This is a genomic window from Blastococcus sp. SYSU D00820 (genome assembly GCF_054050695.1).
In genome coordinates this window covers 1-56,604 of record NZ_JBJGZW010000025.1, presented here as the reverse complement: position 1 = coordinate 56,604, position 56,604 = coordinate 1, and the positions used below count along the sequence as shown (strand labels likewise).

The window sequence follows — 56,604 nt, the reverse complement described above, 5'->3', positions numbered from 1 at the left end:
CAACTCCGCACGCCCCGGCGCCGTAGACCCCCTCACACGATGGACGAGGAGGTCGGCGATGCGGTTCGGCCGGACACCGGCGACGGCCCAGCACGACGCCGTCGCGGAGGCACGCGGCAACGCGACGGCGGTGACGGCCGTGGTGGCCGCGCTGACCGACGTGCCCACGCCCGACGAGGCGGCCCGGCGCGCCCTCGACCTGGTGCGGGAGCACTTCGGCTGGGCCTACGGCTCCTACTGGCGGGTCGACCCCGCCGACCGGGCGCTGCGGGTGGTCTGCGAGTCCGGCGACGCCGGCGCCGAGTTCCGGGAGGTCACCCGCGCGGCGAGCTTCCGCGAGGGGGTCGGCCTCGCCGGCCGCGCGTGGCGGACCCGCGACCTGGTGTTCGTGCCGGACCTGGGTGACGTGCGGGACTGCGTGCGCGCACCGGCCGCCCAGCGGGTCGGCGTCCGCAGCGGCATCTGCTTCCCGCTGCTCGAGGACGGCGTGGTCACGGGCACCATGGACTTCTTCGCCACCCAGACCCTCACCCCGTCCGCGGAGCGGCTGGACACGCTGCGCACCGTCGGGCGGCTGGTCTCGCAGGCCGTCGAGCGGATCTCCGCGGCGGTGCGCCACACCGAGGCGGCCGAGGACACCCAGGCCGTCGCGGACCTGCTGCGCGCGGTCACCGGCGCGGCCACCCGCGCGGAGGCGATGACCCGCGCGCTGGACACGATCCGCGAGGGCTTCGGCTGGGCGTACGGCTCCTACTGGGCCGTCGACCCCGCCGACCGTCTCCTCCGCTTCGTCACCGAGTCCGGCGACGCCGGGGCCGAGTTCCGGCAGGTGACGCTCGAGGCCTCCTTCGCCGAGGGCGTCGGCCTGTCCGGCCGGGCGTGGCGGGCGCGGGACCTCTACTTCGTCGGGGACCTCGCGGAGATGACCGACTGCGTGCGTGCCCCGGCCGCGCGGCGGGCCGGCGTCCGGTCCGGCGTGTGCCTGCCGATCGTCGTCGACGGCGAGGTCGTCGGGACGATGGACTTCTTCGCCACCCGGACCCTCGTGCTGGCCCCCGGCCGCGCCGCCGCACTGCGCAGCGCCGCCTTCCTGCTCGGCCAGACCCTGCAGCGCCTGGCCGTGGCCGAGCGGCTCGACCTGGCCGGCCAGCAGCTGCTGCAGTCGATCGACGAGGTCGAGCGCAACGTGCTGTCGGCGACGGCCGTGGCGACCGACGGGCGGCGGCTCACCGAGGAGGCCAACCGCGAGGTGGCCGGCCTCGGGGAGTCCAGCGAGGACATCGGCAAGGTGGTCAAGGTGATCCGCGGGATCGCCGACCAGACCAACCTGCTGGCGCTCAACGCCACGATCGAGGCCGCGCGCGCCGGCGAGGCCGGGCGGGGCTTCGCCGTCGTCGCCAACGAGGTCAAGGAGCTCGCCGGGGAGACCGCGCGGGCCACCACCGACGTCGACGCCCGCGTCACCGCCATCCAGTCGCAGGTCGAGCGCGTGGTCGCGGCCCTCGGTGCGATCAGCTCGGTGGTGGCGTCGATCAACGAGACGCAGCAGGTGATCGGCGGGGTGCTGACGGAGCAGTCCGCCGTCACGCGGGAGATCCTCGGCTGAGTGGAGTGCCACGGCGCGGAAAACGCGCCCGTGGCACTCCACTCAGCGCAGGAGCTTGGACATGCGGCGGTCGGCCAGCGGCTTGCCGCCGGTCTGGCAGGTCGGGCAGTACTGCAGCGAGGTGTCGGCGAAGCTGACCTCGCGCACGGTGTCACCGCAGACCGGGCACGGCAGCCCGGTGCGCGCGTGCACCTGCAGGCCCGAGCGCTTCTCGCCCTTGAGCGTGGCCGCCTTCTGCCCGACCTGCCGCTCCAGGGCGTCGGTGAGCGTCGCGCGCATCGCGTCGTGGAGCCGCAGCACCTCGTCGTCGTTGAGCTTGTCGGCCATCTTGAACGGCGACAGCCGCGCGGCGTGCAGGATCTCGTCGGAGTAGGCGTTGCCGATGCCGGCCAGCAGGGTCTGGTCGGTGAGCGCGCCCTTCAGCTGGCCGCTCCGGCCGGCCAGCAGCGCGGCGAACTGCTCGCGGTCGACCTGCAGCGCGTCCGGACCCAGCCGGGCGATGCCGGGCACCTCGGCCGGCGACCGGACGACGTAGACCGCCAGCCCCTTGCGGGTGCCCTGCTCGGTGAGGTCGAAGCCGTCGGGCGGCGTCCCGTCCTGTGATGCCAGGTGCACGCGCAGCGCCAGCGGCCCCTTGCCCGGCTTCGGCGGGGCCGGCGGCAGCCCGGTGCGCCAGTGCAGCCAGCCGGCGCGGGCCAGGTGCACGACCAGGTGGACGCCGGAGACGTCGAGGTCGAGGAACTTGCCGAGCCGCCGGGCACCGGTGACCTCGAGGCCGCCGAGCGCCGACAGGGGCGGGTCGAAGGTCTTGATCGCCTGGACGGCGGCGAGATCGGCGCGCGTCACGACCCGGCCGACGGCGTTCTCGCGCAGGAACGCGGCCAGGGCCTCCACCTCGGGCAACTCGGGCACCCGGCCATGATCCCCGTCCGGGCACCCCGTGGTGCCGGAAGCGCGATCCCGGCCGGTCACGACCCACCGATCGGGTGGCGGTCAGCGCCGCAGCGACGCCGCCATCCGCTCGACGATCGTGGTGAGCACCGGCCGCGGCGTGGCCAGGTTCAGCCGCACGTGCCCGGCTCCCGGCGGCCCGCAGGCCGGCCCGTCGACCAGCGCGACGCCGGCCCGCTCGAGGAAGTGGTCGCCGAGGGACCCCTCGACGCCGAGCCCGCGGCAGTCCAGCCACGCGAGGTAGGTGCCCTCCGGCGGGGTGTACCGGACGGCGGGCAGGTGCTCGGCGAGCAGGTCGGCCAGCAGCCGCCGGTTGCCGTCGAGGTAGCCCAGCACCCCGGCCAGCCACGGCTCCCCCGCGGTGTAGGCGGCGGTGTTGGCGACGACGCCGAGGTTGGCCGTGCCGTGCGCGACGAACGGGCCCACCTGCGCCCAGCGCGCGGCGTCGGCCTCGTTGGACACCAGGAACTGGGCGGCCTTGAGGCCGGGCAGGTTCCAGGCCTTGGACGCCGACGTCGCGGTGACCGTGTGCCCGGCGGTGACCGCCGACAGCGCGGCGTAGGGCCGGTGCACCGCGCCGGGGTACACCAGCGGCGCGTGGATCTCGTCGGAGAACACCCGGGCGCCGTGCCGCTGCACCACCTCGGCCACGGCCAGCTGCTCCTCGGCGGAGAAGACCCGGCCCACCGGGTTGTGCGGGTTGCAGTGCACCAGCAGCCGGCCGCCGGCGGCGAACGCGCGGTCCAGCCCGTCGAGGTCGTAGGTGGGCCGGCCGTCGGGGCCGGGCACCAGCGGCACCTGCAGGATCTCCCGGCCGAGCATCCCGGGGACCTCGAGGAACGGCATGTACGCCGGGGTGGGCAGCACCACCGGCGAGCCGGGCGGCGTGAAGTGCTCGATCGCCGCCTGCAGCCCCGCGAGGACGTCGGGCAGCGGGGTGATCCACTCCGCGGGCACCGTCCAGCCGTGCCGGCGCTCGAGGAACCCGGCGCAGGCGCGGGCCATCTCCCCGGCCAGCGCCGCGGGCAGGTAGCCGAAGACACCGGCGTCCACGGCGGCGTGCAGGGCTGCGGTGACCTCGGGCGCCGTCCCGAAGTCCATCTCCGCCACCCAGGCACCGATGGCCGGGCCGAACCGCGTCCACTTCAGCCCGCCTGCCGACCGGAGGGCGTCCTCGGTGAGCGCGTCGACCGTGAGCGCATCGAAGGGAAGCGCGTCGAAGGGAAGCGCGTCGAAGGGAAGCGCGTCGTGCGACGGGCCGGTCACCCGGTCAGCCGGAGAACGACGTGCGGTCGCTGACCTGCGCCACGGCGCCGTCGGCCCGGGCCGCCTCGGCGACGGCCGCGGCCACCGCCTTGGTCACCTCGGGGTCGAAGACGCTCGGGATGATGTAGTTGGCGTTGAGCTGGTCGTCGCGGACCACCGCCGACAGCGCCTCGGACGCCGCCAGCAGCATGTGCGTGCTGATCTGGTTCGCCCGCGCGTCGAGCAGCCCCCGGAAGACCCCGGGGAAGGCCAGCACGTTGTTGATCTGGTTGGGCAGGTCCGACCGGCCCGAGGCGACGACCGCGGCGTACTGCCGCGCGCGCACCGGGTCGACCTCCGGCGTCGGGTTGGCCATCGGGAAGACGACGGCGCGCTCGGCCATGCCGGCCAGCGCCTCGACCGGCAGCACGTTGCCGGCGCTGACCCCGATGAAGACGTCGGCGCCCCGGAGCGCGTCGGCCAGCTCGCCACGCACGCAGTCGGGGTTGGTGCGGCGGGCGAGGTCGAGCTTGGCCGGGGAGAGCCGCTCGTCGTCCGGGCTGAGGATGCCCTCGCGGTCCCACACCAGCACCGAGCCGGCGCCGGCCTCCAGCAGCAGGTTGACGATCGCGGTGCCGGCCGCACCGGCGCCGGCCACGACGATGCGCACCGCGGGCAGCCGCTTGTCGACCACGCGCAGGGCGTTGCGCAGCGCGGCCAGCGCGCAGATCGCGGTGCCGTGCTGGTCGTCGTGGAAGACCGGGATGTCGAGCTTGTCGCGCAGCCGCGCCTCGATCTCGAAGCAGCGGGGCGCGGCGATGTCCTCGAGGTTGATGCCGCCGAAGCCGGGCGCCAGCAGCTCCACGGTGCGCACGATCTCGTCGACGTCCTGGGTGTCCAGGCAGATCGGCCAGGCGTCGATGTCGGCGAACCGCTTGAACAGCGCGGCCTTGCCCTCCATCACCGGCAGCGCCGCGCCGGGACCGATGTCGCCGAGGCCGAGCACGGCCGAGCCGTCTGTGACGACGGCGACGGTGTTGCCCTTGATGGTGAGCCGGCGGACGTCCTCGGGGTTCTCCGCCAGCGCCAGGCAGACGCGGGCGACGCCGGGCGTGTAGGCCATCGACAGGTCGTCGCGGGTCTTCAGGGGTACCCGGGAGGCCACCTCCAGCTTGCCGCCCAGGTGCAGCAGGAAGGTGCGGTCGCTGACCTTGCGCACCCGCACGCCCGGCACGTCGCGCAGCGCCTGCACCATCTCCTCGGAGTGGGCGGCGTCGGCGGCCGAGCAGGTGACGTCGACGGTCAGCCCGTCGGGGCGGCTCTCGACCACGTCGATGGCGGTGACCGCGCCGCCGGCGCTGCCCACGGCCGTGGCGATCCGGCCGATGGACGACGGGTCGCCGTCGGCGGTGAGCCGCACGGTGATCGAGTAGGACGCCGAGGTCACCGGCCCCCGGGGCGGCGGCGCGGGCTCTCCCGCGGCGGTCGGGTCGGCGCTGGTGTGGGCGGCGGTGTCGGTGCTCATGGCGTCCCCATGGTCCCACCGGCGGCCGCCCGGCACGGCGGAACGGCGGTGCCCGACCGGTCACACCGGCGGCGCGGGCTCCAGCACCAGCTCCAGGCCGCCGTCGGCGGCCAGCGCCACCCGGGCGGCGTCGTCCAGCTGCGGCCGGGCGGCCAGGACGGCGACCGCGCGCTCCGGCCCGGCGGGGAAGGCGAGCACGACCAGGCGCGCGGAGGCGTCGGCGCGCACCTGCCACGCCGTGCCGCGCGGGCAGACGACCACCGAGCCGGCCGGCGCCGGCCGCGGCGGGTCCTCCCCCACCGTCACGGCGGGGCAGCCGGCCAGCACCACCAGGACGACGTCGGACCGCCGGGCCCGGCAGCGGCGCAGGGCGGTGCCGGCGGGCAGGTCGACGACCTCCGCACCCGGCGGGCCGGTGCGGGGGGCGGGATCGAGGAGGTCCATGCCGCGCACGCTCGCGCGCGCCGCTGGTGAGCCGCTGGTCGGGCGCCGACCAGGCCGCCACCAGGGCCCGACCAGCCCGGGCCCCGAGGGTCGGCGCCATGACCACCACACCGCACCTCCCCGCACCGCAGGCCGCGCCGCCGGCCGTGCCGGCCCGCCGCTCGCCGTGGGCGGAGATCGGCGTCTTCCTCGGCACCGTGGCGGTGCTGCTGACCGGCACCACGACCGTCGCCGTGCTCGCCGACGCCGATGTCGCGCACCTCGACCAGGCACCGCCGCTGGTGCAGGCGCTGCTCTTCGGGCAGGCCCTCCTCCCGCTGATCGCCGCCCTGTTCGCCCGGCTGGTCACCACCGGCAGCCTGCGCCGGCCCGGCTGGGGCGTCCGGCGCACGAGCTGGCGGCACGTCGGCGCCGCCTGGCTGTGGGCGCTGCCGACCGTGCTCGCCGGCGGGCTGCTGGTCTGGGCGACCGGCACCGGCGGCTTCGCCACCGGCGGCCTGGACGTCATGGTGCCGCTGGGCCTGACGGTGCTGGTGGCCCCGTACGTGCTGCTCGCCCTCGCCGAGGACGTCGGCTGGCGCGGGCTGCTGGTGACCCGCCTGGCCGAGGTCGCCGGGCCGCGCACCGTCGTGCTCGTCAGCGGGCTGGCCTGGTCGGTCTTCCACTGGCCGCTGGTGCTGTTCCTCGGGGGTGCGCCGGAGGGCGTGCCGGCCGGATGGGCGGTGCTGTGCTTCACCGTGGGCGCGGTCGCGTTCTCGGCGGTCCTCGCGAGCATGCAGCTGCGCTGGGGCATCTGGCCCGGGGTGGTCGCGCACGCCGTGGTGAACGCGGCGATGTACCACGCGCTGGTCCCGCTGACCGCCGACACGGGGTCGCCCGGCTGGTTCGCCGGGGAGAGCGGCCTGTTCGCCGCCGTCGCGCTGGTCGCCGGCGCAGCGATCTGGCTGCGCCGCTCCCCTCTCCGGCGCCGCCCGGACGGCGGCACCGTCGCGGCGCGCCGCTGATCCCTCCGCGCGGGGGATCGTCGCCGGGGGCCCGAGCGCCTACCCTCCGCAGCCGTGGAGCTGCGGGTGGAGGTGCTCGGGCCGACCCGCGTCCTCCGCGACGGCGCCGAGCTCGACCTCGGCGGTCGCCGGCCGGCCGAGCTGCTGGCGCTGCTGGTCGCCGCCGAGGGGCGGACCGTGCCGGCCGACGTGCTGGCCGACCGGCTGTGGCGGGGGGAGCCCCCGGTCACGGCGACCACCACGCTGCAGGGCCACGTCGCCCGGCTGCGCCGGCTGCTCGACCCCGGCCGCGGCGCCCGGGAGGCGACGGTCCTGGTGACCCGCGGCGCCGGCTACGCGCTGGCGCTGCCCCGGACCGCCGTCGACGCGCACGCCTTCGCCGACGAGGTCGCCGGAGCCACCGCCGGCGACGACGCCACCGCCGCGCGGGTGTTGCCCGGCGCGCTCGCCCGCTGGTCCGGCGAGCCCTACGCCGACGTCGCCGACGTGGACGACGTCGTCCCGGTGGTCGCGCGGCTGGCCGAGCTGCGGCTGGCCGCCGTCGAGCGGCTGGCCGGGGCACGGCTGGCGCTGGGCACCGGCGCCGAGCTGGTCGCCGACCTGTCCGAGGCGGCCGCCGCCGAGCCGCTGCGGGAGTCCACCGCCGCGCTGCTGGCCCGCGCGCTCTACCGCGGTGGCCGGCAGGCCGAGGCCCTCGACGTGCTGCGCCGCACCCGGGAGCGGATCGCCGACGAGCTGGGGCTGGACCCCTCCCCCGAGCTGCGCGCCCTGGAGGCCGCCCTGCTCCGGCAGGACCCGGCGCTCGACACCCCCGCGGCACCGGCGCCCCCGGCTCCGCCGCCGGTGCCCGCGCCCGCTGCCGGCGACGGCTTCGTCGGCCGCCCCGCCGAGCTCGACGCGCTGGCCAGCGCGTGGGCCGCGGCCGCCGCGGGCCGGGGCACCGCGGTCGTGGTGACCGGTGAGCCCGGCATCGGCAAGACCCGGCTGGTCGAGGCGTTCGCCGCCCGTGCCGGGGCCGCCGTCCGCTGGGGCCGTTGCGCCGAGATCGGCGGCGCGCCGCCGTACTGGCCGTGGCAGCAGGTGCTCGGCGGGCTGCCCGAGGCGGCCCTGGGCGGCGACACCGGCGCCCGCTTCGCCCTGGGCCTGGACACCGCCCGCCGGCTGCGCGCGCTGGCCGGGGAGGCTCCGCTGCTCGTCGTCCTCGACGACCTGCAGTGGGCCGACGGCGACTCGCTGCACGTGCTCGAGGTCGTGCTCTCCCAGCTGCACGGCAGCCGGCTGCTGCTCGCCGTCACCTGCCGCGAGGAGGCGACCGGCGAGCCGGCGCTCACCCGGGTGCTCGGCCTGGCCGCGCGGCTGCCCGGCGCGCGCCGGCTGCGGCTGGCGGGGCTGGACCCGACCGAGGTCGCGGCGCTGGTCGCCGGGCTCGGCGGCGGGGACGAGGCCACCGCCCGCACGGTCGCCGAGCGCTCGGGCGGCAACCCCTTCTTCGTCACCGAGCTGGCCGCGCTCCCCACCCGCGGGGACGGCGCGGTGCCGGCCGGCGTGCGCGACGTCGTCCGGCTGCGGCTGGCGGGGCTGCCGGACGACGTCCGCGAGGCGCTGGCGGCCGCGGCCGTGGCCGGCCGGGACGTTCCCGTCGGCCTGCTCGCCGCCGCGCTGGCCGGGCCGGGGGACGGCGTCGCGCTGGATCCCGCGCTGCGCGCCGGCCTGCTGGTGGAGCCGGCGCCGGGCCGGGTGCGGATCGCCCACGACCTGGTGCGCGAGGTGCTGCTGGCCGACCTCGGCCCGGTGCGCCGGGCGGCGCTGCACGGCCGGGTCGCCGACGCGCTGGCCGCCAGCCCGGCCGCGGGCACGGCGGCCGCCGCCATCGCGGTGCACCGCAGCGAGGCCGCGGCCGGGAGCCCGGACGCCGCGGCCGCCCGCGCCTGCCTGCTGGCCGCCCGCGAGGCGCTGGACCGCGCGGGTGTGGAGGAGGCGCGGGCGCTCGCGGAGCGCGGGCTGGCGCACGTCGTGCCGGACGACCCGGCGACCGCCGCGGACCTGCACCTGCTGCGCGGCGCGGCGCTGCGCCGGCTGGGCCTGATCGAGGAGAGCTCCGCGGCGCTGCGGACGACGGCGGCCCTCGCCCGCGACGCCGGCGATCCCGCGCGGCTGGCGCGGGCCGCGGTGGTCTCCGCCGGCGGCGGGGTGGGCGGCTACTGGGCGTCGGTGGGCTCCCTGCAGGCCACCGACGTGCCGTTGCTGGAGGAGGCCGCGGAACGGGCCGCCGAGCTGCCGCCGGCCCTCGCGTCGACCGTGCTGAGCGCGCTGGCCGTGCAGCGGGCCTCCACCGGCCGGGCGGACGGCGTGGAGCTGGCCGCGCGGGCGCTGACGGCGGCCCGCGACGACCGGCCGGCGCGGGCCCGGGCGCGGGTCGCCGCGTTCGTGGCGCACTGGACCCCGGCGCACGCCGCCGAGCGGGTGGACCTGGCCCGCACCATGCTCCGCGAGAGCGCCGGCGACCCGGTCGCCGAGGCCACCGCGCTGCACCTGCTGCGCTGCGCGCTGACCGAGACCGTGCAGGCCGACGAGGCCGCCGCCGTCTCCCGCCGGTACACCGAGCTGGCCACCCGCCGCGGCGACGGCGACCTCCTGCAGATGGACGCCTGGTGGTCGGCCGGGCTGGCGCTGGCCCGGGGCGAGGCCGACGAGGCGCGCCGGCTGGCCGACGCGGCGGTCGCCGACGCGCCCACCACCTCCCCGGCCGCCGCCGACGTCACGCGCATGTCGCGGCAGACGATCGAGGGCATCGCCGCGTGGCACGCGCACGCCCTGCCGGCCGTCGTCCCGGAGGTCGCCGACCTCGCCGAGACCGTCGACCCGGACTGGCTCGGCGTGCTGGCCCAGGCGCACGCGCAGGCCGGCCGGCGCGACGCCGCGCTGGCCGCCGCCGATCGCATGCTGGCCGCCCCGGGCGCCGGCACGCGGGAACCGGTGAAGACGGTGCTGCTCAGCGACGTCTACCTGGAGCTGGCCGACGCCGAGCGCGCGGCCACCGTGCTGCCGGCGCTGCAGGCCTACGGGGACACCGTCGTCGTCCTCTGGGCCGGGACGACGGTGCTGGGCCCCACCGCGCTCTACCGGGGCGGCGTCATGGCGCTGCTGGGCCTGCCCGGCGCCCGGGCGGAACTGGAGCGGGCGCTGGAGGTGTGCGAGCTGTTCGGGTTCGCGCCGTTCGCCGAGCGGGCCGGGCGGTTGCTCGAGCGGTGGTGCTGAGCGCGGTCAGGTCCGCCCGACCGCGCTGAGCAGCTCCTCCAGCTGGGTGGCCGCGGCGTGCAGCGCCCGCACCACGGCCTGCTGCCGCTTGCGGGACATGCGGCTGGCCGGCGCCGAGGCGTTGAGGGCGGCGATGCTGGCCCCGCGGTGGTCCCGCACGGCCACCGCCACCGAGATGATGTCCTCGTGCACCCGGTGGTTCGTGGCGTACCCGAGCTCCCGGACGACGGCCAGCTCGGCGTCCAGCTGCTCGCGCTCGGCGGGCGTGAGGCCCTCGCCGCCGTCGGCACCCTCGCGCAGGGAGAAGATCTCGTCGAGCTGGCGGGGGCTGAAGTTGGCCAGGATGGCCTTGCCCGTGCCGGTGCGGTGCGCGGGCAGCAGCTGCCCGGTCCGGTCGGCGACCCGCAGGGGGCGGCCGCTCTCCGCTGACGCGAGGTAGCGGATCTTGTTCCCCTCGAGCTGGGCCAGGTGCACGGTCTCGTCCGTGGTCCGCGCGAGGTCGTCCAGGATGGGCCGGGCGTAGGTGCGGATGTCCAGGTTGCGGACCGCGGCGAGACCGAGGTCCAGCAGGGCCGAGCCGGCGACGTAGGTGCCCAGCCCGTCCTCCTGCCGGACGAACCCGTGGTGCACCAGCATGGCCAGGAGGCGGTGTGCGGTGGACGGCGCGATCTCCAGCGAGGTCGCGATGCCCGACAGCCGCAGCCGGGGCTGGTCGCGCAGCATCAGCAGAATCCGCAGCGCGTTGTCCACGGAGGAGATCGGGTACGCCGGGCCGTCCTTGGCGCTCTTGGTCACACTGTCCGGCACTTCGCGATCGTAGAGCGGGATGCCGCGTCCATCGGGCGCCACCTTCCACCACCAGCGGGGGGAGCGCCCCACCGCGCGTCGGCGGTGGGGCGCTCCCTCGGTGTTCAGACGAAGATCGACAGGTTCTTCGCCAGCAGCACGGACTGGTCGAGCAGCAGCTCCCGGCGGACGACCTGCCAGGAGTCGCCGACCTGGCGCAGCCGGTCGCGCCGGCGGCCGACAAGGAAGTCGGTCTCGTCCGACACCCGGTTCCGGTAGACCAGGAACCGGCAGCTGACCTCCACCTCCGGCAGCTCGATGACGTCCAGCCGGATGTTGGTCACCAGGTGCGAGACCCGGGAGACCGGCTCCTCGGCCCAGTGCACGCCGGTGGCCAGCTGCTGCACGCGCAGCTCGGCGGTGTCCTTGCCCTCGTCGAACCAGCAGATCTCCCGGCCGGCGCGGGTCTCCTCACGGTGACCCTCGCCGTAGGCGACGTTCATCCGCAGGGGGACGGAGTACTGGTAGTCCTCCGCGAGCAGGTCCAGCCACTCGTCGTAGCGGCGCTCGTCGAGCAGGTCGGCCTCCCGGTAGAGGAAGTCTTCGACGCTGGCCTGCAGGAGCAGCCGCTCGACCAGGGCTTCGGGGACGGGCATGGGGGTCCTCTCCTCTGCTCGTGGGGTCCTACTGGGCGCCGTCGCCGGCGGCGCGCTCGGTGGCGCGGTCGTCGACCTCGGCGAGCTTGGCCAGCTCCGGCCATGCCAGGTTGTCGACGAACTCCGCCCACCGCCGGTAGAAGGCGCGGGCGTTCACCTCGCCGGCGATCGCGTGGTGGCTGTGCACCGAACCGGCCAGGTCGCTCGGCGTCTCCTCGCCGAGGCCCTGCTGGTAGTTGTAGGGGTAGCGCCGGGCGATGACGCCGCGGCTGGCCTCGGTGGCGTAGTCCCAGTTCTCCATGTCGTCCTGCTCGGTCATGCCGGCCGGACCCGCGTAGCGCATGTAGTAGTGGCGGAGCCAGTCGCGGACCGGCTCGGGCGCGGACTTGTCGACCAGGTACCAGCGCCAGACCTCGGTCTCGGTGGGGCTGATCGGGTGCGCCACGAGGATCGTCCGGGGGAAGCCGGCCGCGAAGGACATGTTCGGGAACAGCGTGGCGGGGCCACGGCCGCCGAGCAGCCGGCCCTCGGCGCGGAGCTTCTCCGCCCGCTTCTCCCACGCGGCGGAGAAGTACTCCTCCAGCTCGGGCTCGGCGAACTCCGGATAGGGGATCTCGTAGGCGAGGTTGTCCGAGGCGCCGTGCCCGCGGCGGAACGAGGTCTTCATCCGGCCCTTCGAGAAGCCGCCCTGGTCCTGGCGCTCGCCGTGCCGGCGCTTGCCGCGCCCGCCGGGGCCGATGCCGACGGCCTCGACGGAGGCGTGCGTGGAGGCACCGTGGTACGTGTCGCCCAGGAAGTTCTCCGAGACGAACTTCCAGTTCGACCGGATCCGCCACTTGTGGACGCCGCGGTAGGCCTCGGTGCCGCCCTCGGTGCCGTCGAAGGCGTCGGCCAGGTTGTCCAGCCACCAGTGGAAGTCACCGACGTACTCGTCGAAGTCCGGCGCCTCCGGGTCCCAGCAGGCGAAGACCAGGCCCTTGTAGTCGTGCACCTTCGGGGCGTGGACCAGGCCCCACTTCTCCTTCTGCAGCTTGTTGCCGTAGGCCATCTTCTGCTGCGGCACGCCGTGCAGGGCGCCGGGCGTCGAGACCAGCGACCCGTCGATCGAGTACGACCAGGCGTGGTACGGGCAGGTGAACTGCATGGTGTTGCCCTCGTCGTACCGGCAGACCCGCATGCCGCGGTGCCGGCAGGAGTTCAGCAGCACGTGCAGCTGCCCCTTGTCGTCCCGGGTGAGCAGGACCGGGTCGGCCCCCATCCAGGAGGAGAAGTAGTCGCCGGGCTCGGGCACCTGGGTCGCGTGGCCGACGAACAGCCACGCGCGGGGGAACAGGTTCTCCAGCTCGGCCTTGAAGATCTGCTCGTCGACGAAGATCTCGCGGCTGATCTCGCCGTTCTTGACGTCGACCAGGTCGCGGACCTGCCGCGCGCCGGTGCCGGCGGACGGCTCGTGGACTGTCGTCACGGACTGTTCCTCTCGAGGAGTCGGGCGAAGGGTGCTGCAGGTGCCGGCTCAGCCGACGGGGACGGGCGCGGGGCGGCCGGAGAGGCTCTCCAGCCGGGCACGGACGGCGGCGAGGTCCTCACCGCGCTCCCATGCCTGGCGGCAGGCGACGACGGCGCGGGGCCAGCCGAGGACGACGGCGGCGGTGAACGCCCCGCCGGAGGAGTAGAGGGCGACGTCCTTCTCGCCGGTGGCGGTCGGGAAGCGCAGCAGCTCCACCCGGTCCCCCGGCGTGATGCGGCCGACCATCTGGATCTTGACGCCGTGCTGGTCGGACCAGAAATACGGCGCCTTGACGTGCGCCTTGAGGTCCTCGGGGTGTAGCAGGTTGTGGGCCGTGGTGTTGGCCTGCTCGACGGCGTTGGTCCAGTGCTCGACCAGCCGGTGGGTGCCGCTGCGGACGTCGTACCAGCGGGCGACGTCGCCGACGGCGTACACGCCGGGCACGCCCTCGGCGCGGCAGAACTCGTCGGTGCGGACTCCATGGTCGAGGTCGAGCCCCGAGCCGGCCAGCCAGCCGGTGTTCGGCACCACGCCGATCCCGACGACGACCGTGGCGGCCGGGAGACGGCGGCCGTCGGCGAGGTGCACCACGCCGGTGCCGTCCGGGAGCGACTCGATGCGGTCGACCGCCGCGCCGCCGAGCACGGTGACGCCGGCGTCGGCGTGCAACCCGGCGATCCGTGCGGCGACCTCGGGACCGAGGACGCGGGCGAAGGGCTCGGGGAGCGCCTCGACGATCGTCGTCTCCAGGCCGAGGGCCCGGGCGCTGGAGGCCACCTCCGCACCGATGAAGCCGCTGCCGACGACGACCACGGGCCCGCCCTGCGCCATGCGGGCGCGGATCGCGGTGCTGTCGCGCAGCTCGCGGATCGTGCGCACGAACGTCCCGCCCTCGCCGGGCAGGCTGCGCGGCGTGGCACCGGTGGCGACGACGAGCGCGTCGTAGGCGATCCGCTCCCCGTCGGAGAGGACCACCTCGCGGCGCGCGGCGTCCAGCCCGGTCGCGGGACGGCCGAGCACCGGGGTGAGGCCGTCGCCGGCCCACCCGTCCGGGCCGAGCAGCGCGATGTCCTCGGCCGCCATGTCGCCGGTCAGCACCTGCTTGGACAGCGGCGGCTTGTCGTAGGGGGCGACGTCCTCGGCGCCCACGAGGACGACCTCGCCGTCGAAGCCGGCCGCGCGCAGCGCCTGGCCGGTGCGGATGCCGCCGACGGACGTGCCGACGACGACCACGCGCCGCACGGCCGGGTCAGCCGGCATCGTCGGCCAGCCACACGGCCTGCACCGGGCAGCTGCGGACGGCCGCGCCGACCGTCTCGCGCTCCGGCTCGTCGACGCCGTCCCGGAGGACGACGACCAGGCCGTCGTCGTCGAGGTCGAAGTGCTCGGGCGCCAGGTCCACGCAGTTCCCGTAGCCCTGGCACTTGCCGGCGTCCGCCTTGATGCGCATGGGGATCGATCTCCGTCGTCCGGGGGGCCGGGCCGGGGACCGGCTCGCGGCGAGCGACGGCCCTCGGGAGCGGCTCCGTCGCGGTTGTCTAATGGTCTGTCCAATCGCTACGGTAGGAGTGGCCTCCGCCACTGTCAAGCCGGCGCCGGTCGATCCATCTCCGCGAGAGGAGCCGGCCGTGGCCGCAGAGCAGGGGATCCCCGCGCGCACGCGCAGGGACGAGGCAGCCGCCCTGGCCGGGGGGTTCGTCTTCGCCGTCGCGCTGGGCATCGCGGGTGTCGCCGTCCCGCTGCTGGCGGTGCGGGCCGGGTACTCCGCGGCTCAGATCGGCGTGCTGATCGCCCTCTCGGCGGTCTCCCAGATGGGCACCCGCCTGTTCATGGGGGCGATGATGCGGCGCCTGCCCGACAAGGTCTTCGTGATCGCCGCCGCGGCGTCCCTCGCCGTCTCCTGCGGCGCGCTGGTGCTGTCGACGACCTGGCTGGTGTTCGCGGTGAGCCAGTTGCTCCAGGGGCTGGCCCGGGCCTTCTTCTGGACCGGCACGCAGACCCACGCCGTCCGGCTGTCGGACTCGGCGGTCGGCGCGCTGGCCAAGCTCAACCTGTGGTCCGGCACCGGCCAGATCCTCGGCCCGCTCGTGGCCGGCCCGCTGATCGCCCTGTCCGCGCAGCTCGCCCTGGGCGTGGGTGCGGCCGTCGCCGCGCTCGGCATCGGCACCGCCGCGCTGCTCGTGCGGCTGCCGCCCTTCCAGGGACGCAGCAAGGACCGCGCCGGCGGCCGGGTGTGGCGGCGGCCTGCCGTCGCCGTGGCCTGCTGGGCGGGCGCGAGCGCCGGCGCCTGGCGCGGGCTGCTGGGGTCCTACGTCCCGGTCGTGCTCGACCACGCCCGGCAGAGCTCCACGACCATCGGCGTCCTCGTCGCGATCGCGAACGGCGCACAGGTGGCCGGGAGCGCGGTCGCCGGGCGGCTGCGCGGCGCCGGGGTGCGCCGGTCCCTGGTCCTCGGCGTCCTGGCCAGCGGCATCGGCGTGGCGGCGGTCGGCCCGCTGGCCGGGGTGGCGGTGGCGGCCGGCGCGGTCCTGCTGCTCTCCGGCGTCGGTGCCGGCGCGCTGCAGACGGTGGGTCCCGCGGTGGCCACCGACGCGGTCGACCCGGAGGAGCGCGGCGAGGCCATCGCCTCGGCCGGCACGTTCCGCGCGGCGGCGCTCCTGCTGTCCCCGTTCGCCGTCGCCGGGCTCGTGACGGTCATGCCGCTCGGTACCGCGATCCTGACCGCCGGCCTGCTGATCACCGTCCCCGCCATCGGCGTCAACCGGCTCCGGACCCCCGCGCCCACGCCGTGAGGACGCCACCCGGGACGGCGCAGCGCGCGTGGCCGGCCGGCGGCGGTGCAGTAGCGTCCGCAGCCGACGAGAGGGGATCCGCGTGAGCCAGGGCGACACCGCATCGCCCGCCGACCTCTTCCAGCCCGTCGCCGTCACCCGGGTGTCCCAGGCGATCGTGGACCAGGTGCGTGCCCTGATCCGCAGCGGCGAGCTGGGTGTCGGCGCCCGCCTGCCCTCCGAGCGGGAGCTGGTGGACCGCTTCGGGGTAAGCCGGGTGACCGTCCGCGAGGCCCTGCGCGTGCTCGAGGCCAACGGGCTGATCGAGATCCGGGTCGGCTCGCGCGGAGGCGCCTTCGTCACCGCGCCCACCACCGGCCGGATCGGCGAGGGGATCACCGACCTGCTGAGCATGTCGGGCCTGTCCGCGGCCGAGGTGACCGAGGCCCGGGAGGTCGTCGAGCTCGGCGTCGTGCCGCTGGTGTGCAGTCGCGCGACGGCCGACGAGCTGGACGCGCTGCTCGCCGTCTGCGACGAGGCCGCCCGCGCCCGGGAGGCCGGCACCTACACGGTGGAGATGTCCTTCGACTTCCACCTGCGGGTCGCCGCGTCGGCGCACAACCCGGCGATCGTCATGCTCATGCGCTCGTTCCGGGAACCGGTGCTGATGAGCCTCCGCGAGGCCCAGCACGAGGGACGGCAGGGGGTCGAGGAGCACCGCGCGTTCGTGCAGGCGGTACGCGCCGGCGACGCCGCGCTCGCGCAGCGCATCATGGCCGACCACCTTCAGCGGACCGCCCGGCGCGTGGCCGGCACGTGAGGTCCGCCCGCCGGCCGGTGGTCAGATCCCGCCGGCGAGACCGGCGTGCTCGAGCCGGCTGAGGTTGTTCTTCCAGACCTGGGCGTCGTTGAACGCCGACCCGAGGTCCGGCATCGCCGCGATGTCCTCCTCGGGCAGCTCCGGCGGGGTGCTCCCGAAGCTGCTGGCCTGCAGGGTCATCCGCGCGAGGGCGTCCAGGTTCAGCGCGCGCACCACCGCCTGCTCCACCGAGTCCCCGGTGGCGACGATGCCGTGGCCGCGCAGGACGCACGCCGAGCGGTCGCCCAGCACGCGGGCCACGTCGACGCCGAGCTCCGGCCGGTTGATCAGCACGCCCCGCGGATAGACCGGCACGCCCTCGTGGGCCATCCGCATCGCGGGGATGTTGTAGGCGCCGACGATCGGCCGCAGGGGCAGGCCGGCCAGGTCCGCGGCGACCACCGCCGGCGGGTGGACGTGCACGACCGCCTGGACGTCGGGCCGGGCCCGCAGCACCTCGGTGTGTATGGGCAGCTCGTTGGGGACGGAGTGGTAACCGGTGTCGGCCGCCCCGTCGAGGGCGACCTCGTGGACGTCGTCGGCCTCGGTGAACAGCAGTCCGCGCTCCTGGGGCCCGCGGCAGCGCACCAGCAGGGAGTCCTCGCCGGTGCGCACGCTGATGTGCCCCAGGATGTCCTCGGCCAGGCCGCGGAAGGCCAGGACCCGGCACCCGAGGGCGACCAGCTCCCGGAGGTCGGCCTCGGACCGCAGCCCGGGTACCGCGCGGTCGGTCATGGTCACGGTCACGCTCCTGTTCGTGGGGGCATCCGGCGGAGTGCCCGGAGCAGCTCGGAGCTCTCCGGGTACGGGCGTCCGCGGAAGTCGGTACGGCCGACGGTCGTGAAGAAGTCGGCGGCGTCGCTGAGGACCCGGCTGCGCACGCCCGCAGCCGCGGCCATGGCCTCGGCCAGGGCGAGGTCCTTCTCGATCGTGGTGGCGGGGGCGCGGCCGGCGACGTGCTCGGCATCCCCGCGGAACCACGCGGCGGCCGTGGTGAAGCCCGAGTCCGAGCCGCTGGACTCCTCGATGGCGGTGGCCACGGTGCCGGCGTCGAGGCCGAGCGCCTCGCCCACGAGCATCGCCTCGGCCGAGGCCAGGTACCAGCTGTACTTGACGTGCTGGTTGAGCAGCTTGACCGCGTAGCCGGCGCCGCGGCGGCCGCAGTGCACGACCACCCGGGACACCGCCTCCACGACCTCCTGGTCGGCGCCCAGCACCCCCGCCTCCCCGCCCACGAGGACGGTCATCCGCGGCGCCTTGCGGCTGACCGGGCAGTCGACGAAGCGGCGCCCGGCGGCGTCGAAGGCGGCGCCGAGCTCCTCGGCCAGGGCCGGCTCGCAGGTGGACATGTCGAGCATGGCGGCGCCGGGGGCCAGGCCGGCCAGGACGCCGCGCTCCGGGTCGAGGGCCACGGTGCGGACCTGCTGCGGGCCGGGCAGGAAGGTGAGGACGACGTCGCTGCCCGCCGCCAGCGACCGCGCGTCGCCGGCCGGGACGGCGCCGAGGGCGGCCATGGCGGCCACCGGCTCCGGGCGCAGGTCGTGGCACCGGACCGGCCAGCCGGCCGCCAGCAGCGCCTCCACCAGGGCCGTTCCCATGCCCCCGAGGCCGATCACGCCGACGGTTCTCACGATCGATCTCCCGCCCTGCTTGCAGAAAACGATTCTGTCGCGGCGGACTGTACGTGCCCCCGATCACGCCGGACAAGTGCATCACGTCACAAGAAGATCGGATCCGCTCACCGGAACTCGACCACGAACCGCGGCTTGACAAAGAACGTCTTTCTGCCGAACCATCCGCGGTGGACGTGATGCACAGCACGTCCATGGCTCGCTCCGGCGCCACCAACCCAGGCGCCGAGTCCCGACACCACCGACCGGTCGCCCGGCCGGGCACCTACGTCCCCTGGAGTCCCCGTGGGCGAAGCACTCCTCGACAGCCTGGGTCAGGTCCTGCAGCCGCAGACCCTGGGCCTGATGCTGCTCGGCGTCGCCATCGGCTTCGTCGTCGGCATCCTGCCCGGCCTCGGCGGGCCCGTGACGCTGGCACTGATGCTGCCGTTCACCTTCGGCATGGAGCCGGTCGAGGCGTTCGCGTTCCTGCTCGGGATGCTGGTGGTCACCTCGACCACGGGCGACATCACCTCGGTCCTCTTCGGCATCCCCGGCGAGGCGACGTCCGCGGCCGCGGCGCTGGACGGTCACCCGCTCACGAAGAAGGGCCAGGGCGGGCGGGCGCTCGGCGCCGTGCTGTTCAGCTCGGCCCTCGGCTCGGTGTTCGGCGCTGCCGTCCTCGCGCTCTCCGTGCCGGTCGTGCGTCCCCTCGTCCTCGGGCTGGGTGCTCCCGAGTTCCTGATGCTCACCCTCCTCGGGCTCACCTTCGTCGTCGCCCTGTCGGGCAAGAACCTGCTCAAGGGCTTCGTGATGGCGGCCCTGGGTCTGCTGGTCGCGATGATCGGCATCGACTCGCAGGAGGGCATCCCGCGCTACACCTTCGACCAGATCTACCTGTGGGACGGCATCGGCCTGGTCCCGCTCGTGATCGGCCTGTTCGGCGGCGCGGAGGTGCTGCAGCTGATGCTCAGCCGGCGCAGCATCGCCGGCACGACCGGCCGGCCGCCGTCGAAGGTCACCGGCGTGCGCCAGGGCATCACCGACACGCTGCGGCACTGGCCCGTGGTCCTCCGGTCCAGCGCGATCGGCACCACCGTGGGCATGGTGCCGGGGCTCGGCGGGTCGGTGGCCCAGTTCATCGCGTACGGCTCGGCCCGCCAGGCCTCCAAGACCCCGGAGCTGTTCGGCAAGGGGGCCATCGAGGGCGTCATCGCCAGCGGCGCGAACAACAACGCCAAGGACGGCGGGGCGCTGATCCCCACCATCGCCTTCGGCATCCCCGGCGGGGCGGCCACCGCCGTCCTCCTGAGCGCCTTCCTGATCGCCGGCCTCGACCCGGGCCCGGAGATGCTGACCACGCACGTCGACGTCACGTTCTCGATGGTCTGGATCACCGTCCTCGCCAACTTCGTCGCCGTGGCGGCCGCCTTCCTGCTGCTGCGCCCGCTGACCCGGCTCACCTTCGTGTCGGGCCCGCTGCTCGTGCCGTTCCTCCTGCTGGTCCTCGGTCTGGGCGCCTACACGTCGACCAACTCCATCAACGACGTGCTCGTCATGCTGGGGGCCTCCGCCCTCGGCGTGGCCTGCATCCGCTGGGACTGGCCGCGGGTGCCCTTCCTGCTCGCGGTCGTGCTGGGCGGCATCGCCGAGCGCTACCTGTTCGTCTCCTACTCCCTGTTCGAGTGGGAATGGCTCAGCCGGCCGGCCGTGATCGGGATCTTCGCCGTCATGGTGCTCGTGCTGCTCCTGCCGCTGCTCCGCAAGCGCCGCCGCCGGGGGACGCCCCCGGCCGGCACGCCCGGCACGCCCTCGGACGACGGGCCCGACCCCGGCGCCGGCGCGGCCGGCCCCACGCCCGGGGCGGCACCGGGCACGCCCACGGCCCCCACGACCCCCTCGGCACCGTCGGCCCGCCGCGACCAGGACCGGGACACACGCCCGGCGACCGACGCCGCGGTGGCCCAGAAGGACGGAGTTCAGCTGTGAGCGCCCCGAGCGCGACCCGGACCCGGGGTCGCTTCCCCGTCGCCGACGCGGTCATCAGCGTCGTCCTCGCCGCCGTCTTCACCGCCGCGCTGCTGACGGCGATGGAGTGGGGGGAGCGGGCCGGCCTCTTCCCGCGGATCGTGACCACGGCGGGCCTGGTCCTGTCGGTCCTGCACCTGCTGCTGGTGCTCGCCCGCTGGGCGCTGCGCGCCCCGGCGGCGGCTGCGCCTCCCGCCGTGCGGACCGGGGACGAAGAGGAGGACGTCGACGACGTCGAGTACATCTTCGCCACCGCCGGCACCGGCGCCTGGCTGCGCTCGCTGGCCTGGGTGGCCGCCTTCTTCGTGGGCCTCTACGTCGTCGGGCTGCTGGTCACCGCGCCGGTGTTCGCGCTCCTCTACCTGCGCTTCTCCGCCCGGACGTCCTGGCTGGTGAGCGGCGTGTACGCCGTGGTGACCGCAGCCCTGCTCTACGGCGTCTTCGAGCTGGCCCTCGAACTGCCCACCCCACCGGGCCTGCTCTTCCCCTGACCCTCCCGCCTCCCGAGCCGGGAGGCCGGACCGCACCACAGCTCGCCGCACCACCGGCGCCTCTCCGCCGTTCCGACCACCGTTGCCCGAGACAGGAGACGTCCATGTCCGCTGCCCGCAGAACCCCCCGTCGCCACGCCTACGTCGCCGGGGTCGCCGCCTCGCTGCTCGTCCTGACCGCCTGCGGGGACGACGGCGGCTCGGGCGGGGACGAGGGGGAGACGTTCTACGCCGGGGAGACCCTCGACTTCGTCGTCCCGTTCGACCCGGGTGGCGGGTACGACGCCTACGCCCGCGCCCTGGCCCCCTACCTCGCCGAGTGCCTCGGCGACGGCACGCAGGTCGTCGTCCGCAACGAGCCGGGCGCCGGCGGCCTGCTGGCGACCAACACCACCGGCGCCGCGAGCTCCGACGAGCGGCGGATCCAGATCACCAACACCGTCGGGACCGTCAGCGCGCAGATCGCCGGCGCCGAGGGCGTCCAGTACGACATGGCCGAGTTCTCGATGATCGGCCGCGTCTCGGCTCCCGCCGACTCGGTCGCCGTGGCCGGCGACGGCGACATCGAGGACTTCCAGCAGATGATCGACTCCGACGAGCCGGTGCGCTTCGTCGCCACCGGCCCGGGCAGCAACGAGTACATCGTCCCGAACATCCTGTCGGCGATCTACGACTTCCCGATCGAGCTGGTGACCGGGTTCCCCGGCTCCGGCGAGGCCCGCCTGGCCGTGGTCAGCGGGGACGCCGACGCCCACGTGCAGTCGTGGGACAGCCAGCTCAGCGCCGTCGAGAGCGGCGAGGTGCGCTCCGTCCTCCTCGCCACGGACGAGGCCGTCGAGGAGCTGCCGGACACCCCGACCGTCATGGACTTCGAGCCCGCCGGCGACGAGGGGGAGACGCTGCGCGACGAGCTCGTCGGCCTGGAGGCCACCGGTCGTGGGATCGTCGCGCCGCCCGGGCTGTCCGACGCCCAGCTGACCGAGCTGCGGGACGCGTTCGACTGCGCCGCGGGCAACGAGGAGCTGGCCGGCGAGCTGGCCGACCAGCAGCGTCCGCTCAGCGTCATGCCGGGCGCCGAGTGGGAGGAGCTGGTCGAGGGCGTGCTCGACGCCTCCGACCAGTTCCAGCAGATCATCGCCGACTCGTTCTGATCCGCCCTCCCACCGCGGGCCCCGTCGCCACCCGGCGCCGGGGCCCGCGGTGCGTCGGCAGGGTCAGCCGCGCACGCCGATGACCTGCAGGTACGTGTTCGGCACGACGATCCCCGGCCCCGATCCGCGGGTGTAGCTGCCCCACATCTCCAGGAAGTCGCGCTCGAGGGCCGCCCGCCCCTCCTCGTCCAGGCGCTCCCAGGCCGTGCGCACGGGCCCGAACCAGTCCCGGTACCGCTGCCACTGCGCGGCCAGCGAGGGCGCGGTGAAGTCCACCGTCCGCTCGGCGGCGCGCAGCTGGACGCCGCGGCCCAGCAGCTCCTGCACCCCCTCGGGCGTGCCCCAGCGCAGCGGGTCGGCGGTGCCGGGCTCCGGCGGGTCGTACCGGGCGACCAGCTGCAGCAGCCGGCCACCGGGCGCCTCCGGCCGCCAGGCGGTCAGCCCCAGCCGGCCGCCGGGGCGCAGCACCCGGAGCAGCTCGGCGGCGGCCCGCTCGGCGTCGGCGGCGAAGACGACGCCGAAGGTCGAGGTGACGACGTCGAACGACGCGTCCGCGAACGGCAGCTGCCCCGCGTCGGCGACCTCGGTGGCCATCTCGAGGCCCTCGAGCTCCGCGCGGCGGGCGGCCACCTCGAGCAGCTCGGGCACCAGGTCGGTGCAGACCACCTCGGCGTCGCGCCGGGCGGCGGCCAGCGCGGTGTTGCCGGTGCCGCCGCCCACGTCGAGCACCCGGTCGCCCGGCCGGACACCGAGGTCGGCGGCCAGCTGCTCGCTCGCCGGCACCAGCCGGACGCCGACCCGCTGGTAGTCGCCCGCGGCCCAGAGGTCGCGGGTGCGGTCCGTGGCGAGGGAGCTCATGGGCCGAGTGTGCGCTGGATCACCCCCCGGCGGAAGCCACCAGCCGGGGCGGCGTCCCGACCGCACCGGCCCGCACCCAGGCGACCAGTCCGGCGACGTCGACCCCGTGCGGCGGCGCGGCGGCGAACGGCGCGATCGAGCCCGCGCCGCGGGCCAGCAGCGTCGCCGCGCCGCGCTCGTTCCCGCGGGCGGCGTGGGTCAGCCCCACGGCGAGCTGGGCCAGCCCCCGCCAGAGCTCCCGCTCGCCCTCCGGCGCGGACTTCCAGGCGTCCTCCAGCACCTCGTGCGCGTGGAAGGGTCGGCCGGCGTCCAGCAGCGCCTGCGCCTCGGTCAGTGCCGCGACCGGTGCGCGGACCACGCCCTCCGGCGCCCGCTCCACGCCCGCCGCGCCGCGCGGCAGCGGCCGGCCCAGCGCGTCCCGCGGGCGGGCGTTGCGGGCCCGGCCGGCGGGATCCCGGTCGCGGGAGGAATCCACCAGGCCATCGTCGCGCGAACACCGGGAGAACGCGGACCCGGGACGCCGACGGGGGTTGTCCTGTCGGAGGGTCCGTGCAGGATGGAGTCGAGGACGGCCCGAGGGCCGCCCCCGCACCGACCCGCGGTCGCCCCGGCGACCGGTCCGGACCTGGAGGGGGTGGGGCCCCGTGCCCCCCGTGACCGACGACCGTCCCGCCCTGCTCGACCTCGCCGCCGCCGTCGAGCACGTCACCACCACCGCGCTGTCCCCCGGCCCGGTCGGCAGCGTCGGCCTGGAGCTCGAGGGCCACCTGGTCGACCTCGCCGCCCCGGGCACCCGCGTGCCGTGGCCGCGGGTGGCCGACCTGCTGGCCGGCCTGCCCCCGATGCCCGCGGGCAGCCGGGTCACCGTCGAGCCCGGCGGCCAGGTCGAGCTCTCCGGCCCGCCGCTGGCCGGGGTCGCCCCGGCGGTGGCCGCACTGCGGGCCGACCGGGCCGCCCTGGACGCCGAGCTGCGCCCGCGCGGGCTCGGCCTGGCACCGGTCGGCTGCGATCCGCTGCGCCCGGCGGCCCGGGTCAACCCCGCACCCCGGTACGCCGCCATGGAGGCGCACTTCGCCGCCGTCGGCTGCGCCCGCCCCGGCACGGCGATGATGACGGCGACCGCCTCGCTGCAGGTCAACCTCGACGCCGGCCCGAGCGCCGGCTGGAGCGAGCGGATCTCGCTGGCCCACCAACTGGGTCCGGTGCTGGTGGCGGTCTCCGCGTGCTCGCCGCTGCTCGCCGGCCGGCGCACCGGCTGGCGGTCCAGCCGCCAGCAGGTGTGGGGCGAGATCGACCAGTCCCGCTGCGGGCCGCTGCTGGGCGGCGCGGACCCGGCCGGCGAGTGGGCGGCCTACGCGCTGACCGCGCCGGTGATGCTGGTCCGCGACCCGGTCACCGGCGCCGCCCGGCCGGTCCGCGGGCGGGTGGCCTTCGCCGACTGGATCACCGGTGCGGTGCCGCTGGGCGGCCGGCGGCCCACCGCCGCCGACCTCGACTACCACCTGACCACGCTGTTCCCGCCCGTGCGGCTGCGCGGCTGGCTGGAGATCCGCTACCTCGACGCCGCGCCGGAGCCGTGGTGGCCGGCCCTGGCCGCGGTGACCGCCACCCTGCTCGACGACCCCGCCGCCGCGGCCGCCGCGGAGGAGGCCAGCGCGCCGGCCGCCGGGCTGTGGGACCGCGCCGCCCGGGTCGGCCTCGCCGATCCCGTCCTGCACACCGCGGCCCGCCGCTGCCTGGCCGCCGCCGCCGACGCCGTCCCCCCGTCGCTGCGCCGCGAGGTCGCCGCCCTGGCCGAGCTGGTCGACGCCGGCCGCGATCCCGGCGACGCGCTGCTGGCCGCGGCCGCCGGGCCGCGATCGGCGCTGCTGGCCGCCGCCGCCCCCGCTCCCGAGCCCGAGGAGAGCCCGTGACCGACCTCCGCGACGTCCTCGCCCGCGACCTCGCCGGCGCCCGCGAGCGCACCCTGCTCCTCACCGACCACGACGAGCCCGAGCTGCTGCGCCAGCACACCCCGCTGCTGTCGCCGCTGGTCTGGGACCTCGCGCACATCGGCCAGCAGGAGGATCTCTGGCTGCTGCGCCGCGGCGACGCCCGCCGCGCGGGGCTGCTGTCGGCCGACGTCGAGGCGCTGTACGACGCGTTCACCCATCCGCGGGCGGTCCGGGCCCGGCTGCCGCTCCTGCCGCCGGTGGAGGCGCGGGCGTTCTGCCGGGAGGTGCGCGGCCGGGTGCTCGACCGGCTGGACGCCCTCGGCGCCGACGACGACCCGTTCGACTTCGCCATGGTCGTCAGCCACGAGCAGCAGCACGACGAGACGATGCTCCAGGCGCTGAACCTGCGCGCCGGTCCCCCGCTGCTCGGCGCCGGCGATCCGCTGCCCCCGGGCCGGGCCGGGGTCGCCGGCACCTCGGTGCTGGTGCCCGCCGGGCCGTTCGTGCTGGGCGTGGACGCCGCCGACGAGCCGTTCTCCCTCGACAACGAGCGGCCGGCGCACGTCGTCGACGTGCCGGCGTTCCGCATCGGCCGGGTGCCGGTCACCAACGCCGAGTACGCCGCCTTCGTCGGCGACGGCGGCTACGCCGATCCCCGCTGGTGGTCCCCGCGCGGCTGGGCGCACCGCACCGAGGCCGGCCTGGAGCGCCCGCAGTTCTGGGGCACCGACGGCACCCGCACGCGGTTCGGCGTCGTCGAGCGGCTGCCGCCGGACGAGCCGGTCCAGCACGTGACGTTCCTCGAGGCCGAGGCGTACGCCGCGTGGGCGGGGGCCCGCCTGCCCACCGAGGTCGAGTGGGAGAAGGCCGCGGTCTGGGACCCGGCCACCGGGCGCCGCCGCCGCTTCCCGTGGGGCTCGGCGGAGCCGTCCCCGGCGCTGGCCAACCTGGGCGGCGGCGCGCTGCGCCCGGCGGCGGTGGGCGCCTATCCGGCGTCGGCCTCGGCCTACGGCGCCGAGCAGCTGCTGGGCGACGTCTGGGAGTGGACGTCGTCGGACTTCACCCCGTGGCCGGGCTTCACGCCGATGCTCTACGCCGACTACTCCGCGCCGTTCTTCGGCGGCGACTACAAGGTGCTGCGCGGCGGCTCGTGGGCGGTCGGCGCCTCGATCCTGCGGCCGAGCTTCCGCAACTGGGACCACCCGATCCGCCGGCAGGTCTTCAGCGGCGTCCGCCTCGCCTGGGACGTGTGACCGTGTGCCGCCACCTGGGCTGGCTCGGCCGGCCGCGCACCCTGGCCGCGCTGGTGCTGGAGCCGCCGTCCTCGCTGCTCGTGCAGTCCTGGGCGCCGCGCCGCCAGCGGTACGGCACGGTCAACGCCGACGGCTGGGGCGTCGGCTTCTTCCCTCCCGGCCGGCCCGGCCCGGCCCGCTGGCGCTCGGCGCGGCCGCTCTGGGGCGACCCGTCGTTCGCCTCGGTCGCGCCGGTGGTCGAGTCGGGGTGCGTGGTGGCCGCCGTCCGGTCGGCGACGGCCGGCATGCCGCTGGAGGAGAGCGCGGTGGCGCCGTTCACCGACGGCCGCTGGCTGCTGTCGCACAACGGGCGGGTCGACCGCGCGGTGCTGCCGCCGGTGCGGGACGCCGAGTCGACGGTCGACAGCGCGCTGCTGGCCGCCCTGGTGTTCGACCGGGGGATGGACGCGCTCGCCGAGACGGTGGCCGAGGTCGGCGCGGCCGATCCCGCCGCCCGGCTCAACCTGCTCGCCGCCGACGGCACCCGGCTGCTGGCCACCACCTGGGGCGACACGCTGTCGGCCCTGGTCACCGCCGAGGGCACCGCGCTGGCCAGCGAGCCCTGGGACGACGACCCGGCGTGGACCGACGTCCCCGACCGGCACCTCGTGGAGGTCACCCCCGACGGGCTGACCCTGACCCCGATCGGAGAGCCCCGCGCATGACCGTCTCGCTGACCAGCCACCTCGCCCCCGACGAGGCCCGCGCCGCGCTGCGCGCCGACGCGCTCGCCGGGCTCACCGCCACACCCAAGTCGCTGCCGCCCCGGTGGTTCTACGACGAGCGGGGCAGCGAGCTGTTCGACGAGATCACCCGGCTGCCGGAGTACTACCCGACCCGCGCCGAGCGGGCGGTGCTCACCGCGCACGCCGATGCGATCGCCGCGGCCTCCGGCGCCGAGGTGCTCGTCGAGCTCGGCAGCGGGACGTCGGAGAAGACCCGGCTGCTGCTCACCGCCCTGCGCGACGCCGGCACGCTGCGCCGCTTCGTGCCCTTCGACATCGACCCCTCGGTGCTGGCCGCGGCCGGCGAGGCCATCACCGCCGAGTACCCGGGGGTGGAGGTGGACGCCGTCGTCGGCGACTTCACCCGGCACCTGTCCCGGCTGCCGCGGGCCGGCCGGCGGGTGGTGGCCTTCCTCGGCTCCACCATCGGCAACCTCGAGCCGGCCGAGCGGGCCGCGTTCCTCGGCGAGCTGGCCGGCACCCTGCGGCCGGGCGACTCGTTCCTGCTCGGCACCGACCTGGTCAAGGACCCCGCGCGCCTGGTCCGCGCCTACGACGACGCCGCCGGGGTGACCGCGGCGTTCAACCGCAACGTGCTGGCGGTGCTCAACCGGGAGCTCGGCGCCGGCTTCGACCCGGCCGCGTTCGACCACGTCGCCCTCTGGGACGCCGGGGCCGAGTGGATCGAGATGCGGCTGCGCTCGCGGATCGACCAAGTGGTGCCGGTGCCGGCGCTCGGCCTGGACGTCCCCTTCGCCGCCGGCGAGGAGATGCGCACCGAGGTGTCGGCGAAGTTCCGGCGGGAGGGGGTCGAGGCGGAGCTGGCCGCGGCCGGGCTGCGCATGACCGACTGGTGGACCGACCCCGGCGGGGACTTCGGCGTCTCCCTGTCCGTCCTCGGCTGGTGACGGACCCCCGGCTGCATCCGGATCGCGGGACGTCCCGGAAGGAGGGGTGACAACGCAGTCACCCCCTCCCGGAAGGAACCCGTCCCGTGACCCGGACCCGCTCCCTCGGAATCACCGCCGGTGCCACCGGCGCCGTCAGCGCGCTGCTCGTCCTGGGCGCCGCCCCCGCCCTGGCCGACGAGGGCACCGCCACCGTCTCGGTGCTCCACGCCGTGCCGGCCACGCCGGTCGACGTCTACGCCAATGGCCAGCGGCTCATCGACGACTTCCAGCCCGGCACGCTCACCGATCCGCTGCAGCTGCCCGCCGGCAGCTACGACCTGGCGCTGTTCCCGGCCGACGCCCCCGACGGCTCGGGCACCCCGCTGCTGTCGGCCAACGGGGTCACCGTCCCGGCCGGCGCGAACGCCACGGTCGTCGCGCACCTCGACGAGGCCGGCGGCCCGAAGCTCACGCCGTTCGTCAACGACACCTCCCCCGTCCCGGCCGGCCAGGCGCGGGCCACCGTGCGGCACACCGCCGCCGCGCCGGCGGTCGACGTGCGGGCCGGCGGCCAGGTCGTCGTCCCCGGGCTGACCAACCCCGACGAGGCCTCGCTCACCGTCCCGGCGGGCACCGTGCCGGCCGACGTCGTGCTCGCGGGCACCGACACCGTGGCCATCGGCCCGGCCGACCTGACCCTGCAGGAGGGCGCCACCACGATCGTCTACGCGTGGGGCTCGCAGGACGCCGGCTACCAGCTCGCCGTCCAGACGATCACCGGGGGCCACTCCGCTCCCGCCGGCGTCCCCGGTGGTAGCGCCGGCCTGGCCGGCGAGGACGGCGGCGTCCCGGCGCCGGTGGCCGCGCTGTCGCTGGCCGGGCTGGCCCTCGCCGGGCTGGGCGTCCGGCGGCTGGCCGCGACCCGCGCCTGACCGACCCGGAACCCGGACCGGAGAGGACCTCCCGATGCGACGCGCAACCGCCGGCGCGGCCCTGGGCCTGGCCGTGGCGATCGGCGCGCCGGTCACCTGGCAGCTGACCCGGGACCCGGCGTCGGCGGGCGCAGCGGTCGAGCAGGCCCTCTCCGCGTCCACCCGGCCGGCGCCGGCGGCTCCCCCACCGCCGGCGCCGGCGGACCCCGGGTCGCTGCCCCCGGTGGCGACCCGGGACGCCGCTCCCCCGGCCGCCGCCCCGGCGCCCGCGCCGGTGCGGCTGGCCCTCCCCGCCCTCGGCGTCGACGCCCCGGTCGACCCGGTGGGCGTCGCCGCCGACGGCCAGATGGCGCTGCCGGACGACGTCTCGCGCGTCGGCTGGTACCGCTTCGGCCCCGCCCCGGGCGGCGCCGGCAACGCCGTCCTCGCCGGCCACGTCGACGACGCCGAGCAGGGCCTGGGCGCCCTCGCCCCCCTGCGCGACGCGGCGCCGGGGGACGAGGTGCTGGTCACCGGGTCCGACGGCGCGGTCACCCGGTGGCGGGTGACCGGCCGCGAGCTGGTGACCAAGCGGGAGCTGCCGCTGGACCAGCTGTTCGCCCGCGAGGGCGGCCCCCGGCTGGTGCTGGTCACCTGCGGCGGGCCGTTCCTGCCGGAGTACCGCAGCTACCGCGACAACGTCGTCGTGGTCGCGGAGCCGGCACCGTGACCGGCCTGCTGGACCGGCCGGTCGTGTCCGGTGGATCTTCCTCGCGGGCCCGGCCGACTACTGTCGCGACCGTGTCCGACGCCGTCCCGCCGCCCGGGTTCCCCCCGGAGCCGGACGACGCCGAGATCGGCCGGCGGTTCGCCGCAGGCGACGAGCAGGCCCTCGCGCTGGCCTACCAGCGCTGGTCGGCCCAGGTGCACGGCATGGCGGTGCGGGCCTTCGGGCCCGGCCCCGACGCCGAGGACGTCACCCAGCAGGTCTTCGTCTCGGCGTGGACCGGCCGGGCCGGCTACCGCCCCGAGTCCGGCCCGCTGCCGGCGTGGCTGGTCGGCGTGTGCCGGCACAAGATCGCCGACACGTGGGCCAAGCGGGACCGGCAGCGCCGGCTCGCCGAGGCCGCGGCCAGCGACGCCGAGGCCCGCCCGGCCCCCGCCGACCGGCCGCTGGACTCGGCCGTGGCCGACCGGGTGCTGCTGCTCGACGAGCTCGACCGCATCGACCAGCCCCAGCGCGGCATCATCGAGCTGGCCTTCTTCGAGGACCTCACCCACAGCCAGATCGCGGCCCGCACCGGGCTGCCGCTGGGCACGGTGAAGAGCCACATCAGGCGCACACTGGAGCGCCTGCGCAGTCGCTTGGAGGTGGACGGTGCCGCAGCACTGCACGCCTGAGGACCTCGCGCTCGCCGCGCTCGGCGAGCCCCTCCCGGCCGACGACACCGCGCACCTGACCGGCTGCGCCGCCTGCACCGCCGAGGTCGCCTCGCTGCGCCGCGCGGTCGACGCGCTCGCCGTCCCCGAGTTCGCGGCGTCCGCGCCGCCGGTCGCCCCGCCGGCGTCGGTGTGGGCGGCGATCGCCGCCGCCACCGGCGTCGACGACGCGCCGTCCGCCCCTCCGGCACCGGCGCCTGCACCGACCCCCGCGCCCCCGCCCGAGCCGCTCGCCGAGGTCCGGCAGCTGCGCCCGCGCCGGTCGCAGCTGCTGCTGGCCGCCGCCGCGGCGCTGCTGGTCGGCGTCGGCATCGGCGCCGGTGCGGTGGCCCTCGGCAACCGGGACGACGACTCCGCGGTCGCCGTGGCCGCCGCCGCGCTGGACCCGCTGGACGGCAGCGGCGCCTCCGGGGAGGCCGCGGTGCTCGAGCGCGAGGACGGCAGCCGGGTGCTGCGCATCCAGCTCGACGCCGACGACCCGAGCGAGGGCTACTACGAGGTCTGGCTGCTCGACGAGGCCGTGGAGCGGCTGGTGCCGGTCGGCGTCGTCGGCCCGGGCACGGAGGAGTTCGTGCTGCCCCCGGGCATCGACCTCGGCGAGTACCCGGTGGTCGACGTCTCGGTGGAGCCGCTGGACGGCGATCCCGAGCACTCGGGCGACTCGATCGCCCGCGGCGTCCTCGACACCTAGCCGGCCCGTCGGCCGAGCGCCCGGTAGCTCCAGCCCGCCTCGGTCCAGGCCGTACGGCTCAGCGCGTTGCGCCCGTCGAGCACCCGCCGCTGACGCACGATCCGGCCGAAGGCGACCGGGTCGAGCTCGCGGTACTGCTTCCACTCGGTGAGCACGAGGACGGCGTCGGCCCGGTCGGCGGCCTGCTCGGGGGTGTCGACGACGTCGAGCTGCGGCCAGCTCCGGCGGATGTTGTCGCCCGCCGCGGGATCGGTGACCTGCACGACCGCCCCCTGCAGCTGCAGCTGAGCGGCGACGTTGAGCGCCGGGGAGTCGCGGATGTCGTCGGAATCGGGCTTGAACGCCGCCCCCAGCACGGCCACCCGCTTGCCCAGCAGCGACCCGTCGCAGACCTCGCGGGCCAGCTCCACCATGCGGATCCGCCGGCGCATGTTGATGTTGTCGACCTCGCGCAGGAAGGTCAGCGCCTGGTCGGCACCCAGCTCACCGGCGCGGGCCATGAAGGCGCGGATGTCCTTGGGCAGGCACCCACCGCCGAAGCCGAGGCCGGCGTTGAGGAACTTGCGCCCGATCCGGTCGTCGTAGCCGATCGCGTCGGCCAGCTGCTTGACGTCGGCGCCGGTGGCCTCGCACAGCTCGGCCATCGCGTTGATGAACGAGATCTTGGTGGCGAGGAAGGAGTTGGCCGCGGTCTTCACCATCTCGGCGGTCGCGTAGTCGGTGACCACCTTCGGCGTGCCACGCTCCACGATCGGCGCGTAGACCTCGTCGAGCAGTGCCAGCACGGTCTGCCCGTCCCCGTCGGCCGGGATCCCGTAGACCAGCCGGTCCGGGTGCAGGGTGTCCTGGACGGCGAAGCCCTCGCGCAGGAACTCCGGGTTCCAGGCCAGCAGCGCGCCGGGCACCTTCTCCCCCACCATCTCGGCGAGCCGAGCGGCGGTGCCCACCGGCACGGTGGACTTGCCCACCACCAGCTCACCGGGCTGCAGCACGCCCACCAGCGACTCGACCGCGTCCTGCACGAAGCCCAGGTCCGCGGCGTACTCCCCGCGCTTCTGCGGGGTGCCGACGCAGACGAAGTGCACCTGCGCGCCGGCGGCGTCGGCGATGTCGGTGCTGAACGAGAGCCGGCCGGTGGCCAGCGTCCGCTCGAGGAGGTCTTCGAAGCCGGGCTCGAAGAACGGCGCCCGTGCCTCGCACAGCGCGGCCACCTTGCGCTGGTCGACGTCGATGCCGACCACCTCGTGCCCCAGCTCCGCCATCGACGCGGCGTGCACCGCGCCCAGGTAGCCGCACCCGATCACCGAGATCCTCATGGTCGTCTCCACTCTCTGCACTGCGGGACCGGGTGCGCGGACGCGCCCCGGGGAACGGACCCGGCCGGGAAGAGCCGGGGTGGTGCGGTCTCAGCCACAGCCGAGACGCTCGCCGGACACGGCGAAGCCGGCGAAGTCGGCGTGCTGGTCGGTAGGAGGCGCCCAGCTGGGATCGGCGCCGCCGTAGAAGGTGGAGAAGAAGACGCCGTCGATGCGCAACTCCCCGACCGTCCGGTACTGCATGCCGTCCTCGGTGTAGGTCTCCTCGCCGTCGACCCACACGGTCACCGACCCGTCCTCGGCCTCCGGGTCGTTCAGGACGACGCGCTGCTCGACGCACAGCCAGTCCCCGGGACGCCACGTCCAGTCGCCGCGGCCCAGGCTGGTCCCCGACTCGCCCGGGGCGTAGAGGTAGACCTCGCCGGCGCCGTCGGCACGCCACATCAGCCGGGTCGAGAACCCGTCGGTGCCGTCGGGCTCCTCCCCGCCGCTGACCTCGGTGCCCCCGTAGAGGCCGGGCAGCTTGCCGCCCTTGACGAACGCGAAGTCCTCGGGGAAACGCACCCAGTAGCGCAGGTGGGCCGCCTCCATCGGTTCTCCCGCGAACGGCAGGAACACCTGCATGCCCCCCTCCGGGGAGCCGTGCTCGCGGCTGGCCGACGGGCTGACGGAGCCGGCCGGATAGGACACCCGCAGACCCGGGACGTCGACGCCGGGCGGACCGTCGACGGCCGTCCAGCGATCCAGTCCGAACGAGCCCTCCTCCTGCGGCTCCAGCTGAGGTCCGAAGACGGCACCCAGCTCCGCGAGGCCGGGAGCCGTCGAGGTGTCGGGAGAGGCCTCGGTCACCGCAGCCGCCCCAGCCTCCCGCCGGCCTCCGTCGTCGGGGCTGGAGCAAGCCGTGAGCACGGCCGCGACCCCGGCGATCCCGGCGGTGAGCCGGGTCCCGCACCTCACGGCATCCGCAGGGAGCGCCGTCGCGCCGCCCGCAGGGCGGCACGGGCGAGCGAGCGGACACCCAGCACGGCCGGGATGCCGAGGATGGCCGCCCACAGCACCAGCAGCGGGTTCCAGCGGAACACCTTGCCCAGGGTCGTACCCAGCCCCTCGTCGCGTCGGGTCTCACCGGCGACGACCATGGGCGTCGACGCCCCGGTCAGGCTGTTGCCCGCCAACTCGGCCGCGGCGGCGTCCCCCAGCGAGACGCTGGCCCATCCACCGCTGACCTCGTTGCCGGCGACCTCCACCTGCCCGGCACCGGCGAGCACGTCGACGCCGGCCAACCGGCTGTCGACGATGCGGTTGCCCTCGACCAGCAGCGAGGCGTCGTTCTTGACGCGGATGCCCACGTGGTTGCGCTCGAGCAGGTTGTCCCGGACGAGGTTGCCGGAGCCGCCCTCGATCTCGATGCCGCTGCCGTCGTTGTCGTAGGCGTGGTTGCCGATGAGCTGGTTGTCGTTCGAGGGCAGCCGCGCGGCCTCGGCGTAGTCGCTGTCCTCGGAGCGACCGTCGTCGATCATGAATCCGTGGCCGCGGTTGTCGTAGGCCACGTTGTCGCGCATGACGTTGCGGTCGCAGCCCCGGGAGAAGATGAACCCGTGGCGGCCGTTGCCGTGCGCGACGTTGCCCTCGACCAGGAAGTCGTTGCTGAGGTCGTGCGGGTCGAACCCGTAGGCGGCGTTGTCCCGGAAGGTGTTGCGCAGGAACCGCATGCCCTGCGCCTCGAACGTGTAGGCACCGAACCAGTTGTCGTGGAACACCGAGTCGGTGACCTCCCCGACCGCCTTCGCCGGCGTCACCCCCGGGTCGTGGTCGGCCCCGCGCCAGGCGACCCCCGAACTGGAGCCGGTGCCGAAGCCCAGGTGCCCGAGGTCGGCGTGCGCGACGTCCATCCGGCCGCCGAGCGTCAGGAGGAACGACCGGCCGTCCGCCGGTTCGCCGTCGACGGCGGCCGCCTCCGGGTCCCAGGACGAGATGCGCACGGGGGCCGTGGCGGTCCCGCGGACGTCGAGGGTCCCGCCGCGGGCGATGAGGACGGCGAAGCCCGACGGCGCGCTCAGCAGTCGCAGGTCCGGTGTCGCCGCGCCGTCGACCGTCAGCGTGCTGCCCGTGGGGATCTCGATGCTCGCCCGCAGCAGCAGCGCCCCCTCGGCCGTCCCGAACGCCTCGGGAACGGCTGCGGCCAGCTCGGGGAGGCCGTAGGGCTCCGGCCGGGGGGCCAGCAGCAGGGTGGGGACCGTCTCCGGGAACGTCGCCGGCACCAGCACCGGCGCCGTGAGCGTCGGCGCCTCCGCCGCGATCCGGCGGCTGCGCTGCAGTTCCCGCGCCTGCATGGCGTTCAGCACCGGGTCCTTGACCAGGGGCAGGGGGTTGTAGGCCGGCGGTCCCGGCGGCAGCTCGGGACGCTGGTAGCCCAGCGCGAGCAGCACCAGCAGCGCGGGGAGCACGGCGACCAGCAGCAGCGCGACGGCCAGCCGCCGTCCGGTGAGCTCAGCCCTGGGCATGCTGCACCAGCCCGATCTCGGCCTGCCCCTGGACCCGCTGGCCCTCCTGACGGGTGAGCCAGCCCTGCTTGTTCATGGTCAGCGCCGCCCAGAACTTGATCGGCAGGGCGATGACGGCGATCGTCAGCGCCACCACCGGAGCGAGCACGATCTCCCGCGGGTTCTCCATGAGATGCGACATCGCGCGCAACGCGCGTCCGATCACGGCCCACCCGAGGACGATCGCCACCGCGATCCAGCCGCCCTGGGCGATCCAGGAACTGCCGTACCAGATCGTCGCCCCCATCGACACCGGGGTGAGCAGGATCTGCAGCACGGTGACCTGCGTGATCACCGGCTGGCGCCACAGCCAGCCCTGGGACAGTGCGGTCAGGTAGCACCGGTAGGAGTTCCGGCTCCACCGGATCCGCTGCTTCGCGAACGCCCTGAGGTCGGCCGGGAACATCGAGTCGGCCTGGGCGGTGTCCTGGTGCACGGTCTTGTACCCGGCGGCCAGCACCAGCCAGGTCAGCCGGCCGTCGTCACCGGCGACGCACTGCCGGCCGAGGAACATCTCCCGCTCCAGCGCGGGGATGAGCGGGAGGATCGCTGCCCGGCGATAGGCCGCCGTCCGGCCGGAGAGGCAGGCGACCCCGCCCTTCCGCGACATCGCCGGGACGTAGTCCAGGTACCGCGTGTTGAGCATCCAGTAGGCCACCCGGCGCCACAGGTTCGTGTGCGGCAGGTAGACGTGCTGGCGACTCCCCACACCGCCGACGGCGGGGTCGACGAACGGCATCTGCATCGACGCCAGCAGACCGGGACGCCACTCGGTGTCGGAGTCGGCGAAGACGACCACCTCACCGGTCGCGTGCCGGACGCCCGCACCGAGCGCGCCGCGCTTGCCGGTGTGGTGCCACTCCACGACCTTGACCCGGCCGTCGGGCTCGGCGTGCAGCCGGCGCAGCAGCTCGTCGTCCCGGTCGTCCACCACGAGGATCACCTCGGTGGGGTCCTCGCGCAGCCAGGTGCGCAGGCAGCGCTCGAGCACCTCCGGGTCCTCCCGGTAGACCGGGATGACGACGGACGTCGTCGTCCGGAAGTCGTTGACCACGGGCCGGTAGTGGTGCCGGGACAGCCAGCGGCGCACGAACCACACCGTCCAGGAGAGGACGCCGATCACTCCCAGCGGCCAGTAGCTGTGGACCGCCCGCTCGACGGGCGTGGCCACCGCCACGTAGTCGAAGGCCACGGGGTCGGCGGCTCCGGCGCTGCTCCCCTCGTCGGTCGTGACGACGACCGGCACCTCGCCCAACGTGGTCCGCTCGGGCGTGACGACCCGGAGCTCCTCGTCCGAGACGACCGTGAGATCGGTGGCCTCGACGCCTCCGAAGGTGACCCGGGTGGCACCCGACAGGTTCTCGCCCGACAGGGCGATCTCGGTCCCGCCCTCGGCGGCGCCGGATGCCGGGCTGAGGGAGGTGACCCTCGGGGTGGCGGCGAAGGCGAACGCTGCCCCCGGGACGACCGCGGTCGTCCCGCCCGGGGTGGTCACCCGGACGTCGGCCGGCCCCGTCGCAGGTGAGGCGGGCGCGATGACCCGCACGCGGTCGGGGCTCACCGTCACGACGGTCGCCTCGAGGTCGCCGAAGGTCACTCGCGTGGTGCCGTCCAGGTCCGTCCCGACGAGCGCGACCAGCGTGCCGCCGGCGTCCGACCCCGTGGTCGGGCTGACGGCCGCGAGCACCGGCGTGTGGACGTACCGGTAGTCGACCGGGGAGTTCCCCGGGCCGCGGCCGGTCGTCGTGACGACCCGGACGTTGGCGTTGCCCTCGTCCGGCCGCGGCGGAGCCGTCACCTGGACCTCGGTGTCGGACACCTGCACGAGGTCGGTCCCGGGCACGCCGCCGAACAGGACCTCGATCGCCCCGGCGAGCCGGGTACCGGTGACGGTGACCCGGGTGCCGCCGTCCGTCGTGCCGGCGAGGGGGTCCAGCCCGGTCACCGTGGGCGGGGGGACGTCGGGCCGTTCCCCGGTGCCGGCAGCGGTCCCCGCGGAGCCCGGCAGGCCGAGGCTCGAGGCCACCGCCGTCGCGGTCAGCCCGGTGATCACACCGGGCAGCACCGTGGCCACGGCCGCGGGAGCCGGCGGCGGCGTCTCGCCCACCGACAGCGGCTCGACCGGAAGGGGCGGTACCGCCGGCGGCTCCGCCGGGACGGCGGGCGCCGGGGGCGGCTCGGCCGGTTGGACCGGCTCCGGCGTCGGCTCGGGCGTCGGCTCGGGCGTCGGCTCGGGCGTCGGCTCCGGTGTCGGCTCGGGTGTCGGCTCCGGTGTCGGCTCGGGCGTCGGCTCGGGCGTGGGCTCGGGCGTCGGCTCGGGCGTGGGCTCGGGCGTGGGCTCAGGCGTGGGTTGCGGCTCGGGCTCGGGTGTCGGCTCGGGCTGAGGCACAGGCTCCGGCTCCGGCTGCGGCTCCGCTGCGGGCTCCACAGGGACCGGAGCCGGTACCTCGTCACCGGGGGCCGCCGACGCCGGCGCCACGCCCAGTGGCCCGACAGCGAGCACCGCAGCCACCGCCGCCAGCGCACACCTACCGCTCAGCGACCGTCCTCGGGCACCCTTGCTGGACTCGTTCTGCACGTGCATGCACGCCCCTCGGCAGCGAGACCGAGCGGCATCTCCGGGGCCGTCGCCGGGCTTCGTCGGCCGGTTCCTGGCATCGCGTCGGTCACGACAGACGGAAACAGCCGGCCACGGACGGCGCCAGCCATGGAGCGCCCCTCCGACGTGTCCCGCACGTCGATGACCAGAGGCAATTACTCAGCGTGGTTACAAGTTGACGGCTCGTGTCCGCGGTGCGTCGTCGCGATGACGGCGGCGTGAATCGTCAGCCGCAGGGAACGTTGGCCAGCACAACGGATGGGCCCGTCACGACGTTGTCGCAGTCGATGCGATTGCCCGTCGAGGCATCCCCGCGGTGGACGTTGATCCCCACGCCGCCGCGGGCCACGTCGAGGCGGTTGCCGCTGAAGACGTTGCCCTCGCCCCAGCCGTCGAGCTGCACGTGGGTCTGGAACCCGTCGAGGAGGGTGTGCACCCCGACGTTGCCGGCCACCAGGTAGTCGTTGCCCTTGAGATCGATCCAGCTGTCGGCGTAGTGGTCGCCGGTCATCCCGGCACCGTCGAAGGTGTTCCCCGAAATGACGCCGCCCGTCGTCCCTTCCTTCACGTCGACGTTCTCGGCCGTGACGGCGTAGATCCGGTTGCCCGTCACCACGTTGCGGTCGGAGCGGTCGGGACCGCCGGCCTCCCCGTAGCGGCCCCAGTTCGACGTCGCGCTGCCGATGTAGACGCCCTCCCCGAAGCCGGGTTCCACCAGCCCGGTGTCGTGCACGGCCGACGCCTCCAGGCGGTTGTCGCTGGACGAGGTCCGGAAGTGCACGGCCTCCATGCCGGTGTGCCCCACGTCGAGCCCGGAGAGGACGACCGAGTCGGCCTCGTCCAGGACGACTCCCTTCTGCCCGCCGCGGACGGTGAGCCCCTCGACGCGCCAGTGATCGGCGCCGTCCAGGTGGAGCGTGTAGCCCGTGGCGGCGTCCCCGCCGTCGAGGACGGCACCGGGCCCGCCGCGCAGCACGATCGGCGCAGCCGCCGTGCCGGACCGCTCGACGACGAAGCGCCCGCGGTAGGTCCCGTCGGCCAGCTGGATCACCTGACCGGGCCGGGCCGCGGCCAGAGCGGCGGCCAACTGGTCGGCGGTGGCCACCCGGACCGCACCGGCAGAAGGCGCCGGGCTGCTGCTGGGCGACGGGGCGGCCGGCGTCGCGGGGGCAGGGGCCGTCGCAGGGGCAGGGGTCGTCGCCGGGGCAGGGGGCGCCGAGGACGGCGCGGCCACGGACGGGGCTGCGGCGGTCGTCGGCGGAGTCGCCGGGACCGTGCCGGCCACCGGCGGGGCGGGGACGGAGTTCGAGGACGACGCCCCCGGGGACCCCGGAGACCGCGGGGCGACCACCGTGGTGAACCGGACCTGGTACGTCGTCTTCCGCCCGTCCCGCGTCTCGCTACGCGCCTTGAGCTTGTGCTCGCCCGGACCCGTCGTCAGCCGCAGCTCGAACGGCGCCGCCACGTCCCGGCCGAGGTAGACGCCGTCGAGCACCCAGGAGACCGACACCGCACCGGGCGCCGAGAGCCGGACGGTGGAGCCTGCGGGGACGACGGAGCCACGCAGTGGCGCGTCGCTGACGTACAGCCCGGCCGCATGCGCGGGCACGGGGGCGAGGACCACGGCCAGCGCGAGGGCGATGGCGGTGAGGACGGTGGCGCGCAGCACGCGACCGACGAGCCGAGGGAGCATGGGAAGACCTCATCCGGCACGAGGGAGCGCGCCGGACCGACGGGATGGACAGGTCCGTCACGACCGCCGGCCGCCATGGGCGCGGTCACGCTCCGCAAGCGTGCCACAGCGCACAGCAAAGGTCCAGCCTCCGAAGAGTGCTCGCCCGCGGCCCCGTGGACACCTGACCGGCGCCGCGCGGCGCTCGCCTAGCGTGGTGCCGGTGACGCCCCCCGAGCTGCCCGCCGACGACCTCGCGACCGCCTGGCGGGCCGCCCGACCCCGCCCCGCCGGGCGCCACCTGGACTCGGCGGCGTCCAGCCGGCAGAGCCACCGGGTGCTGGAGGCCGTCGCCCACCACGCGCGGCACGAGGCCGAGCTGGGGGGCTACGTGGCCGAGGCCGCCGCGCAGGACCTGCTGCAGCAGGGCCGCTCGGTGCTCGGCGGGCTGGTGAGCATGGCCGCGGCCGACGTCGTCTTCGTCGAGTCCGCGCAGGCGGCGCTGCTCACCCTGCTCAGCGGGTGGCGGCTGCCGGCCGGCACCCGGGTGGCCTGCCTGCCCGGGGAGTACGGACCCAACGCCGCGCAGCTGCGCGCCGCCGGCCTGGCGCTCGAACCGATCCCGGTGGACGGCGCCGGCCGCGCCGACCTCGACGGTCTCGCGCGGCTGCTGCGCCAGGCACCGCCGCGGTTCGTGCACCTCACGCACATCGGCAGCCACCGCGGGCTGGTGCAGCCCGCCGCCGAGGTCGCCGCCCTGTGCCGGGAGGCCGGCGTGCCGCTGGTGCTCGACGCCGCGCAGTCGCTCGGCCACGTCGACGTCGACCTCGGCGCGGACGTCGTCTACAGCACCTCGCGCAAGTGGCTGGCCGGGCCGCGCGGCGTCGGGCTGCTGTTCGTCCGCCCGCCGATCGCCGCCGAGCTGACGCCGGTGCTGGCCCCGGCGGCCGACGTCCCGCCGCTGCGCGCCTTCGAGTCCGGCGAGGCGCACGTGGCCGGCCGGGTGGGCCTGGTGCTGGCCACCGGCGAGCACCTGGCCGCCGGCCCGGACCGGGTGCGCGGGCGGCTGGCGGCGCTGGGCCGGGCGACCCGCGAGCTGCTGGACGGCGCGGCGGGCTGGTCGGTGGTCGAGCCGGCCGGCGAGCCGTCGGCGATCACCACGCTGCGCCCGCCGGACGGCGTCGACGTCGTCGCCACCCGCGCGCGGCTGCTCACCGAGCACGGCATCGTGACCACCGCGATCGGGCCGGAGCGCGCACCGGAGGAGATGACCGGGCCGGTGCTGCGAGTCTCGCCGCACGTGGACGGGACGGTCGAGGAGCTGGCGGCGCTCGCCGCCGCCCTCTGAGCGACCTGGGCATAGGAGGCTTCACGCACGTTCCCGGGCCCGATGCGTGCGCATGGCCTCCTATGCCTGGGCGACAGCGGGCCCGCGTCAGAGCGGCCGCTGCATCCGCGCCGACACCCGCCGGTGGACGGCGAGCTGCTCCTCCAGCGCCGGGTGCACCGGCACGCCGTCGTCCACGACGAACCGGCCGCCGACGACCGTGTGCCGCGCGGCGACCGGCCCGCACCGCAGCCACGCCTCGACCAGGTCCGACAGCGCGCCGGCGAACGCCACCCCCGACAGCGGCCAGACCACCAGGTCACCGCAGGCGCCCACCGACAGCTCCCCGATCTCGCCGGCGCGGCCCAGCACCGCGGCGCCGCCCCGGGTGGCGATCTCCAGCGCGTCGCGGGCGCTCATCGCCGCCGCCCCGTGCCGCAGCTTGCCCTGCAGCATCGCCGTGCGGGCCTCCAGCCACAGCGAGGCGGAGTCGGCCGACGACGAGCCGTCGACGCCCAGCCCCACCGGCGCCCCGGCGGCGCGCAGCTCCTGCACCGGGGCCAGCCCGCTGCCCAGGATCATGTTGGACGACGGGCAGTGCGCCGCCCCGACCCGCGCGGCCCCGAGCCGCTCGACCTCCGCCGCCGAGGGCCACACCACGTGCGCCAGCCACACCCGGTCCGACAGCCAGCCGACGTCGGTGAGGTAGTCGACCGGGCGCCGGCCGAAGGTCTCCAGGCAGAACGCGTCCTCGTCCTGCGTCTCGCACAGGTGGGTGTGCAGCCGGACGTCGAGCCGCTCGGCGAGCTCGGCGGTGCGGGTCATCAGCGACGTGGAGACGCTGAACGGCGAGCACGGGGCGAGCGCGATCCGGGTCATCGCCGTCGGCGAGGGGTCGTGGTGGGCGGCGACCAGCCGCTCGGAGTCGGCGAGGATCTCGTCGTCGTCCTGGACGACGGAGTCCGGCGGCAGCCCGCCGTCCTTGACCGACAGCGACATCGACCCGCGGGTCGGGGAGAACCGGACGCCGAGGTCGCGGGCCGCGGCCACCTCCGCGGTGATCAGGTCGCCGCCGCCGCGCGGATGCACGTACAGGTGGTCGGTCGAGGTGGTGCAGCCCGACAGCGCCAGCTCGGCGAGGCCGACGAAGGCGCTGGTGTAGGCCGCCTCCTCGTCCAGCCGCGCCCACAGCGGATAGAGGGTGACCAGCCAGTCGAACAGCCCGCCGGTCAGCGCGGGGGCGTAGGCGCGGGTCAGGTTCTGGTACAGGTGGTGGTGGGTGTTCACCAGCCCCGGCGTCACGAGGCAGCCGCGCGCGTCGACCGTGCGGACGGCGTCCGGCCGCGGATCCCCCGGCCCGCCGACGCCGCTCACCACGCCGCCGGTGACCGCCACCCACCCCCCGGCGATCTCGCGGCGGGCGTCGTCGACGGTGGCGATGAGCTCGGCGTCGTGCACGAGCAGGTCCACGGGATCCGGCACGGTCCCATCCTGCCCACACTCTGTAACGAGCAGTTGTCGTGTCGCTCCGATGGGACCTCCTCCCGTAACGCAGCGGAGTTACCGTGGCCGCCCCCAGCACCACCCGAGCGAGGAGCGACGCATGCGATTCCTGCAGCCCGCGACGTGGGCGGAGGCGGTGGAGGCCAAGGCCGCCCACCGCGACGCCGTCCCGATAGCCGGGGGCACCGACGTGATGGTGGGGATCAACTTCGGCCGGTTGCGGCCCTCGCTGCTGCTGGACCTCACCCGCGTCCCCGAGCTGCAGGAGTGGGACACCGAGGACGGGACCGTCCGGCTCGGGGCGGGGGTGAGCTACACGCGGGTCATCGGCGAGCTCGGCGACCGGCTGCCCGGCCTGGCGATGGCCGCCCGCACCATCGGCTCGCCGCAGATCCGCAACCGCGGCACCGTGGGCGGCAACCTGGCCACCGCCTCCCCGGCCGGCGACACCCACCCCGCGCTCCTGGCCGCCGGCGCCGAGGTCGAGGCGGTCTCCACCCGCGGCACCCGCCGGATCCCGATCGGCGAGTTCTACACCGGCGTCAAGCGCTGCGCGCTGGCCGACGACGAGCTGATCGCCGCCGTCCGGATCGTCCCGCCCAGCGGGCCGCAGCAGTACAGCAAGATCGGCACCCGCAACGCGATGGTCATCGCGGTCGCGGCGTTCGGCCTGGCGCTGCACCCGGCCCGCCGCGCCGTCGGCACCGGCATCGGCTCGGCCGCGCCCACCCCCCGCCGCGCAACGGACGCCGAGCAGTTCCTCGCCGCCGAGCTGGACGGGCTGTGGGAGAGCCGCGGCGAGCTGCCCCCGGCGACCGCCGTCCGCTTCGGCGAGCTGGTCGCCGGGGCCGCCGCGCCGATCGACGACGTCCGCGGCACCGCCGCCTACCGCGTGCACGCGCTCTCGGTGATGGCCCGCCGCGCGCTCACCTGGGCCTGGTCCGACTACCGCTCCCCGAAGGAGGCCTGACATGCGACTGACCTGCACCGTCAACGGCACGCAGCAGCAGGTGGACGACGTCTGGGAGGGCGAGAGCCTGCTCTACGTGCTCCGCGAGCGGATGGGCCTGCCCGGCTCCAAGAACGCCTGCGAGCAGGGCGAGTGCGGCTCCTGCACCGTCTACCTCGACGGGCTGCCCGTCTGCGCCTGCCTGGTCGCGGCCGGGCAGGCCGAGGGCCGCGAGATCGGCACCGTCGAGGGCCTGGCCGGACCCGGCACGCTGCACCCGGTCCAGCAGGCGTTCCTCGAGGCCGGCGCCGTCCAGTGCGGCTTCTGCACGCCGGGTCTGCTGGTGGCCACCGACGACCTGGTCCGGCGCTCGCTGGCCGAGGACCGCAAGCCCGCCGACGCCGAGATCCGCGAGGCGCTGGCGGGCAACCTGTGCCGCTGCACCGGCTACGAGAAGATCCTCGACGCCGTCCGCCTGGCCGCCGACCGGATGGCCGACCGGCAGCCGGAGGACGCGCGATGAGCGCCCCGGCCCGCACCCCCAGCGGAGCACCGGCGCACCTGACCGGCGCCGGCGCCGGCCGCATCGGCGACGACGCCCAGCGGCCCGACGGCGTGCTGAAGGTGCGCGGCGAGTTCGCCTACAGCAGCGACCTCTGGATGGAGGACATGCTCTGGGGCGTCACGCTGCGCAGCCCGCACCCCTACGCCCGCATCCGCTCGATCGACATCGGCCCGGCGCTGGCGGTGCCGGGTGTCTCCGCCGTCCTCACCTCCGACGACGTGCCCGGCGAGAAGGTCTACGGCCTGGAGCTGGCCGACCAGCCGGTGCTGGCGTTGGACGTCGTGCGCTACCAGGGCGAGCCGGTGGCGCTGGTCGCCGCCGACCACCCCGACACCGCGCGCCGGGCCGCGGCACGGATCGTCGTCGACTACGAGGTCTGGGAGCCGGTCACCGACGCGCGCGTGGCGCTCGGTCATCCCACCTGGAACCAGGTGCACGAGGAGCCGGCCGAGGTCACCGAGCTCAGCCGCGAGAGCGCCCACCTGCACCCGCAGGGCAACCTCGTGCGCCACCTCAAGGTCCGCAAGGGCGACCCCGACGCCACCGCCGACGTCGTCGTGGTCGGCGAGTACGAGGTCGGCATGCAGGACCAGGCCTTCCTCGGCCCGGAGTCCGGGCTCGCCGTCCCCGGGGACGACGGCGGCGTCGACCTCTACGTCGCCACCCAGTGGCTGCACGTCGACCAGAAGCAGATCTGCTCGGCGCTGGGCCTGCCGCCGGAGCGGGTGCGGCTGACCCTGGCCGGCGTCGGCGGGGCCTTCGGCGGCCGCGAGGACATCTCCATGCACGTGCACGCCTGCCTCCTGGCGCTGCGCACCGGCAAGCCGGTGAAGATGTCCTACAACCGCGAGGAGTCCTTCTTCGGCCACGTGCACCGGCACCCCGCGACGATGCGCTACGAGCACGGCGCCACCCGGGACGGCGACCTGGTCTACGTGAAGGCGGCCATCTACTTCGACGGCGGCGCGTACGCCTCCAGCACGCCGGCGGTCGTGGGCAACGGCGGCACGATGGGCGCCGGGCCCTACGTCATCCCGAACGTGCACATCGACTGCTACGGCGCCTACACGAACAACCCGCCGTGCGGTGCCATGCGCGGGTTCGGGTCGGTGCAGACCACCTTCGCCACCGAGTCGCAGATGGACGCGCTCGCCGCCGAGCTCGGCATGGACCCGGTCGAGCTGCGCTGCCGCAACGCCATGGAGCAGGGCTCGGAGACGCCCACCGGCCAGGTGGTCGACAGCCCGGCGCCGGTCGCCGAGCTGCTGCGCCGGCTCGAGGCGATGCCGCTGCCGCCGGAGGTGCCGACGGGCGGCGACGTCGACCTGCGGGACATGCCCGGCGGGGTCTCCAACACCACCCACGGCGAGGGCGTGCGCCGCGGCGTCGGCTACGCGGTCGCCTACAAGAACGTCGCCTTCTCCGAGGGCTTCGACGACCACTCCACCGCCCGCGTGCGGCTGGAGGTGGTCGGCGGCGAGGCGGTCGCGACGGTGCACACCGCGGCCGCGGAGGTGGGCCAGGGGCTGGTCACCGTCGAGCAGCAGATCGCCCGCACCGAGCTGGGGGTCGACCAGGTCACCATCCACCCGAAGGACACCACCGTCGGCTCGGCGGGGTCCACCTCGGCCTCCCGCCAGACCTACGTGACCGGCGGCGCGGTGAAGGCGGCGTGCGAGGCGGTCCGGGCGCAGGTGCTCGCCCGCGCCGAGCGGCTGATCGGCCGGGCGGTGCCCGACCTGCGGCTCTTCGACGGCGCGGTGGTCTCCGACGACGAGGGGATCAAGCTGCCCCTGGCCGACGTCCTCGGCGACGAGGTGCTCGAGGAGACGCTGGAGTGGCGGCACCGCCCCACCGAGGCGATCCACCCCGAGACCGGGCAGGGGTTCGCGCACGTGCAGTACGCCTTCTCCGCGCACCGGGCCGTGGTCGACGTCGACACCGAGCTGGGCCTGGTGAAGGTCGTGGAGATGGCCTGCACGCAGGACGTCGGCAAGGCCATCAACCCCCAGGCGGTCGTCGGCCAGATCCACGGCGGCACCGCCCAGGGGCTGGGCCTGGCGGTGATGGAGGAGATCCTCGTGCGCGACGGGCGGGTGCAGAACCCGTCGTTCACCGACTACCTGATCCCCACCGTGCTGGACATGCCGCCGATGCGGGTGGAGATCCTGGAGTACGCCGATCCGCACGCCCCCTACGGGCTGCGGGGGGTCGGCGAGGCGCCGAACATCTCCTCCGGCCCGGCGGTGCTGGCCGCGATCCGGGCGGCCACCGGGCTGCCGCTGACCCGGGTGCCGGTGCGGCCGGAGCACCTGACGGGGACGTGAGCGGGCGCCGGCGCCGCACCCCGGGTGCGGCGCCGGCGACCCCGCTCAGAGGGTGAACTGCGCGACCCGGCCCTGCAGGTCGGCGGCGCGGCCGGCGAGCTGCTCGGCCAGCCGGCGCGACTCCGCGATGCGGGCCGCGCTCAGCTCGGACGAGTCGGCCACGGCCCCGGCACCCCGGGCGATGTCCTGGCTGCCCTGCGCGGCGACGCCGATGTTGCGGTCGATCTCGGCGGTGGCGGCGGTCTGCTGCTCGACGGCCGCCGCGATCGTCGTCTGGAGCGCGCTGATCTGGCCGACGGTCTCGCCGATCCGGCCGATCGCGCGCATCGCCTGGCCGGAGTCGCCCTGGATGGCCGCGATCCGCTGCGAGACGTCCTCGGTCGCCTTCGCCGTCTCCTGCGCCAGCTCCTTGACCTCGTTGGCGACGACGGCGAAGCCCTTGCCGGCCTCACCGGCCCGGGCGGCCTCGATCGTGGCGTTGAGGGCCAGCAGGTTGGTCTGCTCGGCGATGCCGGTGATGACCTTGATGACGTTGCCGATCTCCGCCGACGAGGTGCCCAGCTGGGTGAGGGTGTCGTTGGTGCTGGCGACGATCTGCACCGCGTCGGAGGCGACCGACGCCGCTTCCTGGGCCGACCGGGAGATCTCCCGGATCGACGCCGTCATCTCCTGGGCGCCGGTGGCGACCTGCGCGACGTTGCCCGAGACCGCGGCGGCGGTGCCCGACACCGACTGGGCGTGCGCCGCACCGGCGTCCGAGGCCTCGACCACGCCGGCGGTCGCCAGGGTCAGGTCGTCGACCAGCCCGGTCATCTCGCCGGCGGAGGTGACGACGCTGGCGACCATCCCGCGGATCCGGCCCACGCCCTCGGCCAGCGCGGCGGTCAGCCGGGCCAGCTCGTCCTCGCTGTCCGGGGTCGCCACCGGGGACAGGTCGCCGCGGGCCAGGGCGTCGGCGGCCGAGCGCACGGGGGCGATCCGGCGGCGGATGCTGCCGGCGAGCACGATGCCGAGGGCCACGGCGAGCGCCACGCCGACGGCGAGCAGGACCAGCGTCAGCGTGCGGGCCCCGGCGAAGTCGTCGGCGATCCGGGCCCGGCTGGCCGCCTCGTCGGCGACCAGCGCGTCCTTCATGGCCGCCACGTCGGCCTGGAACTGCAGGTAGGCAGCCGTGGCGGTGTCGCCGAGCTGCTGGGCGTCCGGCGCGCCGGCCGCCGTGGCGGCCCGGTACGCGGCGTCCTTGGCCACCATGTCGTCCCAGCCCCTGGCCAGCGCCTCGGCGCGCCCGGCCAGCTCCGGTGGTGTGTGCGCGAGCAGCTGCTCGATGTCGGCGTCGGTGGCCTTCCGCGACTCGATCTGCAGGCCGTTCTGCAGCTGGTAGATGTCCGGCTGGCCCTGGACCGCTCCGAGGGCGGCGACGAGGCCGTGCACGGAGTAGGCCTGGAAGTCGTCGGTCAGCTCCTGCAGGTCGGCCAGCGGGCGAACGTCCCGGGTCGAGAGGGCCTCGACGCGCTGGTGGATGGAGCTCATCTGGGCGACGTTCACCGCGCCGAGCGTCACCATGACGGCGGCGACGCCGAGGAAGGCGGCGAGGAGCCGGGCGCGGATGCTCCGGCGCAGGACGGAGGGGACGAGGGACACCGGCGCACTCCCGTGTTGCAGACGATCGACCGGGAGGCTTTCGGCACGTTTCCGTCCGCTTTCAACCGGAGACCGCGCGGGGCGCCATGACCTCCGGCACAGTTCTCCGGGTCAGCCGCCGGTCTCCGTCCAGCGGCGCTCCAGCGCCGCCCGCCCGGCGCCGGTGGGCCGGCCCCACAGCCGCAGCCGGGCCATGCCGCCGTCGGGGAAGACGTCCATGCGCACCGCGGTGACGCCTGCGTCGCCGGGCAGCACGAACCGGTGCCGCGTGTCGGGCTGCAGCGGCGTGCGCGGCAGCAGCTCCACGGTGCCGCCGTCGGCGGTCGTGCCGGTGAGCGCGGCCGCCCCCGGCGCGTTGCCGAGGAACCACGAGGTGTCCAGCTCGGCCAGGGTGACCACGCCCTCGCAGGCCAGCGCGACGTCGACCCAGTCGTTGCCGCCGTCGCGGCGGCGGGCGTTCTCCCAGCCCTCGCCCATGTGCCGGGCCAGGCCGGGGCCGATGAGCTGGTGAGGGCTGCCGTAGAAGGCGTTGCTGACCCCGGTGATCCGCCCGCCGTTCTCCAGCGCGGCGAGGTCGCACGGCCCGGCGTCCAGCAGCCGGGGGTCGGGCACGGCCTCGCCGTGCACCCGGAGCCGCGCGACGCCGCCGTCGGGGTGGATGGACAGCCGCACGTGCGTGACCCGGCGGCCGGAGTCGACGACGAAGCGGTTCTCCGCGCCCCCGGCCAGCGGGGACAGCGGCACCAGGGGGAACCAGCCGGCGCGGGGCAGGTCGGCGGCCGGCGGGTACCCGTCGACGACCGCGCCCTCCAGCGAGGCCTGCGGCGGGTAGTTGCCGAGGAAGAAGGCGGTGTCGACGACGACCGCGCGCACCACGCCCGGGACGCCGAGCCGCACGATCGCCCAGTCCGAGCCCGGCTCCCGCCGCCGGCGGGTCTCCCAGCCGTCGTACTCCTTGCCGCGGGCGCCGAAGTCGTCGCGGGCACGCGCCGGGCCGGGGGTGATCAGGTTCTCCTTGCCGGCGAAGAACTCGTCGTTGGCGCCGACCACCGCGCCGCCGAGGGACCGGAGGGCGAGGTCGGGCAGGTCGAACGGGTCGGTCATCGCGTTCCTCGGTCTCGGGTTCCCCTGCGGCGGGGAGGGTAGGGGGCGGGAGTCCGTGCACTTCCCCGAGGAGGCCTCGTGTCCGAACCCACCGACGACCTGCGCGAGCGGGCCCGCCAGCACGGCCAGCAGCTGCCCGCCGAGACGGCCCTCGGCAACGCCGACCCGGCAGGTGGTGTCATGGACGATCCGCAGGTGCTCGACCAGGCGGCGCGCGAAGAGGGCGAGCAGCGCAGCAGCTGACTCACCGGGTACCGCCGCGGCTGAGCAGCCGGCCGCGCGGGCTCCCGTCGGCGACCTCGCCGCGCAGCCAGGTCCGCCGCACCACCCCGGTCAGCTCGCGCCCGGCGTAGGGCGTGACCGGGTTGCGGTGCAGCAGCCGCTCCACCGTCCAGCGCTCCTCCGGCGCGAACGCGACCAGGTCGGCGTCCTTCCCGACGGCGATCGCGCCCTTGCCGGGCAGCCCGGCCAGCCGCGCCGGCGCGGCCGACATCCAGCCCACCACCTGGGCCAGGCCGATCCCGCGCGCACGGGCGCCGGTCCACACCGCCGGCAGGCCCACCTGCAGCGAGGCGATCCCGCCCCAGGCCAGCCCGAAGTCGCCGACGTCCAGCCGCTTGAGCTCGGGCGTGCAGGGCGAGTGGTCGCTCACCACCAGATCGACGTCCCCGTCGGCCAGCGCCGCCCACAGCGCCTCGCGGTGCCGGGTCTCCCGGATCGGCGGGCAGCACTTGTACGCGGTGTCGCCGTCGGGCACCTCCTCCGCGGCGAAGGTCAGGTAGTGCGGGCAGGTCTCCACGGTGATCCGCACGCCCTCGGCGCGCGCCCGGCGCAGCAGCGGCAGCGCGTCGGCGTCGGCCAGGTGCACGACGTGGCTGCGGGCTCCGGTGTCGCGGGTCGCCGCGACCAGCCGGCCGATCGCCGTCTCCTCCGCGGTGGGCGGCCGCGAGGCGAGGAACGCCGCGTAGCTGGCACCCGCCGGCTCCGGCGCCGCCGCGATCTCGTCGGCGTCCTCGGCGTGCGCGATGAGCAGCGCGTCGAGGCCGGCCAGCTCCCCCAGGGCAGCGCGGAGGCCGGCGTCGTCCAGCGGCGGGAACTCCGGCACGCCCGAGTCGAGCAGGAAGCACTTGAAGCCGACGACGCCGGCCTCGTGCAGCGGCCGCAGCTGGTCGACGTTGCCGGGCACGGCGCCGCCCCAGAAGGCGACGTCCACCGCCACCTGCCCCTCGGCCACCGCCCGTTTTCCGTGCAACGCCTCGAGGGTGGTGGTCGGGGGCAGCGAGTTCAGGGGCATGTCGACGATCGTGGTGACGCCCCCGGCGGCCGCGGCCCGGGTCGCGGTGGCGAAGCCCTCCCACTCGGTGCGCCCGGGCTCGTTCACGTGCACGTGGCTGTCGACCAGGCCGGGCAGCAGCACCTCGTCCTCGGCCAGCGTCACCGCCCCGGCGGGCACGTCGTCGTAGCCGGTGACGGCCGTGACCACGCCGTTCTCGGTGTGCACGGCGGCGGCGCGCTCGCCGTCGGGCAGCACCACCCGGCGGGCGCGGACGACCAGGCTCACGCGACCTCCTCCCCCGCGCCGGCCAGCGCGTCCAGGGCCCGGACCACCCGGTGCAGCTGGGTGCCCCAGGCGGTGGCCACCCACCCGCCGGGCAGCGGCAGCCGGACGGCGTCCTCCCCGGTGGCGACGTCCTGCCGGCCGGCGCCCAGGGAGACGGTCGAGGCGTAGGCCACCGGGGCCACCGGCGGCGCCCAGGCCGGCGCGCCGGGACCGAGGCCGATGGTCGTGTGCACCAGCGGGTGCCCCTCGCGGACCACGCGGGTGGTGCCGGTCCAGCGGCCCGGCTCCTCACCGGTGCGGCCGAGCAGCACCTGCTCGGTGGCGGTGAGGACGGCGTCGCCGCCCAGCTCGGCGGTCAGCTCCGCCCGGTGGTGGGCTCGGGCGGCCACCACCGTGGGCTCCATGCGCAGGTCGAGGGCGCCGGTCACCTCGGCGGTCACCCGCTGCACCGAGGGGCGGTGGCCGTCCCGCGCCGGCAGCGCCACCGCGGCCGCCACCGAGCGCACCGCGAGCGTGGCGCCCTCCTCGACGACGAGCCGCACCTCGGCGTCGTCGCCGCCCAGCGGCCCGAATGCCGTGGCCACCAGGTGCACCGACGCGGGCCCGGTCCGCCGGACCGCCAGCTGACCCGACGCGCGGACCACCGGCAGCACCGTCCGGCCGCCGGGACCGCGCCGGGCGACCACCTCGACGACCGTCCTCACGAAGGCAGTGTCTGCACGCGCGCCCGCACCTGCTCCCGCACCCACTCCGCCACGGGCGCCGCGGTCGGGTCCTCGCGGAGCGAGATCAGCAGCGTCGGCTTCTCGCCGCGCACGACCGCCGAGTCCCGCCGCATGACGTCGAGGTCGGCCCCCACCAGCGGGGCGAGGTCGGTCTTGTTCACCACGAGCAGGTCGCTGGCGGTGACGCCGGGGCCGCCCTTGCGGGGCACCTTGTCGCCCCCGGCGACGTCGATCACGAAGATCTGCACGTCGACCAGGCCGTAGCTGAAGCTCGCCGTCAGGTTGTCGCCGCCGGACTCGACGAGCACCAGCTCCAGGCCGGGGTGGCGCTCCTCGAGCAGCTCGACGGCGTCGAGGTTGGCGGTGATGTCGTCGCGGATCGCGGTGTGCGGGCAGCAGCCGGTCTGCACCGCCTCGATCCGGTCGTCGGGCAGGACGGCGTTGCGGCGCAGGAAGTCGGCGTCCTCGGTCGTGTAGATGTCGTTGGTGACGACGGCCAGGTCGTACTCGCGGCCCAGCGTGCGGCACAGCGCCGCGGCCAGCGCGGTCTTGCCGGAGCCGACCGGGCCGCCCAGGCCCACCCGCAGCGGGCCCTGCCGGCCGCCCGCGGAGTGCCGGTGCGCCACCGGCGGGTCGACGTAGTCGGTGAGGTTGTGGTCAGGCGGCACGGGAACTCCCAGGGTGCTCAGGACGCGAAGTAGCGGTCGGAACGGGCGGCGTGCACCTCGGCCAGCAGGTCGAGGAGCGGGTCGGTGTCGGCGGGCAGGTCGCCTGTCGCGCGCGCATGGCCGGCCGCGGCGACGGCGTCGACCTCCGGCGCCAGGCGCGCGGTGACGGCGGCGACGGTGATCGGGTCCATGGCCAGCAGGCGCTGCGCCGCGGTCGCCGGGCCGCTGGTGCTCAGGTAGGCCGCGGCGGCAGCGGCGTCGCGGGACGTCAGCCCGCCCGCCGCGGCGGCGACGCCCAGCGCGATCGGGTGGTGCGGCGTGGCCGGCAGCGCGTCCCACACGGCGGACGGCCAGGCCCGGCGGCCGACCCGCACCAGGCCCCGGCCCTGCTGCCGGGAGGCCGCGCGCAGCGCCGGGGACGGCGTCCGCGCGTCGGCCTCGGCGTCGAGGGAGGACAGGACCGACGCGAGCAGAGCCCCGTCCCCCTGCCCGTCGACCGCCCTGCAGGCTGCCGACGCCAGCCCGGCGGCCACCACCCCGGCCGTGTGCAGCCGCCGCAGCAGGAACGCGGCCAGCGAGCCGGGGTCGTGCACGTGGCCGGCCGCGATCGCCTGCTCCACCCCACCGGAGTGGGTGTGGCCCCCGGCCGGGAGCCGGGAGTCGGCCAGCGTGAGGAGGGCCGAGGTCATCAGAAGAGGAAGTAGCGCTGCGCCATCGGCAGCTCGCGCACCGGCTCGGGCTCCCACACCTCGCCGTCCACGGTCACCGTGAAGGTGTCCGGGTCGACGCGGATGTCCGGCAGCGCGGTGTTCTCCGGCATGTCGGCCTTGGACAGCCGGCTGGTGTCGGTGACCGCCACCAGCCGCCGGTCGACGGCCAGCCGGCCGGCCAGGCCCGCGTCGATCGCCGCCGGGGCGACGAAGTGCATCGAGGTCTGCGCCGGCACCTTCCCGTAGGCGCCGAACATCGGCCGGGGCAGCTGCGGCTGCGGCGTCGGGATGGAGGCGTTGGCGTCGCCCATCTGCGCCCAGGCGATCACCCCGCCCTTGAGGACGGCGTGCGGCCGGACGCCGAACAGCCCCGGCTCCCACAGCACCAGGTCGGCCAGCTTGCCGGGCTCGACCGATCCGACCTCGCCGTCGATGCCGTGCGCGACGGCCGGGCAGATCGTGTACTTGGCGACGTACCGGCGGGCCCGCAGGTTGTCCGCCGCGCCGTCGCCGGCCAGCGACCCGCGCTTGCGCTTCATGACGTGGGCGGTCTGCCACGTGCGCAGCACGACCTCCCCGACGCGGCCCATCGCCTGGGCGTCGGAGCCGATCATGGAGATGGCGCCGAGGTCGTGGAGCAGGTCCTCGGCGGCGATCGTCGTCGGCCGGATCCGGCTCTCGGCGAAGGCGAGGTCCTCCGGCACGGAGGAGTCCAGGTGGTGGCAGACCATGAGCATGTCGAGGTGCTCGTCGAGGGTGTTCACCGTGTGCGGGCGGGTGGGGTTGGTGCTGCTGGGCAGCACGTTCGGGTGCCCGGCGACGGTGATGATGTCCGGCGCGTGACCGCCGCCGGCCCCCTCCGTGTGGTACGCGTGGATGCTGCGCCCGGCGATCGCGGCGAGGGTGTCCTCGACGAAGCCGGCCTCGTTGAGGGTGTCGGAGTGCAGCGCCACGGGGACGCCGTGCCGCCCGGCGACGGTGAGGCAGGCGTCGATCGCCGCGGGCGTGGAGCCCCAGTCCTCGTGCAGCTTGAAGCCGCTGGCCCCGGCGCGCAGCTGCTCCTCCATCGATTCCTGCGAGACCGTGTTGCCCTTGCCGAGCAGCGCGACGTTGACCGGCCAGGGGTCCATCGCCTCGAGCATCCGGGCCAGGTACCAGTCGCCGGGGGTGATCGTGGTGGCCTTGGAGCCCTCGGCCGGGCCGGTGCCGCCACCGATCAGCGTGGTCACGCCGGAGCCGAGCGCCGTCGGCACGATCTGCGGGCAGATGAAGTGCACGTGGCAGTCGATGCCGCCGGCGGTGAGGATCCGGCCGTTGCCGGCCAGCACCTCGGTGCCGGGGCCGATCACCAGGTCGGGGTGGACGCCGTCCATCGTGTCGGGGTTGCCGGCCTTGCCGAGGGCCACGATGCGGCCGTCCCGGACGCCGACGTCGGCCTTGACGACGCCCCAGTGGTCGAGGACGACGACGCCGGTGATGACCAGGTCGGGGGCTCCCTCGGCGCGGGTGGCCCGGCCCTGGCCCATCGACTCGCGGATGACCTTGCCGCCGCCGAAGACCGCCTCCTCCCCGGCCCGGCCGGGACCGCCGCAGCGGTCCTCCTCGACCTCGATGAGCAGGTCGGTGTCGGCCAGCCGGATCCGGTCGCCGACCGTGGGGCCGTAGAGCTGCGCGTAGCGCTCGCGGGACAGCTGCACCATCAGCCGAGCCCTCCTTCTGCGGTGAGGCCCGGGACCACCCGCGCGCCGGCGATCGGCACGAGGACGACCGTGCGCGTGATGCCCGGCTCGAAGCGGACCGCGGTGCCGGCGGCGATGTCGAGCCGGTGGCCGTGCGCGGCCGCGCGGTCGAAGGTCAGTGCCCGGTTGGTCTGGGCGAAGTGGAAGTGCGAGCCGACCTGGACCGGCCGGTCGCCGGTGTTGGCCACCTCCAACTCGATCCGGGGGGCGTCGGGGAGCGTCTCGATCGACCCCTCGGCGGGGATCACCTCTCCCGGGATCACGGGATGGGGTGGTGGACGGTCACGAGCTTGGTCCCGTCCGGGAACGTCGCCTCCACCTGCACCTCCTCCAGCAGCTCGGGGACGCCGTCCATGACGTCGTCCCGCGTCAGGACCGTGCGGCCGGACTGCATCAGCTCGGCGACGAGCACCCCGTCACGGGCGCCCTCGAGGACGTGGTCGGTGATCACCGCGGTCGCCTCCGGGAGGTTGAGCCGCAGGCCACGGGCGCGGCGACGGCGGGCGAGCTCGGCGGCGTAGGACAGCAGCAGCCGTTCCTGCTCGTGGGGCGACAGGTGCACAGCGCGAGGACCTCCCTGGTGCGGCGGACGCCCCATGCTGACCGCTCCGTGTGACGGCTCTGTTGCGCGCCACCGTGCCGCCGGTCTCTTGCGCCGGCCTCCCCGTCGCCTCTATGGTTCATTACATGAGTAATGAACCCCTGCACCTCGGGGAGCCGGCCCCACCTCGGGGGACCGGGTGAACGAGGACGCGGGCCCGATCTTCCGGCAGGTCGCAGCCCAGATCGAGAACGCGATCGTCGACGGCTCCCTGCCGGAGGAGAGCCAGGCGCCGTCGTCCAACGAGCTCAGCGCCTTCCACCGCATCAACCCCGCCACCGCCGCGAAGGGCCTCAACCAGCTGGTGGCCGACGGGGTCCTCTACAAGAGACGAGGAGTCGGGATGTTCGTCGCCACGGGCGCTCGCGAGCAGCTGCTCAAGCGGCGGCGCAGCGAGTTCGCCGACCAGTACGTCCGGCCGCTCATGGCCGAGGCCACCAAGCTCGGCATCTCCGTGCACGAGCTCACCACCATGATCGACCGCTGGGAGGACGAGCGATGACCGCCGTGGCCACCGTGCGCGACGTGACGATGCGCTACCGCGAGCACACCGCGCTCGACGGCGTCAGCACCTCGATCGAGGAGGGCGCCATCACCGGCCTCCTCGGCCGCAACGGCGCCGGCAAGACGACGCTGATGCAGCTGCTCACCGGGCACCGGGTGCCCACCGCCGGCCGGGTCGACGTGTTCGGCGCCCGCCCGTACGAGAACGACGACGTCCTCCGCCGGATCTGCTTCATCAAGGAGGGCCAGCGCTATCCGGAGCACTTCCGGGTGCGCGACGCGCTGGACTTCGCCGCCACCGTCTTCGCCGACTGGGACGCCGACCTCGCCGCCGCCCTGCTGCGCGACTTCGACCTGCCGGCCAAGCGCCCCGTGAAGAAGCTGTCGCGCGGCATGAACTCCGCGGTCGGCATCATCATCGGGCTGGCCTCCCGCGCACCGCTCACCCTCTTCGACGAGCCCTACCTGGGGCTGGACGCCGTGGCGCGGCAGCTGTTCTACGACCGGCTGCTCGCCGACTACGCCGAGCACCCCCGGACGATCATGCTGTCCACCCACCTGATCGAGGAGATCGCCCCCCTGCTCGAGCGGGTGCTGCTGGTCGACCGCGGCAAGGTGCTCCTCGACGCCGACGCCGAGTCCCTGCGCGGGACGGCGCTCACGGTCACGGGGACGACCGACAAGGTGGCCGCGTTCGCCGCCCGGCACGACCTCCTGCACACCGAGACGCTCGGCGGGCACAGCCGGGCCGTCGTCCGCCTGAGGAACGGCGGGAACGGGGACGACGCCGCCGCGGCCGGCCTGTCGTGGGAGCCCACCAACCTCCAGCAGCTCGTCGTCGCGATGAGCCTGCGAACCGCCGCGGCCGACCCCGCCGCCACGACCGACCTCGAGGAGGTCTCGCGATGACCCGCGTCCTGCAGGCCGCACGACTGCACACCGTCAACCCGCTGGTGATCCTCGGGGTCCCCTGGCTGGTGGTCGGCATCAGCTTCGCGATCAACCTGGCGGTCTTCCACCTGACCCCGGCCGGCGACGGCGACGGCTTCAGCGGCGGCGTCCTGGCCCTCTACATCACCGTCCTGGTCGTCTACGTCCAGTCGGTGACCCAGCTGCTGCCGTTCGCGATCGGGGTCAGCATCAGCCGCCGGGCCTTCTACCTGGGGACGGCGCTCGTGGCCGTCGTCCAGTCGCTCGGCTACGGCATCGTCCTGTCGGCCCTCGTCGCTCTCGAGGACGCCACCGGCGGCTGGGGCGCCGACCTGCAGTACTGGGCACCCGGCGTCTTCGAAGCCGGCAACCCGGTGCTCCAGGTGCTCTACTCGGGCGCGCCGATGCTGGCGGCCATGTGCATCGGGATCGGCATGGGCGTGGTCCACCAGCGGTGGGGGCAGACCGGCACCTGGGGCCTGATCATCGGCACCCTCGTCCTCTTCGGCGGGCTCGCGGTCCTCATCACCTGGCTCGAGGCCTGGGGAAGTGTCGTCGACTGGTTCGCCGCACAGTCCACGACCACCCTCACCGTGGGCGTTCCCCTCGCCATCGCCGTCGCCGCGGCACTGGCCGCCTACCCGGGGGTCCGGCGCGTCGTCCCCTGACCCACCCGGACATGCACGCGGCCCCGATCCGTCACAGTGACGGATCGGGGCCGCGGTGTATGCGTGAGCCCGCCGGCACCGACGTTGCGCCTTTCGCGCGCGAATGGCGGGTGTGGGGGTGCCGGTGTCGCGTTGTCGGTTCTTGGGTGGGGAATGCCGAACGGGCCCCAGCCTGGTGGCTGGGGCCCGTTGGGGGAATGGTTGTCCGGCGGCGTCCTACTCTCCCACCCCGTCTCCAGGGCAGTACCATCGGCGCTGAGAGGCTTAGCTTCCGGGTTCGGAATGAGACCGGGCGTTTCCCTCTCGCCATGGCCGCCGT

52 protein-coding genes and 1 rRNA gene are annotated in these 56,604 nt (G+C 75.5%); 24 read left to right on the top strand and 29 right to left on the bottom strand.

The features are described from left to right. Positions 1–58: 58 nt before the first annotated feature. Positions 59–1,606 (top strand): GAF domain-containing protein, encoded by a 1,548-nt coding sequence (locus ACI79R_RS20325; RefSeq protein WP_456575482.1) that lies wholly within the window; start codon positions 59–61, stop codon positions 1,604–1,606. 42 nt (positions 1,607–1,648) lie between these two features. Here ACI79R_RS20325 and ACI79R_RS20320 read toward each other — a convergent pair whose 3' ends face one another. From ACI79R_RS20320 to ACI79R_RS20305, 4 genes are all read right to left on the bottom strand, one after another. After that, positions 1,649–2,518 (bottom strand): Fpg/Nei family DNA glycosylase, encoded by an 870-nt coding sequence (locus ACI79R_RS20320; RefSeq protein WP_456575481.1) that lies wholly within the window; start codon positions 2,516–2,518, stop codon positions 1,649–1,651. Between the two features lie 81 nt (positions 2,519–2,599). Next, the gene (locus ACI79R_RS20315) at positions 2,600–3,823 is read right to left on the bottom strand and encodes a MalY/PatB family protein (RefSeq protein ID WP_456575480.1); all 1,224 of its coding nucleotides are present in this window, start codon (positions 3,821–3,823) and stop codon (positions 2,600–2,602) included. Positions 3,824–3,827: 4 nt separating this feature from the next. Further along, entirely contained in the window at positions 3,828–5,327 is a 1,500-nt protein-coding gene (locus ACI79R_RS20310) for a malic enzyme-like NAD(P)-binding protein (RefSeq protein ID WP_456575479.1), read from the bottom strand. Positions 5,328–5,387: 60 nt separating this feature from the next. Next, complete coding sequence (locus tag ACI79R_RS20305; protein WP_456575478.1) at positions 5,388–5,771, bottom strand: hypothetical protein; 384 nt, start codon at positions 5,769–5,771, stop codon at positions 5,388–5,390. Between the two features lie 98 nt (positions 5,772–5,869). Here ACI79R_RS20305 and ACI79R_RS20300 point away from each other — a divergent pair, with 98 nt between their 5' ends. Together ACI79R_RS20300 and ACI79R_RS20295 are read left to right on the top strand one after the other, a co-directional pair. Then, the gene (locus ACI79R_RS20300; RefSeq protein ID WP_456575477.1) at positions 5,870–6,775 is read left to right on the top strand and encodes a CPBP family glutamic-type intramembrane protease; all 906 of its coding nucleotides are present in this window, start codon (positions 5,870–5,872) and stop codon (positions 6,773–6,775) included. A gap of 54 nt (positions 6,776–6,829) precedes the next feature. Beyond that, positions 6,830–10,033, top strand: a complete 3,204-nt coding sequence (locus tag ACI79R_RS20295; protein ID WP_456575476.1) for a BTAD domain-containing putative transcriptional regulator — start codon at positions 6,830–6,832, stop codon at positions 10,031–10,033. 6 nt (positions 10,034–10,039) lie between these two features. Here the strand turns inward: ACI79R_RS20295 and ACI79R_RS20290 are convergent, their stop codons facing one another. The 5 genes from ACI79R_RS20290 to ACI79R_RS20270 all read right to left on the bottom strand — a co-directional run bounded on the left by ACI79R_RS20290 (position 10,040) and on the right by ACI79R_RS20270 (position 14,432). Next, positions 10,040–10,840 carry an IclR family transcriptional regulator gene (locus ACI79R_RS20290; protein WP_456575475.1) on the bottom strand — a complete coding sequence of 267 codons (801 nt, stop codon included), beginning with the start codon at positions 10,838–10,840 and terminating at the stop codon, positions 10,040–10,042. Positions 10,841–10,944: 104 nt separating this feature from the next. Continuing rightward, positions 10,945–11,475: a 3-phenylpropionate/cinnamic acid dioxygenase subunit beta gene (locus ACI79R_RS20285; protein ID WP_456575474.1), complete on the bottom strand. Its 531-nt coding sequence runs from the start codon at positions 11,473–11,475 to the stop codon at positions 10,945–10,947. Positions 11,476–11,503: 28 nt separating this feature from the next. Further along, positions 11,504–12,940: an aromatic ring-hydroxylating oxygenase subunit alpha gene (locus ACI79R_RS20280; protein WP_456575473.1), complete on the bottom strand. Its 1,437-nt coding sequence runs from the start codon at positions 12,938–12,940 to the stop codon at positions 11,504–11,506. Positions 12,941–12,988: 48 nt separating this feature from the next. Further along, positions 12,989–14,242, bottom strand: coding sequence for an NAD(P)/FAD-dependent oxidoreductase (locus tag ACI79R_RS20275; protein ID WP_456575472.1), 1,254 nt, complete (start codon positions 14,240–14,242; stop codon positions 12,989–12,991). Next, positions 14,232–14,432, bottom strand: coding sequence for a ferredoxin (locus ACI79R_RS20270; protein ID WP_456575471.1), 201 nt, complete (start codon positions 14,430–14,432; stop codon positions 14,232–14,234). The genes ACI79R_RS20275 and ACI79R_RS20270 overlap by 11 nt, the downstream gene beginning before the upstream one ends. 178 nt (positions 14,433–14,610) lie before the next feature. On the opposite strand from ACI79R_RS20270, the gene ACI79R_RS20265 reads away from it, so the two are divergent. Both ACI79R_RS20265 and ACI79R_RS20260 read left to right on the top strand, forming a co-directional pair. Next, positions 14,611–15,774, top strand: a complete 1,164-nt coding sequence (locus tag ACI79R_RS20265) for an MFS transporter (RefSeq protein ID WP_456575470.1) — start codon at positions 14,611–14,613, stop codon at positions 15,772–15,774. A gap of 82 nt (positions 15,775–15,856) precedes the next feature. Next, the gene (locus ACI79R_RS20260; protein ID WP_456575469.1) at positions 15,857–16,573 is read left to right on the top strand and encodes a FadR/GntR family transcriptional regulator; all 717 of its coding nucleotides are present in this window, start codon (positions 15,857–15,859) and stop codon (positions 16,571–16,573) included. A gap of 21 nt (positions 16,574–16,594) precedes the next feature. Here the strand turns inward: ACI79R_RS20260 and ACI79R_RS20255 are convergent, their stop codons facing one another. Continuing rightward, entirely contained in the window at positions 16,595–17,347 is a 753-nt protein-coding gene (locus ACI79R_RS20255; RefSeq protein WP_456575495.1) for a class II aldolase/adducin family protein, read from the bottom strand. A gap of 8 nt (positions 17,348–17,355) precedes the next feature. Continuing rightward, positions 17,356–18,243, bottom strand: a complete 888-nt coding sequence (locus tag ACI79R_RS20250) for an NAD(P)-dependent oxidoreductase (protein WP_456575468.1) — start codon at positions 18,241–18,243, stop codon at positions 17,356–17,358. 285 nt (positions 18,244–18,528) lie between these two features. Between ACI79R_RS20250 and ACI79R_RS20245 the strand changes: the two genes are divergently transcribed. The 3 genes from ACI79R_RS20245 (at position 18,529) to ACI79R_RS20235 (ending at position 21,892) form a co-directional block, all read left to right on the top strand. Then, positions 18,529–20,211, top strand: a complete 1,683-nt coding sequence (locus ACI79R_RS20245) for a tripartite tricarboxylate transporter permease (protein WP_456575467.1) — start codon at positions 18,529–18,531, stop codon at positions 20,209–20,211. Continuing rightward, positions 20,208–20,741, top strand: a complete 534-nt coding sequence (locus ACI79R_RS20240) for a tripartite tricarboxylate transporter TctB family protein (RefSeq protein WP_456575466.1) — start codon at positions 20,208–20,210, stop codon at positions 20,739–20,741. Before ACI79R_RS20245 ends, ACI79R_RS20240 begins: the two co-directional genes overlap by 4 nt. A 104-nt stretch (positions 20,742–20,845) precedes the next feature. Beyond that, positions 20,846–21,892, top strand: coding sequence for a tripartite tricarboxylate transporter substrate-binding protein (locus tag ACI79R_RS20235; protein ID WP_456575465.1), 1,047 nt, complete (start codon positions 20,846–20,848; stop codon positions 21,890–21,892). 63 nt (positions 21,893–21,955) lie between these two features. Here the strand turns inward: ACI79R_RS20235 and ACI79R_RS20230 are convergent, their stop codons facing one another. After that, positions 21,956–22,750, bottom strand: coding sequence for a class I SAM-dependent methyltransferase (locus ACI79R_RS20230; RefSeq protein WP_456575464.1), 795 nt, complete (start codon positions 22,748–22,750; stop codon positions 21,956–21,958). Between the two features lie 19 nt (positions 22,751–22,769). Continuing rightward, complete coding sequence (locus ACI79R_RS20225) at positions 22,770–23,225, bottom strand: DUF309 domain-containing protein (protein WP_456575463.1); 456 nt, start codon at positions 23,223–23,225, stop codon at positions 22,770–22,772. A 178-nt stretch (positions 23,226–23,403) separates the two neighbouring features. Between ACI79R_RS20225 and egtA the strand changes: the two genes are divergently transcribed. The 8 genes from egtA (at position 23,404) to ACI79R_RS20185 (ending at position 30,633) form a co-directional block, all read left to right on the top strand. Next, positions 23,404–24,663: an ergothioneine biosynthesis glutamate--cysteine ligase EgtA gene (gene egtA / locus ACI79R_RS20220; protein WP_456575462.1), complete on the top strand. Its 1,260-nt coding sequence runs from the start codon at positions 23,404–23,406 to the stop codon at positions 24,661–24,663. Then, positions 24,660–25,937: an ergothioneine biosynthesis protein EgtB gene (egtB, locus tag ACI79R_RS20215; RefSeq protein WP_456575461.1), complete on the top strand. Its 1,278-nt coding sequence runs from the start codon at positions 24,660–24,662 to the stop codon at positions 25,935–25,937. The genes egtA and egtB overlap by 4 nt, the downstream gene beginning before the upstream one ends. After that, positions 25,934–26,641 (top strand): ergothioneine biosynthesis protein EgtC, encoded by a 708-nt coding sequence (egtC, locus tag ACI79R_RS20210; RefSeq protein WP_456575460.1) that lies wholly within the window; start codon positions 25,934–25,936, stop codon positions 26,639–26,641. Before egtB ends, egtC begins: the two co-directional genes overlap by 4 nt. Further along, positions 26,638–27,609 (top strand): L-histidine N(alpha)-methyltransferase, encoded by a 972-nt coding sequence (egtD, locus tag ACI79R_RS20205; protein WP_456575459.1) that lies wholly within the window; start codon positions 26,638–26,640, stop codon positions 27,607–27,609. Before egtC ends, egtD begins: the two co-directional genes overlap by 4 nt. An 86-nt stretch (positions 27,610–27,695) precedes the next feature. Then, the gene (locus ACI79R_RS20200; RefSeq protein WP_456575458.1) at positions 27,696–28,523 is read left to right on the top strand and encodes a DUF4397 domain-containing protein; all 828 of its coding nucleotides are present in this window, start codon (positions 27,696–27,698) and stop codon (positions 28,521–28,523) included. A gap of 34 nt (positions 28,524–28,557) precedes the next feature. Then, complete coding sequence (locus ACI79R_RS20195; RefSeq protein ID WP_456575457.1) at positions 28,558–29,232, top strand: class F sortase; 675 nt, start codon at positions 28,558–28,560, stop codon at positions 29,230–29,232. A 71-nt stretch (positions 29,233–29,303) separates the two neighbouring features. Beyond that, the gene (locus ACI79R_RS20190; protein ID WP_456575456.1) at positions 29,304–29,903 is read left to right on the top strand and encodes an RNA polymerase sigma factor; all 600 of its coding nucleotides are present in this window, start codon (positions 29,304–29,306) and stop codon (positions 29,901–29,903) included. After that, complete coding sequence (locus ACI79R_RS20185; RefSeq protein ID WP_456575455.1) at positions 29,881–30,633, top strand: anti-sigma factor; 753 nt, start codon at positions 29,881–29,883, stop codon at positions 30,631–30,633. Before ACI79R_RS20190 ends, ACI79R_RS20185 begins: the two co-directional genes overlap by 23 nt. On the opposite strand, the gene ACI79R_RS20180 is transcribed toward ACI79R_RS20185, so the two are convergent. The 5 genes from ACI79R_RS20180 to ACI79R_RS20160 form a co-directional block, all read right to left on the bottom strand. Then, positions 30,630–31,949 carry a UDP-glucose dehydrogenase family protein gene (locus ACI79R_RS20180; RefSeq protein ID WP_456575454.1) on the bottom strand — a complete coding sequence of 440 codons (1,320 nt, stop codon included), beginning with the start codon at positions 31,947–31,949 and terminating at the stop codon, positions 30,630–30,632. The genes ACI79R_RS20185 and ACI79R_RS20180 overlap by 4 nt on opposite strands. 90 nt (positions 31,950–32,039) lie before the next feature. Then, on the bottom strand, positions 32,040–32,798 hold the full coding sequence (locus ACI79R_RS20175; RefSeq protein WP_456575453.1) for a polysaccharide lyase: 759 nt from the start codon (positions 32,796–32,798) through the stop codon (positions 32,040–32,042). Positions 32,799–32,902: 104 nt separating this feature from the next. Then, positions 32,903–34,453 (bottom strand): right-handed parallel beta-helix repeat-containing protein, encoded by a 1,551-nt coding sequence (locus tag ACI79R_RS20170; protein WP_456575452.1) that lies wholly within the window; start codon positions 34,451–34,453, stop codon positions 32,903–32,905. Then, positions 34,440–36,599 (bottom strand): IPT/TIG domain-containing protein, encoded by a 2,160-nt coding sequence (locus tag ACI79R_RS20165; RefSeq protein WP_456575451.1) that lies wholly within the window; start codon positions 36,597–36,599, stop codon positions 34,440–34,442. The genes ACI79R_RS20170 and ACI79R_RS20165 overlap by 14 nt, the downstream gene beginning before the upstream one ends. A 718-nt stretch (positions 36,600–37,317) precedes the next feature. Next, positions 37,318–38,784, bottom strand: a complete 1,467-nt coding sequence (locus tag ACI79R_RS20160) for a hypothetical protein (RefSeq protein WP_456575450.1) — start codon at positions 38,782–38,784, stop codon at positions 37,318–37,320. Positions 38,785–38,986: 202 nt separating this feature from the next. On the opposite strand from ACI79R_RS20160, the gene egtE reads away from it, so the two are divergent. After that, positions 38,987–40,111: an ergothioneine biosynthesis PLP-dependent enzyme EgtE gene (egtE, locus tag ACI79R_RS20155; protein WP_456575449.1), complete on the top strand. Its 1,125-nt coding sequence runs from the start codon at positions 38,987–38,989 to the stop codon at positions 40,109–40,111. 87 nt (positions 40,112–40,198) lie between these two features. Here egtE and ACI79R_RS20150 read toward each other — a convergent pair whose 3' ends face one another. Continuing rightward, positions 40,199–41,572: an 8-oxoguanine deaminase gene (locus ACI79R_RS20150; RefSeq protein WP_456575448.1), complete on the bottom strand. Its 1,374-nt coding sequence runs from the start codon at positions 41,570–41,572 to the stop codon at positions 40,199–40,201. 121 nt (positions 41,573–41,693) lie between these two features. Between ACI79R_RS20150 and ACI79R_RS20145 the strand changes: the two genes are divergently transcribed. The 3 genes from ACI79R_RS20145 to pucD are packed head-to-tail and all read left to right on the top strand — an operon-like array spanning position 41,694 to position 45,434. After that, a complete protein-coding gene (locus ACI79R_RS20145) occupies positions 41,694–42,563 on the top strand; it encodes an FAD binding domain-containing protein (RefSeq protein ID WP_456575447.1) in 870 nt (289 codons plus the stop codon). A 1-nt stretch (position 42,564) separates the two neighbouring features. Continuing rightward, entirely contained in the window at positions 42,565–43,065 is a 501-nt protein-coding gene (locus ACI79R_RS20140; RefSeq protein WP_456575446.1) for a (2Fe-2S)-binding protein, read from the top strand. Further along, positions 43,062–45,434, top strand: a complete 2,373-nt coding sequence (gene pucD, locus ACI79R_RS20135; RefSeq protein ID WP_456575445.1) for a xanthine dehydrogenase subunit D — start codon at positions 43,062–43,064, stop codon at positions 45,432–45,434. The genes ACI79R_RS20140 and pucD overlap by 4 nt, the downstream gene beginning before the upstream one ends. Before the next feature lie 45 nt (positions 45,435–45,479). On the opposite strand, the gene ACI79R_RS20130 is transcribed toward pucD, so the two are convergent. Both ACI79R_RS20130 and alc read right to left on the bottom strand, forming a co-directional pair. Next, positions 45,480–47,075, bottom strand: coding sequence for a methyl-accepting chemotaxis protein (locus ACI79R_RS20130; RefSeq protein WP_456575444.1), 1,596 nt, complete (start codon positions 47,073–47,075; stop codon positions 45,480–45,482). 111 nt (positions 47,076–47,186) lie between these two features. Continuing rightward, a complete protein-coding gene (gene alc / locus ACI79R_RS20125) occupies positions 47,187–48,179 on the bottom strand; it encodes an allantoicase (RefSeq protein WP_456575443.1) in 993 nt (330 codons plus the stop codon). 78 nt (positions 48,180–48,257) lie between these two features. Here alc and ACI79R_RS20120 point away from each other — a divergent pair, with 78 nt between their 5' ends. Beyond that, positions 48,258–48,422: a hypothetical protein gene (locus ACI79R_RS20120; RefSeq protein WP_456575442.1), complete on the top strand. Its 165-nt coding sequence runs from the start codon at positions 48,258–48,260 to the stop codon at positions 48,420–48,422. 1 nt (position 48,423) lies between these two features. Here ACI79R_RS20120 and allB read toward each other — a convergent pair whose 3' ends face one another. Genes allB through ACI79R_RS20085 form a run of 7 tightly spaced genes read right to left on the bottom strand, consistent with a single transcriptional unit; the run spans position 48,424 to position 54,144 of the window. Next, positions 48,424–49,740 carry an allantoinase AllB gene (allB, locus tag ACI79R_RS20115; protein ID WP_456575441.1) on the bottom strand — a complete coding sequence of 439 codons (1,317 nt, stop codon included), beginning with the start codon at positions 49,738–49,740 and terminating at the stop codon, positions 48,424–48,426. After that, entirely contained in the window at positions 49,737–50,444 is a 708-nt protein-coding gene (locus ACI79R_RS20110; RefSeq protein WP_456575440.1) for an urease accessory protein UreD, read from the bottom strand. Before ACI79R_RS20110 ends, allB begins: the two co-directional genes overlap by 4 nt. Beyond that, positions 50,441–51,133, bottom strand: a complete 693-nt coding sequence (gene ureG, locus ACI79R_RS20105) for an urease accessory protein UreG (protein WP_456575439.1) — start codon at positions 51,131–51,133, stop codon at positions 50,441–50,443. Before ureG ends, ACI79R_RS20110 begins: the two co-directional genes overlap by 4 nt. A 17-nt stretch (positions 51,134–51,150) precedes the next feature. Further along, on the bottom strand, positions 51,151–51,822 hold the full coding sequence (locus ACI79R_RS20100; RefSeq protein ID WP_456575438.1) for an urease accessory protein UreF: 672 nt from the start codon (positions 51,820–51,822) through the stop codon (positions 51,151–51,153). Then, positions 51,822–53,543, bottom strand: coding sequence for an urease subunit alpha (locus tag ACI79R_RS20095; protein WP_456575437.1), 1,722 nt, complete (start codon positions 53,541–53,543; stop codon positions 51,822–51,824). The genes ACI79R_RS20100 and ACI79R_RS20095 overlap by 1 nt, the downstream gene beginning before the upstream one ends. Beyond that, positions 53,543–53,830 (bottom strand): urease subunit beta, encoded by a 288-nt coding sequence (gene ureB / locus ACI79R_RS20090; RefSeq protein ID WP_456575436.1) that lies wholly within the window; start codon positions 53,828–53,830, stop codon positions 53,543–53,545. Before ureB ends, ACI79R_RS20095 begins: the two co-directional genes overlap by 1 nt. 11 nt (positions 53,831–53,841) lie before the next feature. Beyond that, positions 53,842–54,144: an urease subunit gamma gene (locus ACI79R_RS20085; RefSeq protein WP_456575435.1), complete on the bottom strand. Its 303-nt coding sequence runs from the start codon at positions 54,142–54,144 to the stop codon at positions 53,842–53,844. Between the two features lie 178 nt (positions 54,145–54,322). Here ACI79R_RS20085 and ACI79R_RS20080 point away from each other — a divergent pair, with 178 nt between their 5' ends. The 3 genes from ACI79R_RS20080 to ACI79R_RS20070 are packed head-to-tail and all read left to right on the top strand — an operon-like array spanning position 54,323 to position 56,285. Beyond that, on the top strand, positions 54,323–54,685 hold the full coding sequence (locus tag ACI79R_RS20080; RefSeq protein WP_456575434.1) for a GntR family transcriptional regulator: 363 nt from the start codon (positions 54,323–54,325) through the stop codon (positions 54,683–54,685). After that, entirely contained in the window at positions 54,682–55,596 is a 915-nt protein-coding gene (locus ACI79R_RS20075; RefSeq protein ID WP_456575433.1) for an ABC transporter ATP-binding protein, read from the top strand. The genes ACI79R_RS20080 and ACI79R_RS20075 overlap by 4 nt, the downstream gene beginning before the upstream one ends. Next, positions 55,593–56,285, top strand: coding sequence for a hypothetical protein (locus tag ACI79R_RS20070; RefSeq protein WP_456575432.1), 693 nt, complete (start codon positions 55,593–55,595; stop codon positions 56,283–56,285). Before ACI79R_RS20075 ends, ACI79R_RS20070 begins: the two co-directional genes overlap by 4 nt. A 203-nt stretch (positions 56,286–56,488) precedes the next feature. On the opposite strand, the gene rrf is transcribed toward ACI79R_RS20070, so the two are convergent. Then, positions 56,489–56,604 (bottom strand): 5S ribosomal RNA (gene rrf / locus ACI79R_RS20065).

Coding starts and splice junctions, on each gene's coding strand:
- ACI79R_RS20275 (WP_456575472.1), bottom strand. CDS start 14,242: ATGCCGGCTGACCCGGCCGTGCGGCGCGTGGTCGTCGTCGGCACGTCC.
- pucD (WP_456575445.1), top strand. CDS start 43,062: ATGAGCGCCCCGGCCCGCACCCCCAGCGGAGCACCGGCGCACCTGACC.
- ACI79R_RS20140 (WP_456575446.1), top strand. CDS start 42,565: ATGCGACTGACCTGCACCGTCAACGGCACGCAGCAGCAGGTGGACGAC.
- ACI79R_RS20255 (WP_456575495.1), bottom strand. CDS start 17,347: ATGACCGACCGCGCGGTACCCGGGCTGCGGTCCGAGGCCGACCTCCGG.
- ACI79R_RS20170 (WP_456575452.1), bottom strand. CDS start 34,453: ATGCCCAGGGCTGAGCTCACCGGACGGCGGCTGGCCGTCGCGCTGCTG.
- ACI79R_RS20230 (WP_456575464.1), bottom strand. CDS start 22,750: ATGAGCTCCCTCGCCACGGACCGCACCCGCGACCTCTGGGCCGCGGGC.
- ACI79R_RS20285 (WP_456575474.1), bottom strand. CDS start 11,475: ATGCCCGTCCCCGAAGCCCTGGTCGAGCGGCTGCTCCTGCAGGCCAGC.
- ACI79R_RS20075 (WP_456575433.1), top strand. CDS start 54,682: ATGACCGCCGTGGCCACCGTGCGCGACGTGACGATGCGCTACCGCGAG.
- ACI79R_RS20095 (WP_456575437.1), bottom strand. CDS start 53,543: ATGGTGCAGCTGTCCCGCGAGCGCTACGCGCAGCTCTACGGCCCCACG.
- ACI79R_RS20310 (WP_456575479.1), bottom strand. CDS start 5,327: ATGAGCACCGACACCGCCGCCCACACCAGCGCCGACCCGACCGCCGCG.
- ACI79R_RS20145 (WP_456575447.1), top strand. CDS start 41,694: ATGCGATTCCTGCAGCCCGCGACGTGGGCGGAGGCGGTGGAGGCCAAG.
- ACI79R_RS20270 (WP_456575471.1), bottom strand. CDS start 14,432: ATGCGCATCAAGGCGGACGCCGGCAAGTGCCAGGGCTACGGGAACTGC.
- ACI79R_RS20235 (WP_456575465.1), top strand. CDS start 20,846: ATGTCCGCTGCCCGCAGAACCCCCCGTCGCCACGCCTACGTCGCCGGG.
- ACI79R_RS20160 (WP_456575450.1), bottom strand. CDS start 38,784: ATGCTCCCTCGGCTCGTCGGTCGCGTGCTGCGCGCCACCGTCCTCACC.
- ACI79R_RS20325 (WP_456575482.1), top strand. CDS start 59: ATGCGGTTCGGCCGGACACCGGCGACGGCCCAGCACGACGCCGTCGCG.
- ACI79R_RS20100 (WP_456575438.1), bottom strand. CDS start 51,822: ATGACCTCGGCCCTCCTCACGCTGGCCGACTCCCGGCTCCCGGCCGGG.
- ACI79R_RS20195 (WP_456575457.1), top strand. CDS start 28,558: ATGCGACGCGCAACCGCCGGCGCGGCCCTGGGCCTGGCCGTGGCGATC.
- alc (WP_456575443.1), bottom strand. CDS start 48,179: ATGACCGACCCGTTCGACCTGCCCGACCTCGCCCTCCGGTCCCTCGGC.
- ACI79R_RS20180 (WP_456575454.1), bottom strand. CDS start 31,949: ATGAGGATCTCGGTGATCGGGTGCGGCTACCTGGGCGCGGTGCACGCC.
- ACI79R_RS20070 (WP_456575432.1), top strand. CDS start 55,593: ATGACCCGCGTCCTGCAGGCCGCACGACTGCACACCGTCAACCCGCTG.
- ACI79R_RS20305 (WP_456575478.1), bottom strand. CDS start 5,771: ATGGACCTCCTCGATCCCGCCCCCCGCACCGGCCCGCCGGGTGCGGAG.
- ACI79R_RS20300 (WP_456575477.1), top strand. CDS start 5,870: ATGACCACCACACCGCACCTCCCCGCACCGCAGGCCGCGCCGCCGGCC.
- egtD (WP_456575459.1), top strand. CDS start 26,638: ATGACCGTCTCGCTGACCAGCCACCTCGCCCCCGACGAGGCCCGCGCC.